Source organism: Corynebacterium sp. zg-331, assembly GCF_014267345.1.
In the GTDB taxonomy this organism is placed as follows: domain Bacteria; phylum Actinomycetota; class Actinomycetes; order Mycobacteriales; family Mycobacteriaceae; genus Corynebacterium.
Window position 1 is genome coordinate 1 of record NZ_JACMYD010000007.1, and the last position, 56,650, is coordinate 56,650.

A 56,650-nucleotide genomic window follows, 5' to 3' on the forward strand; every position below is an offset into this window, starting at 1 on the left:
AGCAGAAGCCTTATACGCCTCCGCCTCAGTCTGAGAATCCTTCAACCCCTCAGCCGCCTCCACAGAAGCAACCTCAGACTTACCACCGATGTACTTCTTCAGCTGAATATCAGCCGACTGCGGCTCATCCTTCTCAGACTCCACCGTCTGAGCAGCATCATTGATGTCCTTGTGATCAGCAATCACATCACCAGAAGGCACAGAACCATCCGTCAACGACTCAGCACGACTCTCCTGCGCCTTAGCATCATCCGACTTCAACGTCTCAAACGCCACCGCAGCAGCCACCGGCTCGGTCACAGCATCGTTCACCTTAATCGGAACAACAACCTCACCATCAGCCTTCTCCGGCGTGAACTCCTTAAGACCAGAACCCAACACCTTAGACGCATCAGCCTTATCCACCAACTGCGCCTCAAGAGTGTAAACCTTACCCGGAACCAGGTTCTTATACGTCACCGTGTCATTCACCGTGGCGCCAGCCTTCACCCGATCAGCACCCTCAGCAAACGCAGCAGACGTACCAATCTCCGACTTCACCGGGGCAGGACGCTCCGAGGTGACAGGGGTAACCTCCTCAGGCGAGGGAACCTCGGAAGTCGGCCGAGCAGGGCTTTCCGGACTCAGGCCAGGCTGATCGATTGGTATAAATCTCTGTGGAGCGCCACCGAGTTCCTTGCCGGTCAGATTGACAAACTTATCAATGTCATATCCTTTAGGGACAATGACAGTGATATAATCGGATTTTTTAGCCTCAGGAATGATATCGCGGAAATTTTTAACAGGCCTAAGATATAGATGGGCAGGATTATCGCCAACGATTTCCATACCTGTTAATCTTGTAAATTCCTCAGGACTCATCCTAAGGTTCGGATCTCCATCACCAAGAAAAATATTCTGATACAGATTATTACGCGTGCGGGCGGAGGTTGAGCTAATGGCCCAAATGGCAAGATGCATTTTTGCAGCCTCTTGCCTATCAACCCCTTCACCACCATTTCTAGCCATATCAGTATATTGACGAACAAGATGAATTAGAGAATCTCGAAATTCGCCCTCGAGCGGAACAATGTTTGTTTTACCATCTCGACCCGGACCCTGACTACCAATATGGGTTAGTTTTTGATAGCCCGACTCCAAAAAATCAACATCGGTAACCTCACCAGCGGTACCGGCACTTAGAGCAGGATCCTTAGGAGCTTTAAAGCCCAAATCAATACAAAAACCAAAACCAATTTTTTGACTTCCAACCACGCCAAAATTATTGGAGATAAGCTTTTTGGCAAAATCAAGATCTTTTACCGCTCCCGGGAATTCATCTACCGGAGTCCCAGGAAAAGAATCAGTTCCATACTTATTATGCTCATCCGCATGCGCCATAGGCGCAGCATGCACAGAACCAAGCACCAGTGCCAGAACGGCGAGCAGGATGGTGATTACCCTCGCCGGGGAGCTAGCAATCGAACGCTTCATCACAGGAGACCACCCCCCCTCCAGGGAGAGGCCTTACCACTGCCAAGATTGATCATCTACTCACTCCAAACGCTCTAAGGGCATAGATAGAAAACAATACCCACTCTAGCAAGCTCCGGCCGCCGGAACAAGATTCGCGGAGCTTGGCTGCCCCATAGACTTTTGTACCCCAGGCCAAAAACCTTATAGCTATACCTTATGGCCGCTCGGGGAACAGCTTCGTATCGGAATGGAAGCGTAAGGGTACCCGCACGGAGGGCGAGCTACCAGCAAGGTGCCTACTTCACCTTGGCCCGTCGCTCCGAGAGAAGCTCGTTGGCGCGCTCGTCGGTCATCGCTTCCGGGGTATCACCTTTGCGCAGCGAAGCATTGGTTTGCCCGTCGGTGACGTATGGACCAAATCGGCCGTCCTTGACACTCATCGGACGTCCGGAGACGTCGTTATCGCCCAGCCGCTTCAGGGGCGGCTTGGCGGCGGCGCGACCGCGCCTCTTGGGCTCGGCGTAGATGCGCCGGGCCTCCTCCAGGGTCACGCTAAAGATCTGTTCCTCGCTGGCCAGGGAGCGGGAATCGGAGCCCTTCTTCAGGTACGGCCCGTAGCGGCCGTTCTGCGCGGTGATCACCTTGCCGTCGGCGGGATCCACCCCCACCTCGCGCGGCAGGGAGAGCAGTTGCAGGGCTTGCTCTAACGTCACTGTGCCGGTTTCCATGGAGTTAAACAGGGAGGCAGTGGCGGGCTTGAGGGTCTCCTCCACCAGCGCGGCGATGCGCTTTTCCTTCTGCTTGGCGGCGGTCTTGGTGCCCCAGTTCTTGGCCCGCTTGCCCTCGGCGGCGCGCCGCTTGTCCTCCTCGGCGCGCTCGGTGGCCACGACCTTCTCCGCCTCGGCCTCGGCGCGGCCCTGCTCGTCCTCCCCGAGCTGCTCGGTCACGTACGGCCCGTAGCGGCCCTCCTTGGCCACGATCACTCGCCCGTTGGCGGGGTTGATACCCAGCTCGCGGCCGCCCTGGGGGGTGGCAAAGAGCCTTTCTGCCGCCTCCAGGGTCAGCTCCTCCGGGGTGGTATCCACCGAGAGGTTCGCCCGCTGATACTCCGGCTCACCCTCGGCGGTGGTGCCCACCTGGCGCTCGATGTAGGGGCCGTAGCGGCCCACCCGCACGTTGATGGCGCGGCCCTCGGCGTCGTCGCACAGGTGCAGGGAATTGACCTGGCGGGCGTCGATGTGTTCCAGGTTGTCTCCCACCAGAGCCTTGAGCCCCCCGCGGCGGGCGATCGCGTCCGCCACGTCCTCCTTGGCCTCGCCGTTGCCAAAGTAGAAGCCGCCCAACCAGTCCGCGCCGTGGGCCAGGCCGGTGGCGATCTCATCGAGCTTGTCCTCCATCGAGGAGGTGAAGTCATAATCCACCAGCGCGGAGAAGTTGTTTTCCAGCAGGCCCACCACGGCAAAGGCCACCCAGTTGGGCACCAGGGCGTTGCCGCGCACCATCACGTAGCCGCGATCCTGGATGGTCTTAATGATGGAGGCATACGTGGAAGGCCGCCCAATACCCAGATCCTCCATCTTCTTGACCAGGCTGGCCTCCGTGTAGCGGGCGGGCGGGTTGGTGGCGTGCCCATCGGCGCTCAGGCGTGTGGCCGTCAGCGCATCGCCCTCGCGCAGGCGCGGCAGGTGCCGCTCGGCATTATCGGCCACGTCGCGGCCGTCGCTGAGCCTGCTCGTCTCCACGTAGGCCCGCAGGAAGCCGGGGAAGGTGATGGTGCGCCCGGTGGCGGCAAACTCCGCCTCCTCCCCCTCGGCCTGCGCGCTCAGCGTGACCTTGAGCGAGGTGCCCTTGGCATCCGCCATCTGCGAGGCCACGGTGCGCTGCCAGATCAGCTCGTAGAGCTTGTACTCCTCGGCATCCAGCCGGCCGTGCAGCTGGCCGGGGGTGGCAAAGCGCTCACCGGCGGGCCGAATGGCCTCGTGGGCCTCCTGGGAGTTTTTCACCTTGCGGTCGTAGCGCCGCGGCGCGGACGCCACGAAGGCCTCCCCGTACAGCTCGCGGGCCTGCTCCCGGGCGGCCTGCGTGCCCTGGGAGGACAGCGAGGTGGAATCGGTACGCATGTAAGTAATGAAGCCGTTTTCGTAGAGCCGCTGCGCGATGCGCATGGTGCGCTCCGAGGTGTAATGCAGCTTACGCCCGGCCTCCTGCTGCAACGTGGAGGTCATAAACGGCGCATAGGGGCGGCGGGTATAGGGCTTTTCCTCCACGTCCACCACCCGGGCGGACGCCCCCTCCAGCGCCTCGGCCAACGCCTCGGCGCGCTCCTTGTCCACCACCAGATCCGCCTTGGCCGCGCCCTTGAGTTGGCCGGCGTCGTTAAAGTCCCGCCCCTGGGCCACCTTCTTGCCGCCCAGGCGGGTCAACCGCGCCACGAACTCGCGCGGATTATCGGGATCGGACTGCGCGGCCCCCGTATCCATCGTGGCCGCCACGTCCCAATACTCCGCCGAGGTAAAGGCCATGCGCTCGCGCTCGCGCTCCACGATCACGCGGGTGGCCACGGACTGCACGCGGCCTGCGGACAACCGGGGCATGACCTTCTTCCACAACACCGGGGAGACCTCGTAACCGTAGAGGCGATCCAGGATGCGCCGCGTTTCCTGCGCGTCCACCAGATGATCGTCCAACTCGCGGGTATTCTCCGCCGCCACCAGGATCGCGGACTTGGTGATCTCATTGAACACCATGCGCCGCACCGGCACCTTGGGCTTGAGCACCTCCAGCAGGTGCCAGGCGATGGCCTCGCCCTCGCGGTCGGGGTCCGTGGCCAGCAGCAGCTCGTCCACCAGCTTGAGCTTGGCCTTGAGGTCCGCCACCTTCTTTTTCTTATCCGCGCTCACCACGTACAGCGGCTTGAAGCCGTGCTCGGTGTCCACGCCCAGGCGCGCCCACGGCTCCTTCTTATACTTGGCGGGAACGTCCGCTGCCGCGCGCGGCAGGTCACGGATGTGGCCCACCGACGCCTCGACGATGTAATCATCGCCAAGATAAGGCTGAATCTTCTTCGCCTTGGTTGCCGACTCCACAATCACCAAGCGCTTCACGCCCGGCGCCTTAGCATCTGCCACGGGAGTACATCCCTTCCCTCGCGCAACGAATAACTACTACACGTACACCGTACACAGCCACCGGGCACAGTATTTAATGGTGCGCTCACGCGCGGGGCGCACGGTGGTGCTTGAGGTGTTGGCGGCTGGCGGGGAGTTGCTGGGTGTGGGTTGCTGGGGCTGCGGAGCGCCGGCAGGTCGTCAAGCGGAACGCCGAAAGAACGTATGGGGTGATCCTCCGGCATGGAGTAGTACACAACCACCCCCGCCACCAGACACCTACTACAATGCACCCCTAATGGCGGGCCACTCCACAGCACCCAGCACCCCCCAGACACCGGCTCCCCACGGAGGTAAGGCATGACCCATCAGATCGAGGCATGGCTAGAACTCTTCATGTCCTCCGCATGGTTCTACCCCCTGACCGCCAGCATGGTCTTCCTCGACTGCCTCATCCCCTTCTTCCCCAGCGAATCCATCCTCACCATGGCCGGAGCCTGGTCCGGCAGCACCGGGCAACCCAACATCTGGGGCGTCATCGGGGTGGGCATCGTCTTTGCCATCCTCGGCGATAACGTGTGCTACCTGCTGGGCACTCGCTTCGTGCAATTCATCCGCTCCGCCCCGCCCAAGAGCAAACTCGCCGCCTCCCTGCGCTGGGTATCGGCCAACATGAACAAACGCGCCGGATTCACCATCATCATCGCCCGCTTCATCCCCTGGGGCCGCCTGGTGCTCACCCTCTCCCTGGGCTCCATGCGCTACCCGTGGCGCACATTCTTTTTCTTCGACACCCTCGGGGTGCTCATCTGGGCGCTCCAAGCGGGCTTCATCGGCTACCTCGGCGGCTACGTGGTGCAGGACTACCCCCTGGTGGGACTGGTTCTGGGCCTTGCCCTCGGCACGCTGGTGGGCATCAGCATCGACAAGATCCAGGCCCGCTTCACCGACTACTCCGAGGTGCGCTCGGGGGTATCGCGGGCGTAGGGCCCTTTGGGGGCTTGCGTCTGTGGGGTCTTGCGGAGGTTGGTGGATGGCGCGCCCGACCACAAGCTGTTTCCCGCTTCCCGAACAGGGGCTGTGCTGGCCCAACCCCGGCATATCTTCTTGAGGATGTGATCCATCTGGGTGAAACCCCGTGACAGGAGAAGAAGCCGATCCCGGAGAAAACTGGATTGACCTCCTCAATCATGCCAGGGATAACAGCGATGAGGTATTCCTCACTTTTGACTCCATCTATGTTTAGCCAGAGCCAGCTAAGCATCCCCGCGCCTTGTTGGTGAGCACACTGGATTCAAAAGCAGGCACAGCTACGACACCACCCTTGCCCACACACCCATGAGCAACCACAACACCACCGAACCCTCTCACCCCATAAGCCCCGCAGCCTCAATACACAAAAAGAACCACACACCGGGCACTAACCCGGCATGCGGCCCCTACGCAACGCGACCTAAAGAGCACGCACCTGCTGAGCCTGAGGCCCCTTAGCACCCTCACCGATCTCAAACTCCACACGCTGATTCTCCTCCAAGGTACGGAAACCATTACCCTGGATCTCGGAATAGTGAACAAAAACGTCAGCAGAGCCGTCCTCGGGGGCGATGAAGCCAAAGCCCTTTTCGGCATTGAACCACTTAACAGTTCCCTGTGCCATGCTTGTACAACCTTTTCTTCTGGTTCTGTGCCGACGCTCTGTCTGCGCCGACGGGAAACGGGTCTCATCAAACCACCCGGTACCGGCAGCGGCCCCGGGCGCCCGCATGTTCATCTCCTGCGAGCGCCTACACACTGCGCACAGAAACTGCGACCTCGCACCAGTGTGTCATGTTTTAGCCCCGCGCGATAGTATCGGAGGCCTATTTCGATAAAATCCCAGGCCACACGCAGTCCGATTAACCTCAAAAGGGGGTAACACACTCCGATGGCACCGCCTCCATCCCCGGGAGAAGAACTCCTCGCCGCGCTCCACGACCGCTTCCCGGGCTCGCGCTGCACGCACTCCTCCACCATCCCGGCGCGCCCAGCCCGCCACGCCGCGTGGCCGGAGTGGGTGCTGCCCGGCCTGCGCGCCTACCTGGCAGAACAGGGCGTCGGCCGCCTCTATGCCCACCAGGCGCAGGCCGCCGAGGCTGCCCGCGTAGGCCGGCACACCATCATCGCCACCGGCACCTCCTCGGGCAAGTCCCTGGGCTACCTGCTTCCGGTGCTCACCGAGCTTGCCGCCGACCCCACCGCCTGCGCGCTCTACCTCACCCCCACCAAGGCGCTGGGTTCCGATCAGCTGCGCCACCTGCGGCGACTCTGCCGGGCCGTGGACGACCTCGGCGGGGTCCACCCCGCGCCCTACGACGGCGATACCCCCGCCGAGGCGCGTGCGGGCATCCGCGAGCAGTCGCGCTTCCTGCTGAGCAACCCGGACATGCTGCACGCCTCGCTGCTAGCGCATCACCCGCGCTGGGCGCGCCTGTGGCGGCGGCTGCGCTACGTCATCATCGACGAATCCCACGTCTACCGGGGCATCTTCGGCGCGCACGTTTCCCTGGTGCTGCGCCGGCTGCGGCGCGTGGCCGCCCACTACGGGGCGCACCCCACCTTCCTTCTGGCCTCCGCCACCTCGGCCGACCCCGCCGATCACGCCGCGCGGCTCACCGGCCTGCACGTACATGCCATCACCGACGATACCTCCCCCTCCGGCGCGCGCACCGTGGTGCTGTGGGAGCCGGGCTTTCTGCCCGACCACGAGGGCGAGCAGGCCGCCCCGGTGCGTCGCTCCGCCGCCTCCGAGGCCGCCGGGCTCATGGCCGCGCTCGTCGCCCAGGGGGCGCGCACCCTGACCTTCGTGCGCTCGCGGCGTTCTGCCGAGGCCACCGCCCTGCTGGCCGCCGAGGAGCTGCGGGCGATGGGCAGGGATCAGGCCGCCGGGCGCGTGCGCTCCTACCGGGCCGGGTACCTGGCGGAGGATCGCCGCGCGGTGGAACGCCAGCTCGACTCCGGGGAGCTGCTGGGGGTGGCCACCACCAACGCCCTGGAGCTGGGCATCGACGTCGGCGGGCTCGACGCCGTGGTCACCGCCGGTTTCCCGGGCACGGTGGCCTCCCTGTGGCAGCAGGCCGGGCGCGCGGGGCGGCGCGGCCAGGAGGCGATCGCGGTGCTCGTGGCCCGCGACGATCCCCTGGATACCTACCTCGTCCACCACCCCGAGGCCCTGCTGCGCCGCCCCCTCGAGCGTGCCGTGTTCGACCCGCACAATCCCCACGTGCTGCGCGGCCACCTCCGCTGCGCGGCGGTGGAGCTTGCCTTGAGCGACCACGACATCGAGGACCTCGACGCCGCCGAAGTAGCCGCCGATCTTGCCGCCCAGGGGGTGCTGCGCCGCCGCCCGCGCGGCTGGTTCGCCGTGGACGATAGCGCCACCACCGCGCACGCCGCACTCAGGCTGCGCGGGGATACCAGCGGCGACGTGCCCATCGTCGATGCCAGCGACGGCCGCCTGCTGGGCACCATCGACGCCGCCCGCGCCCCCGCCCAGGTACACCCCGGCGCGATCTACCTCCACCAGGGCGAGACCTACGTGGTCGAGGAGCTCCACCTGGACGACGCCGTGGCGCTCGTGCGCCCCACCGACGCCGACTACACCACCTTTGCCCGCAGCACCACAAAGGTGCGGGTGCTCGCCGAAGCCCGCCCGGCGCGCGATCTTGCCCCCGGAGTGCGGCTGTGTTGCCTCGACGTGGAGGTATCCCGGCAGGTGGTCGGCTACGTGGTGCGCCGCCCCGACGGCACCCTCATGGACACCGTGGCGTTGGACATGCCCGTGCACACCCTGACCACCCGGGCCGTGGCCTACACCGTGGAGCCCTCCTTTCTCGACGAGATCGCCCTGGACGCCGCGGCGTGGCCGGGTGCCCTCCACGCCGCCGAGCACGCCGCCATCGGGATGCTGCCGCTGCTGGCTACCTGCGACCGCTGGGACATCGGCGGCCTGTCCACCGTCGCCCATCCCGACACCGGGCTGCCCACCGTGTTCGTCTACGACGGCCACCCCGGTGGGGCGGGCTTCGCCGACTGCGGCTTCGAGCGCTTTGCCGAGTGGATGCGCGCCACCGTCGAGACGGTGCGCTCATGTCCCTGCGAGGCGGGGTGCCCCTCCTGCGTGCAGTCGCCCAAGTGCGGCAACGGGAACCACCCGCTGAGCAAGCAGGGGGCACTCCGGCTGCTCGGGGCGCTCGCGGCGGTTTCCTTTAGGGCGCCTAGGGCGTGTTGAGCGCCGTCAATCCCCCAGGCGTGCTGCTCCCCGACCAGCGGATAAGGTAACGTATGAGCATGATTGAGAGTCTCGCCGAACCATACAGGTGGAGCAAGTCATCGATAAACAGGCTCGGCGAGGCCATGCGTGATGGCAAGCCCTTCGATAAGCAACAGTACGCGGACTGGTTTCTTTAGCATGCCCAGCCGATTGGGATAGCGACGAGCGCGATCGCCCCCATCCTGACGCAGACCAGGAACGACTACTGTCAACAAGCACAGTACTTCTACCAGTTCGAAGACGAGCACCATCTGACACTGAGTTCTCGCATCAAAACGGAGGACACCACGAGGCAGAAACTTCGCCGTCAGAAGGAGAGCGGGAACACCACACCGCTTGCTCGTATCCAGGACATTGCAGGTCTCCGGGTTGACGGAACATTTACGCTAGAAGGCCAGGACTTGGTGGTTGACCGGATTCGTTCGGCCCTCCTCGAAGTAGGAGCCACCGAGGTGAGAGTCAAGGACATTCGAGAGGCTCCTCACAGCGGTTACCGGGGTGTCCACTTGCATGTCATGTCTCCCTCGGCTCGACTCGAGGTGCAAGTGCGAACGAAGCTCCAATCGCACTGGGCGAACCTATATGAAGTTGTTTCTGACATGCTGGGAAGAGATATCCGGTACTCCGAGGATGCGGAAGGGAAGAAGGGGGCCATCCTTCGTGAGCTCTGGAAGCAGAGCGATGAGAGCTACGCGGTAGAGAAAGCATGGATGTCGATGATCTCTCTCGACGCGCAGTCGTCGGCACTGGAGACGGAGGATGCTCTCGATGCCACTGACCGTGACAAGATCAGCCGACTGCAGGCTTCCCTGACCGAACAGTTAACCATGCAATCCAAATATTTTATCGCTGCACGCGGTAGCATGGAGGAACTGCGAGATCACCACGCCACGCTAGGAGAACCATAGTTATGCCTGGTTTCGTCATCGAGTACCATCGATCCACTGGTGAAATGGACCTCACCGAGTACGCGTCCCTGCTGGAAGCAACGCAAGAGCGTCTGCATAGAGACATCGCTCGACGAGACAGCGACATCGAGATTGTTGCTGTGTCCGCTGCTGACCGAAGTGCGCTTGAGAGGTCGCACTCGAGGTACTTCAAGCGGATAGCCACCCCCGCATAGGGGCATTCTCTTTCACAAGCCCCCACCGTCACACCGACGGTGGGGGCTTTTCCTCGTGCGGGTCGGCTCCGGCCTGTATTGCTGCGGAGATGCTCGGCGACGCCGACGCTTCGCGTTGGCGGTGGCCAGCTGGACGTGGAACTAAACACGGGTATGCCCGGTGCACTCTGTCGGGGCTACGTCATTTACCCTGCAGGAGTTGCCGCATGACTACGCCAATGTACCGAGCCACCTAGGGCGTGTTGATCAAGTGGTTTCGCTGTCGGCTGGGTGAATCTTGGAGGACGGTACCTGGGAGAAGCTGCTGGCTGAGGTGCAGAAGCAGGCAGACGCGGCAGGGAAGATCGACTGGGTCGTCTCGATCGACTCGACCATCGCGCGTGTGCATCAGCACGGCGCGACCCTCCCGCGGAATGCAGGGGGCTCCACCGAATCACAAGAATCCGTGGTTCGAGCCGCCTGATCACGGGATCGGGCGCTTTCGCGGTGGACTGACGACCAAGCTGCGCCTGGCCGAGCGATCGACTTCGGCGACTAGCAGCAGGGACGCTACAAGGGCCGCAACGTCGTGGAGCGCTGCTTCACCAAGCTCAAGCAATGGCGCGGAATCGCGATGCGTTCTAACAAGCTCATCCGCAGCTACCGCGCGGTCGTCAGCCTCACCGCCACGCTCATATGGATTCAGAGCAGACTTAATCAACACGACTTAGCTCAATGGCGCCGCTCGGTAGCTCATCAACCACCCGCTTCGCCTCTTACAGCGGCCCCGCCTGTGAGGCGGCCTCCCGCCCCCGAACCCGTACCGCCACGGCGATGTCCATCCCCTCCTCCCTACACCACAGGGCCTCCGCCTCGTTCTCGCGCGCCACCTGCCCGGCCACCCGGCAGGAATCCCCACCGAACCACCGGGTATGCGCCCCGGCGATGGCGGCCATGTCTGCCGCCACCTGTGCGCGGTGCTGGGCGATCACCCCGCCGATGAGCGTCACCGCCAGCACCGTGCACCCGGCCAAGGCGGCGCACAGCACTACCCCCAGCACGGTGGCGTAGCCCGCCTCGCCGCGCCCACGCCTCACGGTCGCCCACCCCGCTGCCCCTCCCCAGGTCCCGCCTCCTCCGCCGCCTCGGCGGGAAAGACGGCTCGGGCGCGCATGGTGCCCAGGGGCGCGGGCACGCTGGCCACGGCGGTGATCCGTCCCGATTGCTCAGCGATGTCCACGCTGCCGCGTTCCGGGCTGAGGCGTTCCCCGGAGATGGCGTACTGCCGCGCGGCCGCGCCTGCGGTGTCGATGGCCGATACCTGCGCGGCCAGGGTAATCAACCCCGCCACCAGGGCGGCAAAGACCACGATCAGCGCGCCGATCGCCACGGCGGCCTCCACCGTCACCGAGCCCTGGGCCCCGCGCGGCAGCGCGCGGCGCGGGCTTTTAGCCCGGCGTGTTGCTGAGGGCATCGGTGATAATTCCCTGGATGGCGTCCGAGACCGCCGAGCTATTGACCACCGCGTACAGCACGGCCGCGAGCGCCGCGGCGGCGAGCGTGCCCATGGCGTACTCGATGGTGCTCAGGCCTTGATTGTCGCGGCCGAGGCGGAGCGTTTCGCTCGCGGCGCAGCGCGCCGCCCCTCGTATCCCCGCCAGCACAAGTTCGATGTGATGATGCATGATAGGTGTTTCCTTTCCTTACCCAAAGGTGTGCGATGAGATGATGGTCTGCGCCACGCCGACGAGCACCGGAGCCAACCCCAGCAGGAAAAACGCCGGGAGGAAGCACAGGGTCAGCGGCATGGCGATGAGCACTCCGGCGCGCTCCGCCGTGGCGGTGGCGCGATCTGCCGTGGCGTGGCGGATGGCCTCGGCCACCTGCGCGGCGGCCTCTGCGAAGCCCGCCCCGCTGTGGTGAGAACCACAGGCCAGCCGCGCCACGTCCCGCAGTCCGGGCAGGTCCCGGGCATCGGCCCAGGCCCGCTCGGGGGATACCCCGATGGCCAGCAGGGAGGCGATCGTGCGCCAGGTCTCGCGGGCCGGGGAGGTGCTGCACCCGCCGACGATCCCCGCCGAGACCGCGGGGCTCAGCCCCGAGGCCAGGCACGCGGCGTAGAGGTCAATGTCCGCCGCCACCGCCGGCACGGCGTGCAGCTCGCCCCCGTTCACGCGCGCGGTGAGCCGCGCGGCGAGGCCCCGGAGGCCCCCGGCCCTCGGGCCGTCCCGGGGGCGAGTGGCGCTTCGCTGCTGAATCAGGCGGCGGCCGCGCGTCTCCAGGGGTCCCACCAGCAGCGCGAGGGCCACCAACACGAGGGGCATCATCGCTGGCCTCCCGCCCGCTGGATCAACGCCTGCGACCACAGTGCCCCGGCGCACACCAGCGTGGTCCCCGCCATCAACATCATCCCGCCCACTCCGCCGCCGAGGAGCAGACCCAGGGGGTTAGCCCCCATCATCGTGCCCATGCCCACCCCCGCGAGGGGCAGCAGCGTGAGCACCACAGCGGTCGATTGCGGACCCATCAGGCGGGCGCGGGTGGCCGAGGCGTGGCGCAGATCCTTATCCAACGCCGCGTGGACCCTCCCGAGCAGCGGCGCGCAGGCCACCCCGTGCCGGTGCACCGCCTCCCACACCCGCGCCACCGTGCGCAGCTCCGGGATTTCTTCCGCCCCCGAGGGATCCTCCCCCACCCCGGAGACCATCAGAAGCAGCCGCTGGCGCACCCGCGCATCCAGCCGCTCATGTTCGGCCACCGCGCGGCGCATCGCGGCGGCGGGGTCGGCCCCGCTGCGCACCTGCTGGCACACGCCGCCGAGCACGGCAGCGAGCTGCTGGCGCTGCCGCTCCCGGCGCGCGCGCCGCAGCCGCGAGCGCACCATGATCCCTCCCGTGGTCGCCGCGATGCCCCCGGAGGCCACCACGCTCCACGGCACGGCCCCGGCGACCACGGCCCCCACGAGGCACACCGCGGCCCACCACCAACCCCGCACCCGACGGGGTCTGCTCAGCCGCAGCAAGGGCCCCAACCGTACCCCCGGCCGGGCGGGCACCAAGGCCGCCGCCCCCGCGCAGCATCCCATCAGGCTCACCATGACAGGGCCTGCCTCAGCTCATCAAGGCAGGCCCCTCGCTCGCCGGCCCGCCACACCTCGCGCACCTCGGCGCCGCCCGCCGGGCCGCGCTCTACCACCCCGATCTGCGCCAACGCGCGTTGCCCATCGGCTCCCCGGCGCATCACCAACACCATCCTGACCGCCGCGATCCACTGGCTGTGCGCCGCCCGGCGATCCAGCCCGCCCAGGGCGGCCAGGGCCTCGATCCGGGCGGCTACCTCCGCGAGGGAATTGGCGTGCAGCGTGCCCGCCCCGCCCTCGTGGCCCGTGTTCAGCGCGGAGAACAGATCCACGATCTCCGCGCCGCGAATCTCGCCCACCACGATGCGATCCGGGCGCATGCGCAGCCCCTGGCGCAGCAGCGCGCCGAGCGTGATCTCGCCGCGCCCCTCGACGTTGGCGCCCCGGGCCACGAGGCTGACCACGTGCGGGTGGGCGGGGGCCAACTCCGCCGTATCCTCGATGCACAGCAGGCGCTGATCGCCCGGCACCTCGGCCAGCAGCGCCGAAAGCAGCGTGGTCTTCCCCGTCCCCGTGCCGCCCACCACCAGGTAGGACCGCCCCGCGCGCACCGCCGCGCACAGGCAGGAGGCCACTGGCTCCGGCAGGGTACCGGCGCACACCAGCTGCCCCATGCTCATCGCTGCCTGGCGCAGCACCCGCAGGCTCAGGCACGTGCCCGACTCCGAGGGCGGGCTTAAGACCGCGTGAAAGCGAATGCTCGTGCCGTCCTCCCGGCGCAGGCGACCGTCGGCAAAGGGCTGGGCGTCGTCGAGGCGCACGCCCACGGACGCCGCCAACCGTGCGGCCAAGCGGCGCACGGCGGCGTCATCGGCAAAACACACCTCGGAGCGCTCCAACCCACGGCCGCGATCGAACCACACCCCACCGGGCCCATTGACCACCACGTCCGTCACCCCCGGCAGCGCCACGACCGGCTCCAGGGCTCCCACCCCCACGGAGTCGTCGCGCAGGCGGCGCAGGATGGCCAGCACATCGACGTCGCTGATGGCCCCCGCCTCGGCGCGAACGGCCGCGGCGATGTCCGCCGCGCCAGCCCCACCGCCCTGGGTGATCAGGCGACGCTGCACCCTCTCGATGATCTCCTCACGCACGACGCTCACCGCCACACCGCCTTGGCCGCGGCACGCAGGGCGCGTGGTGCCCGCGCGGGCACCCCACCGAGTTCCGTGGCCTTCGCCAGGCCCCCGATCGTGGGCACCTGCGCCACCACGGTGGCCTGGCTCAAATGCTGCATATCCGCGGCCTCCAGGCCGGACCATCCCCGGTGCCGCGCCACCACGCTCACCGCCACGCCGCATGCCCGCAGGTGAGCGGCCAGGCCCGCCAGCCGCGCCCCGGCGCGCACCTCCGCCGGACACACCAGCACCACCTCGTCGCAGGCCTGCGCTCCCGCCAGGCTCAGCTCACCCACGCCGGGCAGATCCACCACCACCGGCACCTCCCCGCGCCGCAGGGTATCCACGGCGCCGCGCAATTCCCCCTCGCTGAGCCGGTACCCATCGTCCACGGTGGAACGCGAGGCGGACAGAACCGCCAGGGATTCCCGCACGGGCAGGGCCGCCACGAGTTCTTCGGCCGCAAGGCGGCCCTCCGCCACGTGCAGATCCGGCCACCGCGCGCCGGGGGTCTCCTCGCAGCCCACGAGCAGATCGAGGCCGCCGGAGCGATCCACCGCGTCGATGAGCACGGCCTGCCCGCCGCGCGCGGCGCACCGGGCCACCACCACGGCCAGGGTGGAAGCGCCCGCTCCGCCGAGCACCCCAAGGACACCCAGCACTCGGCCTCGGTGCGGTGCGGGTGACGCGCTCTCGCGCGCGCTGCGCCCCAGGGCCTGTAGAAGATCGGTGGCCTGGGCGGGGATCACAAAGCCGCGATCGGCGCGGCAGGACACCACCGTGGGGTGCGGGATCGGACCCGGATCCGGCACCAGGAGGTAGACCGCCGGGACGCCGCGCGGCGGCGGGGGCGGGAGGAGGTGGCGCGCCTCGGCGTCGATGAGCACGGCGCTGGCGCGCGGATAGTGGCGGGTGATCTCCGCCGCCTCGGTGGTCTCGATGACCTTCATGCCGCTGGCCGCAGCGATCTGAAGGGCCTCGGAGCGAAGCGCCGGGTGCATCACGATGAGGATGACGAGGAATGCGGAGAGATTCATGCTCCTTAGCGTGCGCCGTCGAGCCGCCCGCGACCAGGGGCTCCCGCGAGCCTGTGGATAACCACCCCTTTTTATTGACGTGCCACCAAAATCTGTGGATAACCGCACCGGCCCTTAGCGCACGTGGGGTATAGCGGCGCGCCTCGGGGGGTAAGCATAAGGGACGGCCCGCGCCTCGGGGGGTGTGCGCGGGCCGTCAAGTAACCCGGTCTCGGGGGGCGGACCGGGGCAGGCCACACAGTATATCGGGGCCTTGCACGAACTACTATGCCACAACCCCCGCCTCAACGCAAATCGCGCCGCACCTCACAGCAGCGCCGCGATGGACTCCGCCTCCCGCGCGCCGTCGATCCACGCCCGCAACAGCAGCTCAAGCAGGGCCGATACCCCCTCTTCCGAGGCCACATACCCCGCCAACGCCCGGCGATACTCGCGGCGATGCCGATACAGATACGGCTCCGGCACCGCCAGGCCGCGCGGGTCCAACCCCCCGGCCACCGCCGCCACCCGCGCCGCCACCCGCGCCACCTGTCCGCTGCGCGCCCCGAACATTCCCCGCGCCGCGATCTCCGCGTGCACCACCTGCGACACCAGGGCATCATCGCCCCCGGCCACCACCAGCGCCCCGACCCCGCGCAGGCGATCCGCCACCCCCGCGCTCGGCACCCCAGTTCCCCCGCACAGCACGTCGAGCCGGGCGATCACCTGCAGCGGGGCGCGCGTCCAGGTGCGCGCCGTGGCCTCCACCTGCCCCGGCGCGAGCAGGCCGTAGCCGCCCATCCGGTCGAACTCGCGCGCGGCGGCGGAATCGGGGGCGTCGATCAGCGCGCTGCTGCGCGCACCCCGCACCACCGACTCGGCGGAGGTCACCTGGTAGCGGCGGAGATTCACCGGGCGGCGATGCACCGCCGCGATATCCCGGGCGGCCTGTCGGGCCAGCGCATCAACGGAGCCGAGGCGGCGAAGCGCATCAAACATACTGCCCACCCTATCGAGCACGGTAGGGTGGGCGTGAGCACTACCGTCTACACTATGTAGAAGCGAAAAACGACACGACCCTGCTCCCGGGAGGAATAACACAGTGAGCAACAAGGACGGCTTTTTTACCGACGGCCCGAGCGATTTCGCCCCGCGCGTGCAATCCATCCCGCTAAGCGACGTCGATGCCTCCACCGGGCAGGAATCCATCGGCACCCTGGTCAGCAACGCCACCTCGCAGATGTCCAGCCTCTTTCGCGCCGAGCTGGAACTAGCCAAGACCGAGCTGACCACCGAGGTGAAAAAGGGCGCCGTGGGCGGCGGCCTCTTCGGCGCGGCCGGCACCATCGCGCTCTACAGCACGTTCTTTTTCTTCATGTTCGTCGCCGCCCTTCTCAGCCTCTGGCTGCCCGCCTGGGCCTCCCTCCTCATCGTCTTCCTGCTCATGCTCCTCACCGCCGGCGTGCTCGCCCTCATCGGCGTGAAGAAGGTCAAGAGCCTCGGCGCCCCGCAAAAAACCATCGACTCCGTCACCGAGCTGAAAAACCTCGTCCCCGGCTCCGCCCAGAAAAAGCTGGAGGACAAAAACCGCGGACTCTACAGCTAGGCCCGCCTCGCTCCGCCTCCCTGCCTCCCGCCGCGCCACCGAGCGCGCCGGGAGGTTTCCCGCGCCCGCCGTAGCCCAACCCAAGGAGTGATCATGGCCGCAGAGCCGCCGCTTTCCCCCAGCGTCGTGCACCTCGACGGCCCCTTCCGCCACGACCTCCTCTACACCCGCGGGGTACGCTTGCACGTCGCGCAGGCCGGGGACGCCGCCGACCCCCTCATCCTCCTGCTGCACGGCAGCTTCGGCGGCTGGTTCGACTACAAGGACGTCCTCGCGCTCCTCGCCGACCGTGGCTTCCACGTGGTGGCCGCGGACATGCGAGGCTACGGCATGTCCGATAAACCACCCACCGGCTTCGGTTACGACATCCGCTCCGCCGTGGGCGACGTCACCGGCCTGATCCGCGCCCTCGGCCATACCTCGGCCACCCTCGTGGGCACCGACACCGGCGGCGCCGTCGCCTGGTGCGCCGCCGCGGCCGCACCCCGCCACGTGGACGCCCTCGTCTGTGTATCCGCCGCGCACCCGGTGGACACGCGCCGCGCCACCGCCAGCCGCCCCTGGCTCCACGCCACCGCCCTCCTGCGCCGGGCGCTCGGGCGATTCCCGCTGCGCCGACTCCTCCACCGCGACGCCCTCTTCCGCTGGCAGCTCCGGCGCAGCACCGACGCCTCCTTCCACCACAGCGCACGCTACGAAGAAGCCCTGCGGCTGCGGCTGACCGCGCGCCGCATCGGCTCCACCCATGCCGCGCGGCGACGCAACAATCGCCTGCTCAGTACCCCCGTGCCCGCCAAGTGGCTCGGCCTCAAGGTCGCCGCCCCCACGCTCATGCTCGCCCCGGCGCGCTCGGCCTGGCTCGACCTGATCCGCCGGTCTACCGCGCGGCTCACCCCCCGGGCCGCCGCGCGCAGCCGCAGCAGCCACATCCCCGGCACCAAGAACCTGCCCAGCGTCGAGAACCCCGAGGCCTTTACCGCCGCCCTCGCGGACTTTCTCGGCGAGGTGCGAGAAGGTGCCGACTAGCGGGCACTCACCGCGCCACGCACCCACCCGTGTCCACCGGCTGACGCAGCGCCGTCACGTTACCCACCCGATCGCGCACCTCCGCCCCGGTGAGCGCGTAACCCGTGTCCGTCTGATCCACCGAGGCCCCAAAGATCACGCCGAGCACCCGCCCCGCGTCGTCGAAAAGCGGGCCGCCGGAATTACCCTCGCGCACGGAGCCGCGCAGGGTATAGGCTTCGCGCTCAACGCGTCCGGAGGCATAAATATCCGGCCCGGCGATGGTCAGTGCCTCGCGCACCCGGGCCGGGGCCGCCTCGAAGGGCCCGGACTCCGGGAAACCCATCACGATGGCGTCCTGCCCCGTCTGGGCCGTGTAATCCGCCCAGGCCAGCGGCGCGATGCCCAGGCCGGGGCTGTAGAGCACCGCGATGTCCACCTCCGGGTCGTAAAACACCACGTCGGCGTCGCGCACTCCCAGCGCGGTATCCAGGCGCACCCGCTGGGTCCCCGCCACCACGTGGGCGTTGGTGATCACGTAGTCCTCGGCGGCCACGAAGCCCGAGCCCATGAGCCGTCGGCGGCACTCGGGGGCCTCGCCCATCACGTGAATCACGCTGGGCCGAAGCCGCTCCACCAGGGCCGCGTCCTCCACCTCGATCCTCGGGGCGGCCACCTCCGGGGCGGGGCCCTGGCCGAAGGGGGAAATCAACGGCGGCATCCCGGTATCGGAAAGCAGGGCGGAGATCTTGGCCGGCCACTGCGCCGCGGAATCCGGCATCGCGCGATCCACCGCACCCAGGATCCGCGAGTTCCGAATCCCCGCGGCCAGCTGCCCACCCACGCTCGTGGCCGCGGGAATAGACACCAGCCACACCACTACCAGCGTTACCGCCACCTGAAAGAGCGCCCCCAGCGCGGAATCCGCCCGCACCGAGGAACGCGCCCGCAGCGCCCGGCGCACCGAGGCCCCCAGCAGTCCGCCCACCAGGTTGCCCACCGCCACCAGCAGCAACAACACGCCCACCGCCACCAGGAAGCGCAGGCCCGCCGCATCCACCCTGGACATCGCTAGGGGCATGATTCCGGCGCCCACCACCAGGCCCGCGATCACCCCCACCGCGGAGAGAAAAGAGGCCACCCCGCCCAGGCGCCACCCGCCCACCAGGGCCAGCAGGCAGGCAAAGGCCACGAGCGCATCGACCATCACACCGGGATTCACTTGCAGGATTCCGCCCTTTCACATCTCATTATTCCGCGAGGAGGCCAGCGCCTCGCCCAGCTCCACCACGCGGTCGCGCTCCCACGGGACGGCCCACCCGGCGGCGTCGATCAGCCCCGACAGCAGCGCGGCGGTAAAACCCCACACCACATAGCCATTGCTGCGAAAGGCCGGGCCCCTCCACCCCCGCCACCCCACGGTCAGGCGATGGGCGGGGTCGATCAGTTCGGCAAGCGATGCTTCGAACACATCGTCCGTCTCCTCCGGGCTGGCCGGATACGTCCGACCAGGATCATGCCGATAGGCCAGGACCGGGTAGACCGCCGAGCCGCTCGCCCGCACGCTGGTGGGCGGCAGCGTGACCAGGGACGTGACCTCCGCGCTGCGCAAACCCGTCTCCTCCCAGGCCTCCCGCAACGCCGCAGCCACCGGATCGGCATCCCCCGGATCGATCCGCCCGCCCGGAAAGGCCACCTGACCGGCGTGCGAACGCATCGTCGGGGCCCGGTGGGTGAGCAGCACCGACGCATCCCCCGGCCGGGTCAGCGCGCGGGCGTCGCCGGACAAGGCCATCAACACGGCCGCCTGCCCACCCCCGTTACGCACCGCGCGCCCCGGGGTAGATACCCGCCCCTCGCGGGCCGCCCGCACCAGCGGCCGCAGCCACGCCGGCGTCACGCCAACACCCCGCGCACGTCACGCTCCAGCTCCGCCAGGTCCGAGTACGCCTTGGGCAACACGCCCGCGACCTCCCCGGAACGCACCACCACCGTGATCGGCACCACCGAGGGCAGCCGCAGCGCACCGGCAAAGGAATTATCCGCATCCTGGAAACTCGGCAACCCCACCCCCAGCTCCTCCAGCAGCGCCGCGCCGGCGGCCGCCTGCACGTCCGCGTGCACGCCCACCACCCGGTACTCGGGATGTTCCTGGGCAAAGCGCGCCATCAGCGGCAGCTCCTCCCGGCACGGCCCGCACCACCAGGCCCACACGTTCACCACCGCCACCGCGGCCTCGCTCAACTCCGCGTCCCCCGAGGCCTCGGCCCCCAGGCACGGCAAACTCACCCCGGCCACGCCGCGGGCCCCACACCCCGGGCGCGCGGCCACCTCCTGGTCCTGCCCGGCGGCCTGCGGATCGACGGCACCCCCCTGCTCCTGTGGGCCCCGCAGCATCCCCGGCACCGCGCACGCGAGCAGCGCCGCGACCACCACGATCGCCACCACGTATCCCACCACGTGCCTTCTCATCCGCCGCTACCCCTCCACCCCGCGCGCAGGGCAGTCCGAGGCCACCGGGCACCGACCGCACAGCGGCCGACGCGCCTGGCACACCCGACGCCCGTGAAAAATCAGCCGATGCGACAGCATCGTCCACTCCGCACGCTCGATCAACTCCATGAGGTCGCGCTCCACCTTGAGCGGACTGCTCTGCGCGCTCAGCCCCAGGCGACGCGCCACCCGGCCCACGTGCGTATCCACCGCGATGCCCGGCTTGCCAAAGGCATTCCCCCGCACCACCAGCGCCGTCTTGCGACCCACCCCCGGCAGGCTCATGAGATCCTCCATGCCCTCCGGCACCTCGCCGCCGAAGCGCGCCACCAGCGCCTGGCCCATCCCCACCAGGTGCCGCGCCTTCGAGCGATACAGCCCCGTGCTGCGTATATACTCCGCGACCTCGGCCTCGTCCGCCCGCGCGTAATCATCCGCGCTGCGCCACCGCCGAAACAACGCCGGCGTGACCTTATTGACCCGCTCGTCCGTGCACTGCGCGGACAGCACCGTGGCCACCGTCAGCTCCAGGGGATTGGAGTACACCAACTCGCAGCGGGCGTCGGGATAGACCCGCGCCAGCTCCCGGTTGATGCGCCGCGCACGGCGCACAAGAGCAAGATCGGCCATGCCTTCTAGTGTGCCATTGTCGCCGCCCCCACGACATTCCCGCCCCGGCACCGGCCCTGCCCAGCCCGTTCGCGATCCCCCGCCCATCTTAGTTATAGACCAATATGGAACTCCGATACACTCCAACTAGCGGACCTCGCCCCGGAAACCACCGGGAGCTCCGCCGAGCCACCCGCATACCATGCGAGGAAGCCTACTTCCTTGTACAGTAGGCGAAGGTTCACAATTTCACGCCAAATACGCAGACTCGATCCGGGATAGACACGAGCATAACGCGAGCACACCAGGTGGTCGTGCTCCCCCTGCCGCCCTGGGGCGCGCGGGGACAAGGTCCGGAGTTCTGCGTCCGTACCTTGAATGGAGAAACTGTGGAAGTTGTACACGACATCCTCTCCCGCGCCGGGATCTTCCAGGGCGTAGACCCCACGGCGGTGAACAACCTGATCCGTGAGATGGAGACGGCCCGGTTCACCCGCGGTTCCACCATCTTCAACGAGGGCGAACCCGGAGATCGCCTCTACATCATCACCGCCGGCAAGGTGAAGCTCTCCCGCCACTCCCCCGACGGCCGCGAAAACCTCCTGACCATCATGGGCCCCTCCGACATGTTCGGGGAGCTCTCCATCTTCGACCCCGGCCCCCGCACCTCCTCCGCTGTGTGCGTCACCGAGGTGCACACCGCCACAATGGACGCCGCCATGCTGCGTCAGTGGGTAGACGAGCACCCCGAGATCGCCCAGCAGCTGCTGCGCGTGCTCGCCCGACGCCTCCGCCGCACCAACGCCTCCCTGGCCGACCTCATCTTCACGGACGTGCCCGGCCGCGTGGCCAAGACCCTCCTCCAGCTCGCCAACCGCTTTGGCACCCAGGAGGGCGGCGCGCTGCGCGTCAACCACGACCTCACCCAGGAGGAGATTGCCCAACTCGTGGGCGCCTCCCGAGAGACCGTGAACAAAGCCCTGGCCACCTTCGCGCACCGCGGCTGGATCCGCCTCGAGGGCAAGTCCGTGCTCATCGTGGACACCGAGCACCTGGCGCGCCGCGCCCGCTAGCCGCTTTTCTCATCTCCGACTCGTGATCGGAGGCGGGGGCCGGGTCGATCCCTTCAAAGGATCGACCCGGTTCTTTTTCGCCCGCGGAAAGTGGGGCGGGACGCTGGTACGACACTACGGGGTGCCACCTCGGGGTATCGGCGGCCCGGCCGGTGGGAAGCGGCACCCCTTCGCGCATGATTGCTCCGGGCAATCGGGGCGGGGCACGATCTTCTTTCGCGAGCCCCGACCTCGATGCGACCGTAGGGTACCACCGGGCGACCGTCGAGGGGTCGCAACAACAGGAGGCGGCACCGCATAGGATCATTCCCCTCGCCCACCGACGCTAGGGGTGCCGTTAGCCGGCTCATGCCCCACCCTTCCCCCGAGGTGGCACCCTTTCGCGCGCCGCGGGGAAGGCGGAGCGACACCACCAAGGGGTGCCGCCTCGCCCCGCGCGACGGCGCCCCTCCGCTACTGGCACCCCAGCGCGGTGCGGCACCCCGGCAGGAGAAAACCGGGGGCCGGGCACAAAAAGAGGCCCCGGTCGGGGGCCTCGATTGCGCGTCCACGGGCGCCTGCCGCCTAAGCTTCTTCCTCCAGGTACCGCAGCGCCACGCGGGTGGATTGCTCGGCGGCGCCGCGCAGAACGGGATCTACGTCGTCGTACATCACGTCGATGAGGGCGCGCAGCTCGATGTCCCTGCCGTGTTCCGCCCACGCCGCGCGGATCTGGTCCAGGCGGTACTGGCGGCGGTCGATATATTTGCGGGCAAAGGCGGAGGTGTCCTCGCCGTCGGGGCCGTGCCCGGGCAGCAGCGGGATGTTCTTCCCCCGGCGCTCCAGAAGTTCCAGGGAGGCGAGGTAATCGCGGAGGTCGCCGTCCGTCTCGGAGATCATGGTGGTGTAGCGGCCCGCGATGGTATCGCCGGTGATGATCCCCTCCAGCGTAGACTCGCCGGGGGTTCCGGACCACACGAAGAAGGAGGCGGAGTCCCCGGTGTGGCCGGGGGTATGCACCACCTCGACGTGGGGGGTGACCCCCTCGATGGTGATGTCCTCGCCGTCGGCCAGGGCCGCCGCCCCGTGGCAATGCGCCGGATCCATGGCGCGGATGGGGGCTCCGGTGAGCTGGCGGAAGCGCTGGGCGCCGTCGGCGTGATCGTGATGGCGGTGGGTGAGCAGGATCAGGCCCACCTCACCGGCCTTGGAGTGCACCACGTTGAGGTGGCCCTCATCCTCGGGGCCGGGATCCACGACGATGGAGCGCTCGTCCTCGGGGCCCTGAACGATCCACGTGTTAGTGCCCTCCAGCGCGGCGTAACTGGGATTAGGACACAGAACAACAGAGGCCGATGCGGTGACCGGCCGAAGCTCGCTGTAAGCAGGATGCTGCATACCTTTCAGCTTAGCGCTCCCTGCTAGTTCTGCCCATACCTCAGGAACGGATTTCCGCGATCACTTCCACTTCCACTGGGGAATCCAGGGGCAGCTCGGCCACCCCCACCGCGGAGCGGGCGTGGATGCCCGCGTCGCCAAAGATTTCCCCGATGACCTCCGAGGCACCGTTGATCACCTGGGGCTGCCCGTGGAAGTCCGGGGCGGAGGAGACGAAGCCCACCACCTTGACCACGCGCAGGACGTTGTCGATGCCCACGAGGGCGTCGATGGCCGCCAGGGCGTTGAGCGCCGAGGTACGGGCGTAGGAGGCCGCGTCGGCGGCGGAGACCTCGGCACCGACCTGCCCGGTGGCGGGAAGCTCACCCCGCACGAAGGGCAGCTGACCGGAGGTCCACACCTGGTTGCCCACCCGGACGGCGGGGGCGTAGGCCGCCACGGGGGCGGCGACCTCCGGCAGGGTGATGCCAAGTTCTGCGAGACGCTCGGTGACGGTCATCTACTGCACCTCGCGCTTCATGTAGGCCACCACGTTCTCCGGGTTGGGGCCGGGCACCACGGAGACGAGTTCCCAGCCGTCCTCGCCCCAGGTGTCCAGGATCTGCTTGGTGGCGTGAGTCAGCAGCGGCACGGTGGCGTATTCCCAAGTTGTCATGCCCCACACTGTAGCCGGGGTCTCAGAGTTCTTGCAGGCTCCCGCCCGCGGCGAAGTAGTCGGCCCAGCTGGTGATCTCCGGGTTCCGGCGCAGCAGGGCGCGGCGCTGGCGCTCGGTCAGCCCACCCCACACGCCGAACTCCACCTTATTATCCAGGGCGTCGGCGCGGCAGATGCTCATCACCGGGCAGCCGAGGCAGATCCGCACGGCCTTGCGCTGCTCGGCGCCCCGCACGAAGAGGGCGTCGGGGTCCACGTCGCGGCATTGCGCACGCACGACCCAGCACTCGCGGTCGCGCACAATGTCGGTGGGGCGCTTTTCCTCCCCGTAATCGAGGAAAGCATTGTCGCATGGGGGCATGAGGGCGGCCGTCACCGTATCACTCCTTTGGTACACCTACACTTCCTGTAGGGTAATTGTATTCACAAGATATCTAAGAAACATAGTCAATCACATCACGGGAGCGGCGGGGGTTCCCGTTTGCGGGCAAAATGCGTAGGGTTGAGCGCGTGTCTATCGCTAAATCGCTGACGACGATCCTCGGCGCCACCGCCAGCATCGGGATCGTCTCCGCCATCGCCCTCTCCCCGGCCGCCGGCATCACGGGCGTGGCGGTGCAGCGCACCAGCACGACGATGGAATCCAACCTCGCCGACCTCACCGACGGCCACGCCCCCGGCGTCACCACCATCACCGACGTCACCGGCACGCCGATGGCCTGGATCTACGATCAGCGCCGCTACGAGGTACCCTCGGAGGCCATCGCCCAGCCCATGAAAGACGCCATCGTGGCGATCGAGGATCGCCGCTTCTACGAGCACGAGGGCGTGGACATCCAGGGCACCGCGCGCGCCCTGGTCACCAACCTCACCTCCGGGGGCGTCGCACAAGGCGCCTCCACCCTCAATCAGCAGTACGTGAAGAACTACCTGCTCTTCGTCGCCGCGAACGACGACGCCGCGCGCAGCGCCGCCGTCGAGACCTCCGTGCCGCGCAAGCTGCGCGAGATGCGGATGGCCTCCGACCTCGACAAGCTCCTCAGCAAGGACGAGGTGCTCACTCGCTACCTCAACCTGGTGCCCTTTGGCAACAACAGCTTCGGGGTGGAGGCCGCGGCCCGCACGTACTTTGGCATCCCGGCCGCCAAGCTCTCCGTGCCCCAGGCGGCCATGCTCGCCGGGATCGTGCAATCCTCCTCCGTGCTGAACCCCTACACCAACCCCCAGGGCGTGACCGAACGCCGCAACACCGTGCTCGACGCCATGGTGTCCTACGGCGTCCTCGAATCCTTCCAGGCCGAACAGTATAAGCTCCAGCCCCTCGGCGTGCAGGACAACCCGGAATCGCTGCCTAACGGCTGCATCAGCGCCGGCGATCGGGGCTTCATGTGCGACTACGCCCTGAACTACCTGGAAACCAAGGGCCTGCCCAAGGAGGTGCTGACCAAGGGCAGCTACACCATCCGCACCACCCTCGACCCCGCCGTGCACGACGCCGCCCGCAACGCCGTAGCCGCCAACGTCAACCCCGGCACCCCGGGGGTCACCGAGGTGCTCAACGTGGTGCGCCCCGGCGAGAACTCCCGCGACATCCTCGCCATGGCCTCCTCCCGAAACTACGGCCTCAATCAGGACAACGGCGAGACTCTCATGCCCCAGGCCGCCTCGATGGTGGGCAACGGGGCGGGCTCCGTGTTCAAGATCTTCACCGCCGCCGCCGCGCTCAACAACGGCATGGGGCTCGAAACCATGCTGAACGTGCCCGAGCGCTTCGAGGCCATCGGCATGGGCGAGGGCGGCGCCGAGGGCTGCCCGCCCTCCACCTACTGCGTGGAAAACGCCGGCAGCTACGCCCCCCAGATGAGCCTCAAGGACGCCCTGGCGCAGTCCCCCAACACCGCCTTCGTGCAGCTCATCCAGCAGGTGGGCGTGGCCCCCGTGGTGGACCTCGCCGTGGGGTTGGGTCTGCGCTCCTACGCCGAGCCCGGGAGCTTCGACGGGGAGGCCTCCGTGGCGGACTACATGAAGGATCACAATCTCGGCTCCTTCACCCTCGGACCCACCGCCGTCAACGCCCTGGAGCTCTCCAACGTGGGCGCGAGCATCGCCTCGGGCGGGCGCTGGTGCGAACCCAACCCCATCGCCTCCCTCACCGATCGCGACGGCAACGAGGTCCCCATCGCACGGCCCGACTGCGAGGACGTGCTCAACCCCCAAACCGCGGGGGCGCTGATGCAGGGCCTCTCCGAGGACGCCATCTCCGGCACCGCCGCCCGCGCCGCCGAGGCCGCGGGCTGGGGCGCCCCCGTGGCCGCCAAGACCGGCACCACGGAATCCCATCTTTCCTCCGCGTTCCTCGGTTTCAACTCCCATCTCTCCGCCGCCCCCTACATCTACAACGACGGCACCCAGAACCTCCCCCTGTGCAGCGGGCCCGTCCACCAGTGCGGCACCGGCAACCTCTTCGGCGGCAACGAACCCGCCGACACCTGGTTCCAGTGGGCCAACGCCGTCCCCCAGGCCCACGATGGCACCCTCCCCGCCTACAACCGCGACCTCGACCGGGGCCGCCTGCAAACCGCCTTCGACCAGGCCAAGGACAAAAGGGAGGACGAGGCCCGCCGCCTCCTCGAGGAGGCCGGGCTGATGGTCAACACCCAGGAGGTGCCCGGCAACGGCACCCCTCGCGGCATCGTCATGGCCGCCCGCAGCGATAACCCCGAGGGGCTGCGCCCCGGCGGGCTGGTCACCCTAGAGGTCTCCGACGGCACCCGCCCCGCCCCTCCGAAGACCTCCCGACCCCCCGAGCCGGCCCCCCGCTCCGAGTTCCCCACCATCGACGCCTCGGAGCTGGAGGAACTCACCAACCGCCTGCGCGAACGCCTAGGCGCCTAGGGCGGACTTCACCGCCGCAGAGAGGCGCTTGCCCTCGGCCCGACCGGCCGCCTTGGCGGTGGCCTGCTTCATCACCTGGCCCATCTGCTTCATGGTCGGGGCCGGGTCCATCTGGCCGATCACCTCCGCGACCAGAGACGCCAGGGCGGCGTCGTCGAGTTGCTCGGGCTGGTAGCCCCGCAGCACCTCCACCTCGGCCAGCTCGGCGTCGGCCAACTCCTGGCGGCCGTTGGCAGCGTAAACCTCCGCGGACTCGCGGCGCTTCTTGATCTCCCGGGCCACCACCTTAAGCACCTCCGCGTCGCCCAGGTCGTGCTTGGCCCCCTTGGTCTCCTCCTCCTGGATCGCGGCCAGCAGCATGCGGATGGTGCCGGTGCGCGTCTTGTCCTTCGCCTTCATGGCCTCTTTTAAATCACCGCGCAGGGTGGTCTTCATATCGCTCATGCCTTCCGAACCTACCCGCGCGGGTAGGCTGAGGCGGGTGCACACGATGAGAAAACTCGCAGCGATCCTCGGCGGCGCCGGACTGGTCACCGCCACCTGGGGTTTTACCGAACTCACCCGATTCCGGCTCCACCGATACACCCTGCCCCTGCTGCCGCCCGGCACCCTGCGCGGGGGCACCGAGTTCCGGCTGCTGCACCTCTCCGACCTCCACATGATCCCCGGCCACAGCGCCAAGATCGCCTGGGTCAGCGCCCTCGATGCCCTGGAGCCCGACCTCGTCATCAACACCGGCGACAACCTCTCCGACCACCACGGCGTGCCCTCCGTGCTCGCCGCCCTCGGACCGCTGCTGCGGCGCCCCGGGCTCTTCGTGTTCGGCACCAACGACTACTGGGCCCCCCGCCCCGTCAACCCCCTGCGCTACCTCCTCGGCGGCAAGCGCACCCCCTCCTACGTCGACCTGCCCTGGCAGGGCATGCGCGCCGCCTTCCTCGAACACGGGTGGCACGACGCCAACCAGACCCGACACGAGTTCCAGGTGGGGCGCGTGCGCATCGCCGCCGCCGGCGTGGACGACCCCCACCACGACCTTGACGATTACGACGAGATCGCCGGCACCCCCAACCCCGAGGCCGACCTCACCCTGGCGCTTAGCCACTCCCCCGAGCCGCGCGTGCTGCACCGCTTCGCCCGCGACGGCTACCAGCTTGCCCTCTGCGGGCACACCCACGGCGGACAGATCTGCCTACCCGGCGGCCGGGCGCTGATCACCAACTGCGGGATCGACGCCACACGAGCCTCCGGCCTCCACGACTTCGAGGGCATGGCCCTCCATGTGTCCAACGGGCTGGGCACCTCCAAATACGCCCCGGTGCGGCTCTTCTGCCGCCCCTCGGCCACGCTGCTGACCATCACCGAGCGGGAGGCGTAGCAACACCACCGCACTGACCAGGCGTTTTGTCGTACCCTCCGCCGCTGCACTAGAATATTGCGAGCACCACGGGATATGGCGCAGCTTGGTAGCGCGCCTCGTTCGGGACGAGGAGGTCGCAGGTTCAAATCCTGTTATCCCGACCATCTTCCACCGGCCGCTCAGATGACTGGGCGGCCGGTTTTGTGCGCGGGCACACCAGCACCAAGGGGTGGGATCGGGTTCGGCCACTCGACATCGACGAGCCCATGCCGACGACCACGCGCCCCGCACCAAGGGGTGCCGTTGAGGCCAAAAACAGCGCAGACACCCGGCAGACGGCACCCCTTGGTGCTATGGGGCCGGGGATGGGAGGATCACCGGGGCGTCGGGAAGCAGCTCAGCACCGCCACCGCGCCGAGCACCGCCAGGGCCGTCCACACGAGGGTCGCGCTGCCGCCGTTGCCCAGGGCGCTCAGCGCGCCCGTGGCGTAATGCACCGGGGTCAGGCCCGCGGCGGCCGTCCATGCGGGGGAGAGATCGCTGGCCGTGGCGCTGGTCCAGGCCCATCCCGCCACGCCCACCTGGACGAGGAGAAAAAGCACTCCGGCGATCACCGCCGCGCGGGTCCCCGCCGCCCGCCGCGCCGCGGCGCTCAGCCCGGCCGCGGCCGCCACCGTGAGGCCCACGATGCCCGCCCCGGCGGCCAGCGTCGCCCCCGGTAAGGCCGCGCCCAGCAACCACAGCAGGCCGCCGGCGGCCGCCGTCGCGCCTAATCCCGCCAGCACCCGGTCGAGGGCGCGACCCAGCAACCCGGCCACCGCGCCGCCCCACGCGGCAAAGAGGGCGATCAGCAGGGCGTAGGTGGGTTGCAGCTCGGATTCGGCGCCGAGGTCTCCCGAGGCCGAGGCCTGGGCCACCGGCAGGGCACGCTGAATCCCCTGCACGCGGGTGCGGTTCTCCTGCGCCATGTCGTTGAGCTGGCGCGCTCCGGCGTCGAGCTGTCCCATGCCGTCGAGGGCCCCGCTCACGCCCCCCTGCATCTCCTCCATGCTCGCGGCCAGGCGCTTCGCGCCGTCGGTGGCGCTGTAGACGCCGTCGTGGAAGCCGTAGCCGGGCACGGCGAGCTGGTTGGCCAGGTCGCGGGAGCCGTCGCGCAGTCGGGTGAGTTGGCCCGTGATCTCCTCGCTCAGGCCCGCGTTGCCCAGCTGGGCGCGGAAGTCCGCGAGCTGCCCGCGCAGGTCGCCGGCGCGCGGGTCGGTGGACTTCTCCAATTCCTTATCGAGGGTCGCGGCGGCCTCACCCAGCTGCCCTTGGATCGCGCCCAGGGTCAGTACTTTGTCGATGGCGCCGCCCACGCCGTCGGCCAGCTCGGTGGCCCCCTGCCCGAGCTGGCCGGTGGCGGCCTGGAGCTGGATCATGCCATCGCGCAGCTGGGCGGCGCCGTCGCGCAGGCGCTGCACATCCCCGCCGACGTCCTCGGCTTGGAACTTCGATACCCCGTCGAGGAGCTGGGCCGTACCGTTGGCCAGGAAACCGGCGTTGGTGCCCGCGTCGATCGCGGCGCGGCGCGCCTCCCTCAGTTGGGCGCTGGCGGCCACCGGGGCGGCGTGGGGTTGCTCGCCCGTGGCCCATGACTCTTCCGGCCCCTGGTCGGTCAGGGCGAGGTAAGCGGAGCCCGCCAGCAGGGGCACCAGTGCGAGGGAGACAAGGAGGGTGGAACGCACGACACTCATACCCCGCCAATCTATCCTGCCTGCGGGCCGATCCCGCACAGGCGCACCGCGTCACACCCGGCTGGTAACCTTAGTTCGGACTGACGAGCTACGAAAGAGTGTGCGCACGTGACGTTAGCTATTGTTATTGCCTTAGCGGTGGGGGCCGTTCTTCTTTCCCCCCCGCTGGTTCGCGTAAGCGACCGGCGGGCGGGCTGGCCACTGGCCGCGCTCTTCCTGGGGGCCGCGCTCGCCCTAGGCCGCCACCTGCCGGAGATCCTCGACGGGCGGCCGCTGACCTGGCAGGTCACCTGGGTGCGTGGCCTCCTGGCCCCCGGCGTGGACGTCACGCTCTCCCTGCGGGTCGACGCCCTCGGTGCCTTCTTCGCGCTGCTCGCGCTGTGCATCGGCTCAGTCGTGTTCGTCTATTCCGCGGCCTATCTGCCCAGGCGGCAGGGCAACACGAGTTTTTATACGATCATGACGGCCTTTACCCTCGCCGTCCTGCTCCTGGTGCTGGCCGACGACGTCGTGGTGCTCTTCCTCGGTTGGGAGCTCGTCTCCATCGCCTCCTTCCTGCTCATCGCCCGCTCCGGGTCCAGCGGGGAGGCCGGGGCCCAGCGCACGCTGCTGCTGACCTTCCTCGGCGGCCTGACCCTGTTGGTGGCCATCGCGGTGGCCGCCGTGCGCACCGGAACTACCAGCCTGCAGGGCATCCTGGGCTCCCCCGAGTGGGCGCATAACCCCGGCTTGACCGCCACGGTGGCCGTCCTGGTGGCGGTGTCCGCCTTCACCAAGGCCGCGCAGCTGCCCTTCCACTTCTGGCTGCCGGAGGCCATGGCCGCCGCCACCCCCGTCTCCGCCTTCCTGCACGCGGCGGCCGTGGTCAAGGCCGGCGTGTACCTCCTGATGCGCTTTTCCGGGATCTTCCACGAGGTGGCGGTGTGGAACTGGCTGCTCATCGGCACCGGACTGACCACCGCCGTGGTCTCCGCCGCCTTTGCCGTGCAAAAAACGGACCTCAAAAAGCTCACCGCCTATTCCACCGTGAGTCACCTGGGGTGGATCGTGGCCACCATCGGGGTGGGCACCCCTCTGGCGATGTCCGCGGCCCTGGTGCACACCCTGGCGCACGCCCTGTTTAAGTCCTCGATCTTCATGCTCATCGGCGTGGTGGATCACGAGGCCGGCACCCGCGATACCCGCCGCCTGGGTGTGCTGTGGCGCGCCATGCCCCTGACCTTCACCGGCATGGTCATCGGCGCGCTTTCCATGGCCGCCGTCCCGCCGACCTTTGGTTTCCTCTCCAAGGAGGGCATGCTCGACGCGCTGGCCTCCGTGGACGGGGCCGGGCCCGCACTGCTGGCGATCGCCGGGATCGGTGCCCTGCTCACGTTCACCTACTCCGCGAAGTTGATCTTCGGCGCGTTTATCGACCCCGCCACCGACCACCCCACCCGCCGCATGGAGGGCGTACACGAGGCCCCGGCGGCCCTGTGGCTTCCCGCCGCGCTGCCGGGTGCGCTCTCCCTGCCGCTGGGCCTGGCCCCGATGTTCCTGAATAAGCCCATGGACGCCATCGCGGCCGCCACCGGAGTGGGCTCCGATGCCGGGGCGCCCCAGCACGCCACCCACCTGGCGCTCTGGCACGGTCTCACCGCCCCCTTGGTGGTATCCGTGCTGGTGATCGCGCTGGGTGCGGCGGGCGTCGCGCTGCGCCACCGGATCTGGCCGGCCCTGGAATCCCGCTTCCTGCTGCCCTTTACCGGCAACGGCCTGCTGGCCGCTGTCACCCGGGCGGCCGCCGGGCTGGGCCGCGTCCTGGCATCGATGGCCGATTCGCTCAGCCCCTCCCGCCACCTGGTGTGGCCGGTGTGCGCCGTGATCGCGCTGATGTTCGCCACGCTGCTCAGCGGCCCCGGGATCGACGGCGTGCCCCTGGCCCCTCGCGCCGAGGGGCTCGACGCCTGGCTCGACCTCGGTCCCCTGCTCATCGTGGCCCTCTCCGTGCTCGGCCTCATGCGCACCACCCACCGCCTCACCAGCGCCGTGTTGATGGGCACGGTGGGCGTGGGCATCACCTTCCAGATGCTGATCCTTGGGGCGCCCGACGTCGCCCTCACGCAGTTCCTGGTGGAGGCCCTGGTGGTGGTCATCATCATGATGGTGGTGCGCTACCAGCCCGCCCGCTTTCCCTCGGCCAGCCGCGCGCACCGGGCGCGCTCCCTGGCGATCGCGCTGCTGGCGGGCCTGGCCGCCTTCCTCGGCGTGTTCACCCTGATGGGCCGCGGCGGGCGCTCCGACCTGGCCCAGTGGTACATCGACAACGCCCCGGAGATCACCGGCGGTCAGAACATCGTGGCCACCATCATCGTGGAATTCCGCGCCCTGGATACCCTGGGGGAGCTCTCCGTGCTCGGCATGGCGGCCATCGTGATCGGCTCGGTCGTGGCCTCCTTCCCCCGCCTGCCCTTCGCCGCGGGCACCCGCCCGCGCCCCTTCGGGCAATCGCAACTCAATTCCCTGCCGCTGCGGATGGCGCTGCGGCTGGTCGCCCCGCTGCTGGCCCTCCTCTCGGTGCTGGTCTTCCTGCGCGGCCACATGGACCCCGGCGGGGGCTTCGTGGCGGCACTGATCGCGGGCACCGGGATCATGCTCTTCTACCTCTCCCGGGGGCGCGACACCATCGTGGCCCGGCCCACCACGCCGTCCTGGCTCACCGGCATCGGCATCGTCACCGCGCTGGCCGCCGGCTTCGTGGGATTCCTGGAGGGTTCCTTCCTGGCGCCCCTGCACGGGGAGATCCTGGGGGAGCACGTGACCACCTCCCTGATCTTCGACGGCGGCATCTACCTGGCCGTACTGGGCATGCTCATGGCGGCGGTCAACGCCCTGGGCGGCTACGACAAGCCCGGCACGGCCACCACCCGCGAGCTGCCCTTCGCCCGCGGCGAATCCGGCCCCCTGGGCGCCACCCCCGAGGTCACCGACCACCCGGCCCCGTCCCCCCATTCCACCGCAGCACAGGAGCAACAGCGATGATCATGGCCCTGACAATCGCCGTGTTAGTCACCGGCGGCGTCTATCTGGTGCAACAGCGCGGCATGGTGCGCATCGTCCTTGGGATGCAGCTCATCGGCCACGCCGCCAACCTCATGCTGTTGGCCAGCGGGGTGGGGGCGTGGCGCGGGGAGGTCTTTCACGATCGGGTGGCCGCCGCGGACATGGCCGACCCTCTGCCGCAGGCCTTCGTGCTCACCGCCATCGTGATCTCAATGGCCACCGCCGCCATCCTGCTCACCCTGGCCGCCCTGGGCCGCTCGGACGATACCGCCAGTGTGGACCCGGTGAGCTCCGGCCAGGAACCGCACCCCTCCCCGGTGTCCACCCTGGGCCGTGCCACCCAGAGCAACGAGGACGTCCGCTCCGGGGCGCGCGCGCGTCGGCACGCCCGCGCGAGCCTGATGGCGGGGAAGGAACCCACCGTGGGTGGGCTCTACACGACCACCGACCGCGACGCCCCCGCGTCGTCCACCGAGGCCTAAGGAGGATCAGCGCTCATGGATATGGTGCTTCCGCTCTTCGTCGTGCTCCCCCTGCTGGCCTCCGCGCTGGCCGTCATGGCCCCGTGGAAGCGGGCGCGCGACCTGCTCCACCTGCTTCTTCCCGCCCTCAGCCTCGCCGGCGGCGGCTGGCTGTTCTGGTACACCTCCGGCGGCAACCCCCTGGGCCATAACGTCGGGCTTTTCCCCGGCGGGGTGGCCATCCCCTTCGTGGCCGATGCCTTCTGCGCCGTCATGATCGTCACCACCTCCCTGGTGAACCTGTGCGCCAACTGGTTCGCCACGGTGTCCGGGGAGACGCGGGCGCGCTACTACCCCGCCCTGACCCTGGTGCTGCTCACCGGCGTCAATGGCGCACTGCTGACGGCGGATCTGTTTAACTTCTTCGTCTTCATCGAGGTCATGCTCCTGCCCTCCTACGGGCTGATCGCCATGACCGGCACCTGGTCGCGGCTGGCGGCGGGGCGCACCTTCGTGCTGGTCAACCTCACGGCCTCCACGCTGCTGGTGGTGGGCGTGGGCTTCGTCTACGCCACCACGGGCACGGTGAACATGGCCGCCCTACGCGGCGCCGCCGAGGGCAACGGGCCCGCGGTGGTGGCCATGGGTCTGGTACTCATCGCCGTCTCCGCCAAGGCGGGCATCGTGCCGCTGCACACCTGGCTGCCGCGCACCTATCCCGGCACCTCGGCGGCCGTGATGGGATTGTTCTCCGGGCTGCATACCAAGGTCGCGGTGTACATGCTTTACCGCATCTACGTCATCGTCTTCGACCTGACGGACCGCTGGAACGGCCTCATCGTGGCGCTCATGGTGGTCTCCATACTCGTGGGCGGCTTCTCCGGCCTCGCGGAAAACTCCATCCGCCGCGTGCTGGCCTATCAGATGGTCAACGGGATGCCGTTTATCCTGGTGATGCTCGCGTTTAGCACCGGCGATGCCCAGCGCGCCCTGGCCGCCGGCCTGCTCTACGCCCTGCACCACATGGTCACCGTGGGTTCCCTGGTGCTGACCTCCGGCGCGATCGAGGAGACCTACGGTACGGCCCTGCTGTCCAAGCTCTCCGGCCTGGCGCGCCGCGATCCCTGGGTGGCGGCGGTGTTCGCCGCGGGCGCGTTCTCCGTGGTGGGCTTCCCGCCGTTTTCCGGCCTGTGGGGCAAGGTGGCCGTGGTCATCAGCGTGGCTCGCGGCGGCGGCTGGCCCTCCTGGCTGGTCATCGGGGCCATCGTCGTGGCGAGCTTCGCCGCGCTGCTGTCCATGTTCCGCGTGTGGCGCTCGGTGTTCTGGGGTCACCCCATGCAGCAGGTGCCCAAGGATCTGCGGGTTCGCGGCCGCCTCCTGGCACCCGCCGCTACCCTGCTGGCGGCCTCCGTGCTGATGTTCTTCGCCGCCGGCCCGCTTATCGACGCCCTCCACACCGCCACCGGCGCGCTCCTGGACGTGGACAGCTACCAGGAAGCCGTGCTCGGCGCCACCGCGATAGGAGTCCTCCGATGAATGCCCTAACCTACATCCCCTGGCTCATCAAGGAGATCGTTGTCAGTGCCGTGAGCCTGGCGTTATCCGCCCTGCGACCGCGCACCGGCTTCGATCCCGTGGTGGTGGCCTACCCGCTGCGGGTGCACGGCGCGTGGGATATCTTCTGGTTCTCCACCTCCATCACCGTCACCCCCGGGACGCTCTCACTGGGGCTGCGCGCCCCGGAGGACCCCGACGACCCGACGATTCTGCTGGTGCAGGCGGTGCACGGCTCCGACCCGCACGAAGTGGTGCTGGGACTAGCGGACATGGAGGCCCGCCTCGCCCCCGCCGTGCGAGGCGAGGAGCTGCGCCTGGCCGAGGACTACTACCGGAAGGTGAGCTAAATGTTCCAGATCATCCTGTGGGTTTGCGGGGCCGTGATCCTCGCCTGCCTCCTGGCGGGGCTGACGCTGATCCTGCGCAGCGGGGACGCCCTGACCCAGGTGGTGCTGTCCGACCTCGCCTTTTATTCGATGATCGCGCTGTATCTGGTGTGGTCGCTGGATCACCAGACGTCCATCGCCTACGAGATCGCGCTGCTCGCAGCCCTGGTGGGCGGGGTGCTGCCCACGCTGTCGATGTCCCGCATGGTATCCCGAGGCCGGAGGTAACGATGTCCCTTGCCGAATACGCCATAGCCGCGCTGGTGCTCTGCGCCACGCTCCTCATCGTGGCCACCACCGTGGCCCTGTGGCGCGCCCCCGGCGCGCTGACCAGGGTCAATCTACTGGGCCCCACGGTGTGCCTGGCCATTCCCCTGCTCATCGCGGCCAATCTGCTGCGGGACTGGAGCACCGTGGGCTTCGACTCCCACGACGCCGTGCGCGGCCTCCTCGCCGTCGCCGGGGTCTGGGTGATCGGCTCGGTGGGTAGTTTCTTTCTGGGCCGGGCCGTCCACGAGGTCACCGTGGAGCGGGAGGTCGCCCCGCGCGACGGGGTGACCTGGGACGCCTAGCCCAGCACGGCCTCGGCATCGAACTGGCCCGCCAGCGCCTTGGAGAAGGGGCAGAACTGGTGGGCCTTGTCCACCAGCTCCTGGGCACCCTCCAGGGAGTCCTGGTCCTTAAATCGGGCGGTGATGCGACCGGAGAGGCGGAAGCCGCCGTCGGAGGGGTCGCGGTTGAGGGAGATCTCGGCGTCCACCTCGGGGGCGTGCGCGGCGGTATCCACGCCGGCTTCGCCCATCATCTTCTGCAGGGCCCCGTTGAAGCAGACCGACCAGGCGGCGGCCAGGAGGGATTCCGGGTTCACCCCCGCGGAGATCCCGTTGAGCTTGGGGGGACGCACGTCGAAGTCGATGCCGCCGTCGCCCTGCACGCGGCCGTCGCGGCCCGCCCCGGTGGCGGTGACCTTCTGGGTGTAAATGGTCTCGGACATAGCTGGTCTCTTCCTCCTGAAAAGTCGGTATTAATTCCTCTCCCACGGTAGCGATGTTTAAGGCGCGGGGCAGAAAAAGGCTCCCGAGCTGCGCATTGCCTGCGCATTGCCGCTCGGGAGCCGGGGAGTTCTCCAAGGAACTCGATCGGTGGGAAACCGGGGTGTTAGGCGTTCTTCTTCTGGGTGAACAGCTCCTTGACCCGGGCGCCCAGGTTCTCGTCCACGCTGGACCAGTACCAGTAGCAGCGCTCCTCGGTCTCGGGGGACACACCCATCATCGCATCGGTGATGTTCTGCGCCAGGCGCTCCTTCTCCTCGTCGTTGTACACGTCGCGGTAGAGGGTGCCGGCCTGACCGAAATCATCGTCCTCGGGGTGCTTCACGTAGGCAGAACGGGTGAGATCCGTGCCGTGCGGGTCCGGGTTGACGTAGATATCGTCGGCCTGCCCGTAGGAGGTGAAGTTGGAGGAGGAGGTCTCGCCGTCGTCCAGGTAACCGGCCTTGAAGTCGGTCTTGTTGGGCGAGTACACCGGGTGCGAGGCCTCGTTGAAGAGGTAGGCCATCGGCCCCTCGTGCTGGTAGGTGTGGCGCGGCGCCAGGGGCTGGTTCACCGGCAGGTGGCGGTAGTTCGGCCCGATGCGGTAGCGGTGGGCGTCCGCGTAGGCGAACACGCGGCCCATGAGCATCCGGTCCGGGGAGAGGCCCACGCCGGGGACGAGGTTGGAGGGATCCAGCGCCATCTGCTCGATCTGCGCGAAGAAGTTCTCCGGGTTGCGGTTGAGCACGAAGTAGCCGACGTCGATGCGCGGGTAGTCCTTCTTCGACCAGGTCTTGGTGAGGTCGAAGGGGTTGAAGCGGTAGTTCTCCGCCTCGGCGAAGGGCATGATCTGCACCTTGACGTCCCAGATCGGGTAGTCGCCGCGCTCGATGGCGTTGTACAGATCCTCGCGCAGGTAGTCCGCGTTCTTACCGGCCATCTCCTCCGCCTCGGCGGCGGTGAAGTTGTGCACGCCCTGGCGGGAGATGAAGTGGTACTTGACCCAGAAGGCCTCGCCCTCCTCGTTCACCCACTGGAAGGTGTGGGAGCCGTAGCCGTTCATCTCGCGCTCGGAGCGCGGGGTGCCGCGGTCGCCCATGAGGTAGGTGACCTGGTGGGCGGACTCGGGCGTGCGAGTCCAGAAGTCCCACTGCATGTCCGCGTTGCGCAGCCCGGAGCCGCCCAGGCGCTTCTGGGAGTGGATGAAGTCCGGGAACTTCATCGCATCGCGCAGGAAGAAGGTGGGCGTGTTGTTGCCCACGATGTCGTAGTTGCCCTCGGAGGTGTAGAAACGCAGGGCGAAGCCGTGCACGTCGCGCCAGGTGTCCGGGGAGCCCTGCTCGCCGGCCACGGTGGAAAAACGCACGGCCATGGGGGTCACGGTGCCCTTCTGGAACAGCGCGGCCTTGGTGTACTGGGAAACGTCCTCGGTGATGTGCAGCTCGCCGAAGGCGCCGTTGCCCTTGGCGTGCGGGTTGCGCTCCGGGACGCGCTCGCGGTTGAAGTGCGAGAGCTTCTCGATCAGGTGGATGTCATTGAGCACGGTGGGACCCTGGGGCCCCGCGGTGACCGAGATGTTCTCGCTGGGCACCGGCGCGCCGTTTTCCCGGCGCGTGTATCCGTCGTGGTTGGGCACGCGGCCCTTCGCCAGAACTTCGTCGGCCGCCGACTTCTCGATAGCCATAGTGATAACCTCCATGAAATAGTGGCTATACAATTAATAGCCTTACATGATGCAGCTTAACGCCGCCGCGAGAGGCTCGGCAACCAACAGGGGGTAAAATCAATCTTTTGTATCACTCGCCGAAAATTCGCCCCTGAGCAGGGATAATCATTCCGGCTGGTAACGTAGCGGGCGTGAAATATCACTCCGACAGCGACGACACCCGCGTCACCGACCTCGCCCTGCGCGCCGGTCGCGGCGACCGCGGCGCGCTGACGGAATTCATCCGCGCCACCCAGACCGACGTGTGGCGCCTCCTGGCCCACCTCGGGGGCAGGGATGTCGCCGACGACCTCACCCAGGAGACCTACCTCCGGGTCATGCGCGCCCTGCCCCGATTTGCCGCCGCCGCCCCGGCGCGCACCTGGCTGCTCGCCATCGCGCGGCGCGTGTGGGTGGACAGCGTGCGCCACGACATGGCCCGGCCCCGCTCGTGCGCCGCCGAATACGAGGACCTCGGCGCCACCCAGGAGCCCGCCGAGGCCGCCTGGTCCGAATGGATCGATACCCGCGCGCTCATCGACGCCCTGCCCGCCGAGCGCCGCGAGGCCCTCATCCTCACCCAGGTGCTCGGCTATACCTACGAGGAGGCCGCCAAGATCGCCGGGGTGCGCGTGGGCACCATCCGCTCCCGGGTAGCTCGCGCCCGGCGAGAGCTGATCGCGGCCACGGATCACACCGCCTAGATCACAGTATGGTCACAAGTTGGCCACAATCTCCGCGGCCGCTTCCTGGGACTATAACGATGAGCGGGGTGCGGGGGGCTAAAAAATCGGCCGCGCGCAGCGCGATTCCCAGATTTCTTGTGTTCAATAGTTACTGCACCGAGTTCAGAGGAGATCTTTATCGTGTTCAAAAGAGCCATCGGAATCGCTCTTGCCCTCACCGGATTGATCGTGGGAGCCGGCTTCGCCTCCGGCCAGGAAATGCTGCAATACTTCGTGGCCTTCGGCACCAACGGGCTGTGGGGCGTGGCCCTAGCTGCCGTCATCATGATGATCGGCTCCATCGCCATGCTGCAGCTGAGCAGCCACCTCCAGGCCCGCGAGCACACCATGGTGTTCGATCGCGTGACCCACCCCCTCGTCGCCCGCTTCCTGGACGTCGCCACGCTGGTCACGCTCTTTGGCATCGGCTTCGTCATGTTCGCCGGCGGCGGCGCCAACCTCAACCAGCAATTCGGCTGGGCAACCTGGGTGGGGACCACCATCATGATGCTGCTCGTCCTGGCCGTCGGCATGCTGGACGTGGACAAGGTGTCCACCGTGATCGGGGCGATCACCCCCTTCATCATCCTCATCATCGTGGGCACCGCGATATACACGGTCGCCACCGCGGACGTCGACATCGCCGAACTCAACCGCATCGCCCTCACCGAGGCCCCCAGCAGCCTGCCCAATTGGTGGCTCTCCGCCATCAATCACGTGGGACTCTCCCTCATCGTGGCCGTCTCCATGGCCATGGTCATCGGCGGCAACAACCTCGATAGCCGGGCCGCAGGCATCGGCGGCCTCCTAGGCGGCCTGTGCTTCGCACTACTGCTCACCGCCGCCACCCTCACCCTGTTCCTCAACGTGGACAAGGTCGCCCACGACGACATGCCCATGCTCAGCGTGGTGACCAACATCCACCCGGCGTTCGGCATGATCATGAGCTTCACGATCTTTGCCATGATCTTCAACACCGCGCTCGGCCTCTTCTACGCCCTGGCCAAGCGCCTGACCAGGAGCAACCCGCAGCGCTTCCGCGTGGTCTACATCGTGGGCGTGCTCGCCGGCTTCGTGCTCGGCTTCCTGCCCTTCCGGGAACTGGTGTCCTACGTCTTCCCGGCCCTCGGGTACGCGGGCATCGTCCTGGCCATCACGCTCTCCATCGCCTGGCTGCGCGGGCGCTCCACCATCCGCAAGGAGTACCGGCGTCGCTCCCGCATCCGCGAGCTGCTCACCCGCAAGCTCGACCCCGCCCAGCGCTTCAGCCGCAAGGACGCCGCCGCACTCTCCAAGGCCACCGCGGCCTCCAACATCCCGGACGAACAACTCACCGAGGCCATGGTCCAGGAGGTCACCGAGGAGCTCAGCGACGACGCGGAGACCAACCCCTCCGGCGACCCCACCGCGCAGCCACACCCCTAAAGGGTGCCCCTGGGTGTCGAATCGGACGCTCCGCAATGCCGGTGGCACCCCTTAGGGTGTCGGGAGGCATCCGGGGACTCGTAGCATCGCCCCAAGGAGTGCCATTGGCGCAGGGTTCGGCCCCGACGAGGCCCCGCTGGCACCCCTTGGGGTGTTGCGGATGCGACGCCCCGGAGCGCCCATCCCCAAGGGGTGCCACCGCACCGCGAAAAACTAGCCGAACCCCTGAAGCGGCACCCCTTGCGGCGGGGCGCGGGGCGCGAAAAGCGCCGAGCCACCCCGGCCCGGCGCTTTTCGCTGTACTCGGTTAGACGAGCAGCTCCGCGATCTGGATGGTGTTGAGCGCTGCCCCCTTACGCAGGTTATCTCCGGAGACCACGAGCACCAGGCCGCGTCGATCGGCCACGGACTGATCCTGGCGGATGCGACCCACCAGGGAATCGTCGATGCCGGCGGCCGCCAGGGGGGTGGGAACCTCGACCACGGTCACGCCGGGGGCCGCCGCCAGCAGCTCGCGGGCGCGCTCAGGGGTGAGGGATCGGGCGAACTCGGCGTGGATCACCATCGTGTGCCCGGTGAACACCGGCACGCGTACGCAGGTTCCGGCCACCCGCAGATCCGGGATGCCCAGGATCTTGCGGGACTCGTTGCGCAGCTTCTGCTCCTCGTCGGTTTCCCCAGAGCCGTCGTCCACCAGGCTGCCCGCCAGGGGCAGGGCGTTATACGCGATGGGGGCCACGTAGGGACCCAGGCTCTCCGGCTCCAGCACGGAGCCGTCATGCACCAGCTCCACGTTGCGGTCCCCGATCTCGGCCACCTGCTTGGCCAGGGCCTCCACCCCGGCCAGGCCGGAACCGGATACCGCCTGGTAGGAGGCCACATGCAGGCGCTCCAGACCGGCCTCGTCGTGGAGGGCCTTGAGCACCGGCATGGCGGCCATGGTGGTGCAGTTGGGGTTGGCGATGATGCCCTTGGGCACCTCGCGGGCGGCCTCGGGATTGACCTCGGAGACGATCAGGGGCACGTCCTCGTCGCGCCGCCAGGCCGAGGAGTTATCCACGACGATGGCACCGGCGGCCGCGAATACCGGGGCCCACCGCGTGGAGGTGGCCCCGCCTGCGGAAAACAGCGCCACGTCCACGTCCGCCACGGATTCCTCGGTGACCTGGGTGAGGTCCTCGACCTCGATGTCCTGTCCCCGGAAGGTGAGGGTGGTGCCCGCGGAGCGGGGGGAGGCAAAGAAGCGCACGGTCTCCGCGGGGAAGGCGCGCTCCTCCAGGATCGTGCGCATCACGCGGCCCACCTGACCGGTGGCACCTACCACGGCAAGCGTCGTCATATCTGTCCTTTCAGGTATTCATTAGCGGCCGGTTCCGGCGTACACCACGGCCTCGGTGTCGCCGCCGAGCTGGAAGCGATCGTGCAGGGCGCGGGCGGCCTTGTCCAGGTCGCCCTCCCGGATGAGCACGGAGATGCGGATCTCGGAGGTGGAGATGAGCTCGACGTTGATGTCGTCGTCGCGCAGGGCCTCCATGAAGTCTGCGGTCACTCCGGGGTGGGACTTCATGCCCGCGCCCACCAGGGAGACCTTGCCCACCTGGTCGTCGTAGAGCACGTTGGCCCAGTTGCCCTCCGCCTGAAGCTTCTTCATCATCTCGGTGGCGCGGGGGGCGTCGGCGCGCGGGCAGGTGAAGGTGATGTCCGTGGTGTTGTCCTCCAGGGAGGAGACGTTTTGCAGCACCATGTCGATGTTGATCTCGGCATCGGCCAGGGTGCGGAACACCTTGGCGGCCTCTCCCGGCTTATCGGGGATCCCCAAGACGGTGATCTTGGCCTCGGACTTATCGGTTGCCACCCCGGTGAGCACTGCTTCTTCCACAGGAATATCCTCCATCGAACCGGCCACGAGCGTGCCGACATCATTGCTATACGACGAGCGTACCCGCAGCGGCACGCCAAAAGCGCGCGCGTACTCCACGCTGCGCAGAACCAGAATCTTGGAACCCACCGCCGCCAGCTCCAGCATCTCCTCGAAGGAAATCTCGTCGAGCTTCTGGGCGTTAGGCACGATGCGGGGATCGGCGGTGTACACGCCGTCCACGTCGGAGTAAATCTCGCAGACGTCCGCGTTGAGGGCCGCCGCGAGCGCCACGGCGGTGGTATCGGAGCCGCCGCGGCCCAGGGTGGTCACGTCGCGCGTTTCCTTATTGACCCCCTGGAAGCCCGCCACGATGCAGATCTTGCCCTCGTCGAGGGCCTCACGCACCCGACCCGGCGTGACGTCCACGATCCGGGCGTTGCCGTGGCGCTCCGTGGTGAGCACGCCGGCCTGCGATCCGGTGAAAGATTGTGCCTTGGCCCCCAGGGAGTCGATCGCCATGGCCACCAGGGCGTTGGAGATGCGCTCGCCGGCGGTCAGCAGCATGTCCATCTCGCGAGCCGGGGGCACCGGGGAGACCTCGGCCGCCAGTTCCAGGAGCTCGTCGGTGGTATCGCCCATCGCGGAGCAGACCACCACCACGTCGTTGCCCTGCTTCTTGGTGGCCACGATCCGCTCGGCCACGTGCCGGATGCGCTCGGCACTCTCCAGCGAGGAACCACCGTACTTCTGAACGATTAACGCCACCGGGATCGTCCACCTTTCGCTTCTTGGGCCGCGCCCTGTCGTGCTCTCGCTGTTCCACAGTACCTGTCGGCGGGCACGCCGAGAAAGGATTGTATTCAGCGCGACATCCGCACCCCAGTACAATGCCACCACGTGCATAGCAACCTCCTGGCCATCCTCTTCGCGCTCGCCTCGGCCCTCACCATCGCGTGGGGCACCGTGGTGCGCCACCGGATCGCGGAGGAAGCACCCGCCGACGGCTCGCTCAAGGGCTCCCCCTTCTGGAACGCCATCTCCCGGCCCCTGTGGTGGGCGGGCACCGGCACCGCGCTGCTCGGCTACGGGCTCCAGGTAGTGGCCCTGGGCTTTGGCACCCTACTGGTGGTTCAGCCCATCCTCGTGCTCTCCCTGATGTTCACCCTGCCGCTGGCCGCGCGGTACGACGGCCGCCGCATCTCCACCGCGGAGATGGGCTGGGCCGGCCTGCTCACCGCCGCCGTGGCCGTCCTGGTGATCCTGGGCAGGCCCCTGGCCGGCAACCCCCACCCGCCGCTGGATCGCTGGGTTCCCGCCCTGCTCGTGGGCGCGGCGGCGCTGACCCTCCTCGAACGCATCGCCCAGCGCCAGATCCGCCGCCACAAGGCCCTGCTGCTCGGGGTGGTCACCGGCGCGCTCTTCGGCTACGTGGCCGTTCTTTCCAAGGCCGTGGTGGACGTGTTCCTCCAGGGTTCGGTCGTGGGGCTGCTGAGCAGCTGGGAGACCTACGGCCTCATCCTCGGCGCCACCCTGGGCACCATCGTCCAGCAGTACTCCTTCCACGCGGCGGCGCTGAAGAACTCCCTGCCCGCCATGACCATCACGGAACCCATCGTGGCCTTTAGCCTGGGCTACGCGGTGCTCGGCGAGCGCTTTCAGGTGACCACCGCGGTGGGCTGGGCCCTCATGGCGCTGGCGCTGCTGGCCATGATCGCCTCCACCGTAGCGCTCTCCCGGCGCGGGGTGGGCGGCTAAAGCCTAGATCGCCCACGGAAACACCGCGAGCATGTACCCGGAGAACCACGCCCCCACCAGCACCCAGGCCGCGATGCCCAGCGCGTAGGCCCGGGCACCGACCCGCCGCTGACACCCCAGCACCAGGGGCACGAGAACGATCGCCGCGGGCAGCAGCAGGCGGGGTCGAGAGTGCATGATGCCGTCGGAGAGCAGAATGTTCGCGCTGATCGCCGCGGAAAAGAGCCACACCGGCAGTGGGGTTCGCCCCCAGGCGAGCCCAAGGGCGAGCACGGCGGCGATCATCACGGCCGCGCTGAGAAAATAGCCCAGCTCCTGGCTGGTCATCAGCGTGTTCCAGACAAACTTGACGGAGGCCACGCCGAAGTCCAGGCCCGTGTGCCAGCCCTCCTTTTGCAGCCCGAAGTAGCCGCCCACCTCGCGGGCGTGGGCGGAGGCCCACCACACGTAGCCCAGGGCGGGCACCGGGCTGAGCGCCAGGGCCACCCAGGCCCGCCACTGGGTGCGACCATAGAGCACCACCACCACGGCGAACACGGCCACCAGATCCACCGCGGTGAGCCGGACGAATCCGCTGACAAAGATCAGCGCCCCCGCCAGCCACCAGCGGCGATCCAGCATCGCCGCCAGCGCCCAGAAGGCCAGGGCGCCAAAGAGGGCCTCCGTGTACGGCATCGAGAAGGTCACCGCCATCGGGGCAGAGGTGACCACGAGGGCAGCCGCCCACATGCCCCGCGCGTCCGCACCCATGCGGGCGGCGATCGCCGCCACCCCGGCGGCCATCGCCACGCCGAAGAGGACGTTGAGCACCCCTGCCGCGGCGGCATAATCCAGGCCGGTCAGCGCGTGCCCGGCGCGCATGAGGGCGGGGATCGCCGGGAAGAAGGCCAGCAGGCGCTGCTCGGGGGGCACGCCGTCGATCGGCCCGCCCGCGAAGTAGCCCTGCCGCGCGATGCGCTCGTAGTGGTGGGTGTCCCACTGGCCGAGCAGCCCGCCGAGGTCGTCCTCGTTGGCGCGGGCAAAGAGGGCGAGCACCGCCAGACGCACCAGCGCCCCGAGGAGGAAGGCCGCCGCGCCGCCGCGCCAGGCGAGGCCCGCCGGGGCGGGGCGGGGATGGGCACGCAAGGAAGTCACGCGCCACATGCTAAACCCACCGTGGCCCGCGCGCACCCCGCCTGGTGCGATCATAATGTGATGGGCTACACTCGTGGGCATGTTCACGCGAGCGAATCTCCTCCTTATTCGCCGCGGCGGGAATCAGACCTGGCCCTCGCGCCCCTAAAGCACGGCCGGCAGCCCGTCGCGGAGTGTTCTCACGCCGGCCCTGCGCCTTCACCCGCACTCGACCAAAGGATGTCCCCCGTGAATACTCAGCAGCCCTCCTCCATGCCCGCGCACCGCTACCTGCCCTACGCCCAGGAGGTGGAGGATTTCCGCCTGCCGGATCGCACCTGGCCGGATAAGAAGATCACCGTCGCGCCGCAGTGGTGCGCCGTGGATCTGCGCGACGGCAACCAGGCCCTGATCAACCCCATGAGCCCGGAGCGCAAGCGGCGCATGTTCGAGCTGCTGGTGCGCATGGGCTACAAGGAGATCGAGGTGGGCTTCCCCTCCGCCTCGCAGACGGACTTCACCTTCGTGCGCGAGATCATCGAGCAGGACATGATCCCGGACGACGTGACCATTCAGGTGCTGGTGCAGGCGCGCGAGCACCTGATCCGCCGCACCTTCGAGGCCTGCGAGGGCGCCAAGAACGTCATCGTGCACTTCTACAACTCGACGTCGATCCTGCAGCGGCGCGTGGTGTTCCGCAAGGACAAGGAGGCCATCAAGAAGCTGGCCACCGACGCCGCCCGGCTGATCAAGACCATCGCCGCCGACTACCCCGAGACGAACTGGCGCTGGGAGTACTCCCCGGAGTCCTTCACCGGCACCGAGGTGGACTACGCCCGCGAGGTCTGCGACGCGGTCACGGAGATCATGGAGCCCAGCCCGGAGAACCCCATGATCATCAACCTGCCCTCCACCGTGGAGATGATCACCCCCAACGTGTACGCGGATTCCATCGAGTGGATGTCGCGCAACCTGACCCGCCGCGAGGCCATCGTGCTCTCCCTGCACCCGCATAACGACCGCGGCACCGGCATCGCCGCCGCGGAGCTGGGCTACCTGGCCGGGGCGGATCGCATCGAGGGCTGCCTGTTCGGCAACGGCGAGCGCACCGGCAATGTGGACCTGGTCACCCTGGGGCTCAACATGCTCTCCCAGGGCGTCGATCCGCAGATCGACTTCTCTGACCTGCCCAGCATCCGCGCCACCGTAGAGTACTGCAACGAGCTGCGCGTGCCGGAGCGCCACCCCTACGGCGGCGACCTGGTGTTCACGGCGTTCTCCGGCTCCCACCAGGACGCCATCAACAAGGGCCTCGACGCCCTGGCCGCCAGCGTGCGCCCCGGCGCGCGCAACACCGAGGTGGCCTGGGAGGAGCTGCGAGACACCGTGTGGGAGGTGCCCTACCTGCCCATCGATCCGAAGGACCTGGGCCGCGACTACGAGGCCGTGATCCGCGTGAATTCCCAGTCCGGCAAGGGCGGGGTGGCCTACATCATGAAGACGGATCACGGCCTGCACCTGCCGCGCGCCCTGCAGGTGGAGTTCTCCCAGGTGGTTCAGGCCGTGACCGACACCGAGGGCGGCGAGGTGAACTCCAAGAACATGTGGGACATCTTCGCCACGGAGTACCTCGACCGCGACACCCCGCTGGCCGTGGAGTCCCTCCGCATCGACGGCGAAGAGGAGGTGTGCGCCACCGCCCGGATACGCTACCAGGGCCGCGAGCGGGAGATCGACGGCCGGGGCAACGGCCCCGTGGCGGCCTTCGCCGCCGCCCTGGAGCGGGCCGGCATCGAGGTGGAGGTGGAGGATTACTCCCAGCAGTCCCGCTCCGCCGGTGACGACGCCGAGGCCGCCTGCTACGTTCTGGCGCAAGTTAACGGCGCACGTTCCTGGGGCGTGGGCGTGGCCGGCTCCACCACCGCCGCCTCCGTGCGGGCGATCGTCTCGGCGGTGAATCGGGCCCACAGGGCTTAAGGCCACGGGAGGCCCCCGGGGTTCTTGCCGTACCCTCATGAGTGCATAAGATGGTAAGGACCCTGACGCACGCGAGGAGAATCGTCGATGAGCCAAACCCCTTATCTCCTGCCATTCTTTTCCGATGGCGGTGGTGCCACCGTGCCGGTGGAAGGGAGCAGCCAGGCGATTCTTTTCTCCCTCCTTGGGGCCCAGGTGGCCCAGGACGGTTTCACCCGGACGGCGTTTACGCTCCTGCCGGATCGCGCCTCCGGGGGGTTCCTGGTCAGCCACGACAAGACGATCCTCGGGAGGCTGCCGCGCAACCTGCGCGATACCTACCCCCAGCTCGATCACATCATCACCCGGGGCGGCATACCCCAGGTGCACGCCACCCTCTCCCTGGAGCAGGGCTCCGGGCGGATCAGCGGCAATCTGTACTTTCCCGCGCCCGTGTTCGTCATGCCCACCAACTTCCCGCCCAAGGAGGAGTGGGCGATGATCCCGGAGGGCACACCACGCCCGGTGGACATCTCTCGGGGCGACGCGCAGCGGCTGGTGGACCTCAATATTCCCTCCCATTGGCTAGCCACCCTGGGGATCGTGGACGACGTCGTGGTGGCAATCATCGATAACCGCGTGCTGGGCGTGCTCAGCCCCGAGGACTCCGCGGACATCCGCGAGGTGGTGGAGCACTACGAGATGCTGGGGCTGGTTCCCGTGGCCCGCGTGTTCTGCTACGACCAGGACGGGCAGCGCCACGTGGTGCTCAACGCCCTGAGCACCCGGGAGATGAGCGACGCGGACCTGGAACCCACGGTCTCGCCCCTGGCCCCCATCGACCCCTACCAGCCCGCCACCGGCGAGTTCCCCATCATCAGCGGCACCCCCATGCAGCACGCCTGGGCGGTGACCATCTCCGGGGACCAGGTAGCGGAATCCATCGCGCCCCGGCCGGACAGGGAGCTGCGTCCCATCACCTCTCCGGCGATGTTCGCCCTCAACCCGGACGGCACCAAGGTGCTCGACGTGGGCCACAAGCCCCAGACGGCACCCCCCGCCGAGGAACCCGTGCCCCCCGAGAAGCCCGACGATCCGCCCGAGGCCCCCGCCGCACCCGCCACCGCGCTGGCCGACCTGGTCTCCGTTCCCGCCAGACCGCCGCAGGAACCGACCAGGCCCACCCGACGAGTGGCCTCGATAGCCGACGTGGTGGTGCCCGCGCAACAGGCGATGGAGGAGATCGAGGTGGCGGCGCCCACGGCCCCGCCGGAGGAACCGATCGCGGACTTCGCCCCCGAGGAGCCGGAACCCGCCGGGGACTATCCCCCCCTGCCCTACCCCCACGCCCGCCTGGGCGAGCAATTCCAGGAAGAGGAGGAAGAGGACTACCTCGACCCGCCCCTGCCCCAGGACTACGCGCTGGATAACGCATGGGCGGGCTACCTCACCCCGGCCCAGGAACCCAACGAACCGCTGCCCGAGGTGCACAAGGTGCCGGTGGCCACCGGCGTGGCCGCCACGCCCGAGAGCACCGGGGCGCTGCCCACGGTGCCGAACCCGGTGGACCCCGAGGAGGAGTACGAGGACGACGACTACGAGGACTACCTCGACGACGAGCCGAGCATCCAGTGGCTGCCCGCCTTCGGCGTGATCCTGGGCGCGCTGTCCATCACGGTGGCGGCCCTGGGATACTTCAAGGTCACCCCGGATCTCTCACTGGACACCGCCCCGGCGTTCATCCTCCTCGGCGGCGGCATGCTCGTCGTCCTGGGCAGCCTGTGGTTCATGTTCCGCCCCCAGGATTAGCGCCATGACCAACGCCCAGGAACCACCCCACGCCGCCCCCTACGTGGCGCTCACCCTCCAAACCACCGGCATCCACCCCTCCACAGGTCGGGTGGTGGCGGTCGACGCCGTGGTCTTTGACGCCTCCGGCGCCACCGTAGAGGACTTTCACGCCGTGCTCAACCCCGGCCCCCACACCAACCTCGGGCCGAGGCATTACCACGGTCTCACCCCCGAGGAGATCGGGCAGGGGCGGCGCTTTGGCGGCCTGCTCAAAAAGCTCGATAAGCTCCTGGACGGCCGCACCCTCCTCGTCCACGACGCCCCCATGACCTGGGGATTCCTCGTGTCCGAGGCGCGCCGCGCCATGACCGCGGCGGCCCGTGCCAACCGTGCCCGGGGACGGGGCCGCAGCCAGGGAGGACGGCGACGCCAGCGCGTGGGCCACGTTCCTCGGCCGGAACTCATCGTGGACACCCTGGCCACCGCGTACCGGGCCGGTACCGAGGTCCGCGACGCCCGCCTGGAGGCCGTCGCCGCGGCGATGGGGGTGGCGGCGGAATCGCCGGTGGCGTCGGTCAGCAGGGCGCGGCGCCCCGAGGCCGAGGTGACGCGGGAGCAGACCCTGCTGCTCGCGCGGCTCTTCCGGCACCTGCGCGACGCGGGCACCCCGCTCGTCGGGCGGGCCCCGGCGGATCTCAAGGCGGACGCCTTTGGCCTGCAGCGATCCACCCTGCGGGTGGAGGCCGCGCAAGCACCCCGCGTGCACCAGAACCCGGGGCCGTACTCCCCCGGTGCGGCGCTGGCCCCCGGCATGGAGGTGGTGATCTCGCCCGAGATCGCCATGGACCCCAACGAGGTCATCGCCGCGCTGACCCGCGCGGGCCTGAACTACTCGGAGAAGCTCACCCGAACCACCTCCGTGGTGGTGTGCAATCGCACCCACCACCTGCGCGGGAAGGCCATGCACGCGCGGCGCAAAGATATTCCCCTGCTCAGCGACGCCGCCTTCATGGAGGAAGTCGTGCGCCTGTGCGACCCCGCCTGATGCTGCGGCGCACCGCCGGGGCCTATTAAGGTAAACAGCCATGAGCCCCGACCTGACCTCGGCCCTGCGCACCCTGCGTTCCACCGCCGCCACCACCGCCGCCCGGCTGGCCACCACGGCCTCCCGCGTCACCGGGCGCGGCGCCGGCGGCATGATCGGCGGTCTGGTGGCCCAGGCCATCGACCCCAACGTCATGCGCACCCTCGGCGGCGGCCGACCCACCGCGCTCGTGACCGGCACCAACGGCAAGTCCACCACCACGCGCATGCTCGCGGCCGCCCTGCGCACCCGCTCCACCGTGGCCACCAACTCCGGCGGGGACAACATGGACGCCGGCATCATCTCCGCGCTGCTCGCGGGCAAGGACGCCGCCACGGCGGTGCTGGAGGTCGACGAGCTCCACGTGCCCTCCGTGGCCGAGCGCCTCCGCCCGCGGGCGCTCGTGCTGCTCAACCTCACCCGCGATCAGCTCGACCGCGTGGGGGAGATCAACAAGATCGAGCGCACCCTGCGCTCCTGCCTGGCCGCCCACCCGGACATGCTCGTGGTAGCCAACTGCGACGACGTCCTCATCACCTCCGTGGCCTACGATCACCCCCGCGTGGTCTGGGTCTCCGCCGGGGCCGGGTGGGTGGGCGACGCCGTCTCCTGCCCGCGCACCGGGGGCCACATCGTCCACGACGGCACCGACTGGTACGCCGTCAAGCCGCTCGCCGACGGCCGCTCCTTCCGCCGCCCCGAACCCACCTGGGCCGTCACCGAGGAGGGCCTCGACACCCCCGCGGGCCTCCGCGACCTCTCCCTCACCCTGCCCGGTCGCGCCAACCGTGGCAACGCCGCCCAGGCGATCGCCGCCGCCACGACCGGCTTCGACGTCCCCCTCGACGAGGCCATCGCCGCCGCGGAATCCGTGGACAACGTGGCCGGGCGCTACTCCACCGTGCCGTTCGAGGGCCGCGACGTACACCTGCTGCTGGCCAAAAACCCCGCCGGGTGGCAGGAGGCGCTCTCGATGGTGAACCGCGGCGCCGACGGGCTGGTGATCGCCGTCAATGGGCAGGTGGCCGACGGGGAGGATCTCTCCTGGCTCTGGGACGTGCGCTTCGAGGACTTCGGCTCCCTCTCCGTTAAGGCCTCAGGGGAACGCGGCACCGACCTCGCCGTGCGGCTCCTCTACGCCGGGATTCACCACGATCACGCCCCCGACCCCCTCGATGCCATCCGGGCCTGCCCGCCCGGGCGCGTCGAGGTGCTGGCCAATTACACCGCCTTCCGCGACCTCAACAAGGCCCTGCGGGCCACCGCTACGAAAGGAGACAAGTAAATGACCGCACTGCGCATCGGCCTCATCCTCCCCGACGTGCTGGGCACCTACGGCGACGACGGCAACGCCCTGGTTCTGCGCCAGCGCGCCCGCATGCGCGGACTCACCGCGGACATTCACACCGTGCGCCTGGGCGAGGCCATCCCCGCCGACCTCGACGTCTACACCCTCGGCGGCGGGGAGGACACCGCCCAGATCCTCGCCGCCGAGCACCTCCTGGCCGACGGCGGCCTCAGCCGCGCCGCCGAGGCCGGCCGCCCCATCCTGGCGATCTGCGCCGGGCTTCAGGTGCTCGGGGAATCCTTCCGTGCCGGCGACCGCATCGTCGATGGCCTGGGACTCATCGACGCCACCACCACCTCCCTGGGCAAACGAGCCATCGGGGAGGTTGCCTCCACCGCCACCGGGGCCGGATTCACCGCGGCGCTCACCGAACCGCTGACCGGCTTTGAAAACCACATGGGGGCCACGATCCTCGGCCCCCAGGCCACCCCGCTCGGCACGGTGACCCGCGGCGTGGGCAACTGCGACCGACACGGGGCCGAGGGGCTTACCGATGCCTCCGCCCAGATCACCGCCGAGGGCGCAGTCCAAGGCTCCGTGGTGGCCACCTACATGCACGGGCCGGTTCTGGCCCGCAACCCCCAGCTGGCCGACCTCCTCCTGGCCCAGGCCATGGGTATCACCCTCGCAGATTTGGAACCTCTGGACATTCCCGTGGTGGACCAGCTCCGAGCCGAGCGCCTGGGGTAGGCGGCCTCTGCAGCACCAAGGGGTGCCACTAAAAACGTGAACGGCTCGCGGACGCGGCTAGCGGCACCCCCTCGGTAACGCCGCTCGTTTCCCGGCACCAAGGGGTGCCGCTGTACCCGGTTCTTCCCCGGCCCGCCCCGAGGCGGCACCCCTTCGAGTGGGCGTCGGGGCACTCCCGAGGGCGCGGGTGCCGCATCGGCTCGCCCGCAGCCCGAAGGGGTGCCACCAACCCGGTACCGAGCCCGCCACCCGGGCCTACTGGCACTCCTTGGGGTGGGCTGGGAGATCGCGAGCGACCAAGCGACCACCGCTGCGTCTCACCACCATCAAGGGGTGCCAGTACCCGGGGACCTGGCCGACGAGTCGGGCAGGTGGCACCCTTTCGGGTATCGCGCAGGCCTACTGGGCGACGGCGCGGCGTCGCAAGGCAAAGGCGGCGTACCACAGGCCCACGGCCAGCAGGGCCAGCCCGGCACCGGCGAGCGCCGGGGCCGAATAACTGTATCCGGCGGCGATCACGGCCCCGCCCATCGAGGCCCCGGCGGCGTTGGCGATGTTGAGGGCGGAATGGTTGAGGGCCGCGGCGAGGGTCTGGGCCTCGCCCGCGACCTCCATGAGGCGGATCTGGAGGGAGGGGATCAGCGTGGAACCGGCCATACCAATGAGTCCGAAGCAGAGCGTCGCAGCCACCGCGGAGGTAGAGGCGGCGTAGAACGCCAGCAGCGAGGCGCAGATCGCGGCAAGGGCGACCAGGATGCCGTATTCGAGGTTCCAGTCGGATAGGCGGCCGCCCACCCAGGTGCCGGCGACCATACCCAGCCCGTAGATCATCAGCACAAACCACATGTGGCGGGGATCGAGCCCGGCACGCTGGGTCATGGTCCAGGAGATGTAGGTGTACACCGCAAACATGCCGCCAAAGCCCACCGATCCGATGGCCAGGGAGAGCCACACCTGGCCGCGACGCAGCGCGCCGAGTTCCGTGAGCGGGCTGGTGGGGGCCATTCGGGACATGTGCGGCATGAGGAACCACAGGGCCACCAGGGTGGCCAGGCCGATGGCCGCAACCAGCACGTAGGCGCTCTGCCACCCCACGGCATGCCCCAGGGCCTGGGCCACCGGCACGCCCAGCACCGTGGCGAAGGGCAGGCCGAGGCCGACGAAGGCCAGGGCGCGGCCACGTTGTCCCCGGGGCGCCATGGAGGCGGCGGCGAGGCCGGAGACGGAGAAGAAAGCGCCGTGCGGCAGCGCCGCGAGGAAGCGGGAGGCCACGAGCACCGCGTAGGAATTGGCGTAGACCCCCGCGAAGACGGTGAGCGCATTGCCCACCGTGAACGCGGCCATGAGCAGCAGCAGGAGGCGTCGGCGCGGCACCGATCCCGTGAGCGCCGCGATCAGCGGGGCGCCGATGACCACCCCGAGGGCGTAGGCCGTGATGATCCGCCCGGCGGAGTCCTCGGAGATGCGGAAATCCGCGGCGATGTCGCTGAGCAACCCCATCGAGACGAACTCCGTGACGCCGATGCCGAAGCCGCCCAGGGCCATGGCGATCATGACGATGGAGCGGCGGGCATCCGTGATGTCCGTCTGGCGGGGCAGGGGGCGTCGCCGCGCGGCGACGGTACTGCTCTGGGGGCTATCCGGGGTAAGAGACACGGCGTGGAACCTTACCCGTTTGGGGCCGGGAGCGCACAGCGTAGTGTGCGACCACGGACGCAAGCGCCTATACAGGGTAGGCTCCCCTTAGGAAATAAACAGAAAGGAACCCATGCCGATCCCCTCGATCGCTCCCTACACCATCCCCGCCCCACCCACCGCGCACGCCGTGACGTGGACCCCGCGCCCGCGCGCCTCGGCGCTGCTCGTCCACGACATGCAGCGCTATTTCCTCGACGCCTACCCCGCCGAGGAGTCCCCCGCCAGCACCGTGATCCCCCGCATCCGCGCACTGATCGACGCCGCCGACGCCGCCGGTATCCCCGTGTTCTACTCCGTGCAGCCGCCCTGCCAGCAGGAGTATCGCCGCGGGCTGCTGCGGGAGTTCTGGGGCGAGGGCATGCAGACCGCGCGGGAGGCCGAGGTGATTGCCGCCCTGACTCCCCGCGAGCACCACCACGTGCTGACCAAGTGGCGGTATTCCGCCCTGCAGCGCACCGACCTGCGCCAGGCCCTGGCCTACGCGGGGCGCGACGAGCTCATCATCACCGGGGTGTACGGGCACATGGGGTGCATGATGACGGCCGCCGAGGCCTTCATGAACGACGTCCGCGCCTTCGTGCTGCGCGACGCCATCGCGGACTTCACCGCCGAGGATCACCAGCGCACCCTCGACTGGGTGGCGCGACGCTGCGGGCGGGTGCTCGATACCGACGACGTCCTGCGCGCCTGGACGGCCACCCCGTGAGCACGCCGGATTATTCCTTCCTCCTGACCGGGCCGGAGGGCACCCTCCACGGGGCGGGACACCGCACGACCTGGCACAGCGTGGATCAGGCCCTAGCCGGGCTCGCCGGCGGCAGCCCCCTGGCAGTGGGGGCCTTGCCTTTCCACGCCGCCGAGCCGCCGGCGCTGTGGTGCCCCCGGCGGTTCTGGTTTGCCCACGGCGCACCCGCGCTGCCGCACGACGCGATCCCGGGGGTGGTGGAGACCGCCGAGTCACCCGAGGCCGAGCAGCACGCGCAGCGCGTACGTCGGGCACGCGAGCGGATCCGCGACGGCGAGTATCAAAAGATCGTACTGGCGCGCGGAGTGCGCTACCGGCTGGCCGGGCGAGCCGACCCGCGGGTATTGCTCGCCCGGTTCCTCGCCGGTTCCGGCACCGGGCACGGCCACCTGGTCGATCTCGGCAGCGCCGGGCCCGCCCACGCGGGGGCGTGGCTGGTGGGATCGAGCCCGGAGCTGCTCCTGCTCAAGCGGGGAAGGTACATCGAGTCCCACCCGTTGGCCGGAACCGTGGCCCGCTCCGCCGATCCCGTCCAGGACGAGGCCCTGGCCACCGAGCTGCTGCTGTCCGCCAAGAACATCGAGGAGCACTCCTACGTCACCCGGGAGATTCGCCGCATCCTGGAACCCTGGTGTGCACAACTAGAGGTGCCCGAGCGCCCCTCGCTGACCGCCACCTCCCATACCTGGCACCTGGGTACCCGCATTCGCGGCATGGTCCGCAACGAGTCGGTTTCCGCCCTGGAGCTCGCCGCCGCCCTCCACCCCACCCCGGCCGTATGCGGTTACCCCACCGCCGCCACCCAGACGGCGCTGCGGGAGACCGAGCCAGCGCGCGGCTTCTACGCGGGGGCCGTGGGCTGGGCCGACGATCGCGGCAACGGCGAGTGGCGCGTGTCCATTCGCGGGGCCATCGCCCAGGGGACCACGGTGGTGGCCCACGCGGGCGGCGGGATCGTGGCCGATTCCGACCCCCGGGCCGAGGTGCGGGAAACCGAGGTTAAACTCGGGCCGGTGCGCGCGGCCCTGGGCATCGCCGAATAAGGCAGAAAGGATTAAAGACATGGCAACAACAGACGAGATCCTCCGCGAGATCACCGCCAAGGTCGCGGACATGCTCGACCTCGCCCCCGAGCAGATCGACGCCGAAGAAGAGCTCTTCGACCAGGGGCTGGACTCCGTGCGGCTCATGGATCTGGTGACCGAGATCCGCCGCCGGGGATTCGACGTGGACTTTGCCGACCTCGCCGAAGACACCCGCTTAAGCTCCTGGCGCGCGGTGCTTAACGAGCTAGCCAACTAGCCCCACCGCATCAGGGCACGGATCAGCGGGCCCACCCAGCCAGCCATCTCGTGGGCGTGATGACCCACCTCCACGGTGGTGCGCACCCCCGCCGCGCGCAGGCGCGCCGCCCCCGCCCGGGAACCAGAAAGAACCCGAGTTACTGACCGCGCGGCCTACCACTCGCGGATGGCGCACCACCAGATCCACGGCGGCCAAGCCACCGAAGCTCTGCTCGGACACAATCACCCGGTGCGCCGACGGCTCTTCACCACCAAAAAATCGCCGCCACGCCCACGGCACGATGGTGCGCGCCACGGATCTGCCAGTAGGCTTCCACGACGTCGCCAAGCACCACGCCCTGATCTATGTTCTCCCCTTCAAGCCATGCTCGGCATGATGTTTGCTGCTCCACAGCGTGCTTCGTCGCCTCAGAAAACACCCGTGCATGCTCAACAACCTGCTCTATCGCACCAGAAACCTCACCAGGAATCCTTGCCAGTGTTCCCATCGCCTCAGTGGCAACCTCCTGCTGCACCCCTTGATCATCTACAGCATCCCAGCGCGGATCATCCAACCACACCACGGATCTCCTCTGTACGGCTCACCCCCGCTAGCGCGGGGAATACTTGCTGACCAGCAGCGATACGAGCCTTCCGCCCATTTTAGCTACAACTTCCCCACGATCCAGACGCTAACCCCACCTCCTTCACCTCCGAGCCCTCCTCATATTCCGTGCCTTGCTCCACCCGGTCCTTCGTCTGTTCTCCAGTGGCCGAGAATGAGGCCTCATCATCAGAGTCAGCCCCTCATAGTCCGTGGGCTGCCAGTCGTGGCGGTGGGTTCGACATTCCATTCCTTGTTCGTTGTTAGTTTGGTATACCAGCAGGGCACGGCCGTCTTTTACCAGCGCTACGGTGTGGTCCCAGAGTTGGTCGCGCATC

53 protein-coding genes, 1 tRNA gene and 1 pseudogene (1 of these 55 cut by a window edge) are annotated in these 56,650 nt (G+C 68.5%); 26 read left to right on the forward strand and 29 right to left on the reverse strand.

From position 1 onward, the window contains the following. On the reverse strand, positions 1 to 1,473 hold a 1,473-nt coding region (locus tag H7347_RS08205; RefSeq protein WP_227659095.1), incomplete at its 3' end, for a VaFE repeat-containing surface-anchored protein. Positions 1,474 to 1,760: 287 nt separating this feature from the next. Continuing rightward, a pseudogene (topA, locus tag H7347_RS08210) lies at positions 1,761 to 4,583 on the reverse strand (type I DNA topoisomerase); the annotation flags it as partial. A 339-nt stretch (positions 4,584 to 4,922) separates the two neighbouring features. Here topA and H7347_RS08215 point away from each other — a divergent pair. Further along, the gene (locus H7347_RS08215) at positions 4,923 to 5,549 is read left to right on the forward strand and encodes a DedA family protein (RefSeq protein ID WP_152823045.1); all 627 of its coding nucleotides are present in this window, start codon (positions 4,923 to 4,925) and stop codon (positions 5,547 to 5,549) included. A gap of 466 nt (positions 5,550 to 6,015) precedes the next feature. Here H7347_RS08215 and H7347_RS08220 read toward each other — a convergent pair whose 3' ends face one another. Next, positions 6,016 to 6,219 (reverse strand): cold-shock protein, encoded by a 204-nt coding sequence (locus H7347_RS08220; RefSeq protein ID WP_055122404.1) that lies wholly within the window; start codon positions 6,217 to 6,219, stop codon positions 6,016 to 6,018. Positions 6,220 to 6,486: 267 nt separating this feature from the next. Here H7347_RS08220 and H7347_RS08225 point away from each other — a divergent pair, with 267 nt between their 5' ends. Beyond that, positions 6,487 to 8,829 (forward strand): DEAD/DEAH box helicase, encoded by a 2,343-nt coding sequence (locus H7347_RS08225; RefSeq protein ID WP_152823046.1) that lies wholly within the window; start codon positions 6,487 to 6,489, stop codon positions 8,827 to 8,829. A gap of 311 nt (positions 8,830 to 9,140) precedes the next feature. Further along, a complete protein-coding gene (locus H7347_RS08230; RefSeq protein ID WP_370513949.1) occupies positions 9,141 to 9,779 on the forward strand; it encodes a RelA/SpoT domain-containing protein in 639 nt (212 codons plus the stop codon). Positions 9,780 to 10,749: 970 nt separating this feature from the next. Here H7347_RS08230 and H7347_RS08240 read toward each other — a convergent pair. The 8 genes from H7347_RS08240 to H7347_RS08275 all read right to left on the reverse strand — a co-directional run bounded on the left by H7347_RS08240 (position 10,750) and on the right by H7347_RS08275 (position 16,245). Further along, positions 10,750 to 11,070: an Rv3654c family TadE-like protein gene (locus H7347_RS08240; RefSeq protein WP_152823048.1), complete on the reverse strand. Its 321-nt coding sequence runs from the start codon at positions 11,068 to 11,070 to the stop codon at positions 10,750 to 10,752. Next, positions 11,067 to 11,447, reverse strand: a complete 381-nt coding sequence (locus H7347_RS08245; protein WP_152823049.1) for a hypothetical protein — start codon at positions 11,445 to 11,447, stop codon at positions 11,067 to 11,069. The genes H7347_RS08240 and H7347_RS08245 overlap by 4 nt, the downstream gene beginning before the upstream one ends. Next, positions 11,422 to 11,658: a DUF4244 domain-containing protein gene (locus H7347_RS08250; RefSeq protein ID WP_152823050.1), complete on the reverse strand. Its 237-nt coding sequence runs from the start codon at positions 11,656 to 11,658 to the stop codon at positions 11,422 to 11,424. The genes H7347_RS08245 and H7347_RS08250 overlap by 26 nt, the downstream gene beginning before the upstream one ends. 18 nt (positions 11,659 to 11,676) lie before the next feature. Then, positions 11,677 to 12,300, reverse strand: a complete 624-nt coding sequence (locus H7347_RS08255; protein ID WP_152823051.1) for a type II secretion system F family protein — start codon at positions 12,298 to 12,300, stop codon at positions 11,677 to 11,679. Then, complete coding sequence (locus H7347_RS08260) at positions 12,297 to 13,070, reverse strand: type II secretion protein F (protein WP_152823052.1); 774 nt, start codon at positions 13,068 to 13,070, stop codon at positions 12,297 to 12,299. The genes H7347_RS08255 and H7347_RS08260 overlap by 4 nt, the downstream gene beginning before the upstream one ends. Further along, complete coding sequence (locus tag H7347_RS08265; RefSeq protein WP_186337423.1) at positions 13,064 to 14,206, reverse strand: TadA family conjugal transfer-associated ATPase; 1,143 nt, start codon at positions 14,204 to 14,206, stop codon at positions 13,064 to 13,066. The genes H7347_RS08260 and H7347_RS08265 overlap by 7 nt, the downstream gene beginning before the upstream one ends. A gap of 5 nt (positions 14,207 to 14,211) precedes the next feature. Continuing rightward, on the reverse strand, positions 14,212 to 15,267 hold the full coding sequence (ssd, locus tag H7347_RS08270) for a septum site-determining protein Ssd (protein WP_152823053.1): 1,056 nt from the start codon (positions 15,265 to 15,267) through the stop codon (positions 14,212 to 14,214). 306 nt (positions 15,268 to 15,573) lie between these two features. Beyond that, a complete protein-coding gene (locus H7347_RS08275) occupies positions 15,574 to 16,245 on the reverse strand; it encodes a hypothetical protein (protein WP_227659094.1) in 672 nt (223 codons plus the stop codon). Positions 16,246 to 16,348: 103 nt separating this feature from the next. Here H7347_RS08275 and H7347_RS08280 point away from each other — a divergent pair, with 103 nt between their 5' ends. Next, positions 16,349 to 16,852: a phage holin family protein gene (locus H7347_RS08280; protein ID WP_186337402.1), complete on the forward strand. Its 504-nt coding sequence runs from the start codon at positions 16,349 to 16,351 to the stop codon at positions 16,850 to 16,852. A gap of 93 nt (positions 16,853 to 16,945) precedes the next feature. Beyond that, positions 16,946 to 17,878 (forward strand): alpha/beta fold hydrolase, encoded by a 933-nt coding sequence (locus H7347_RS08285; RefSeq protein ID WP_152823054.1) that lies wholly within the window; start codon positions 16,946 to 16,948, stop codon positions 17,876 to 17,878. Positions 17,879 to 17,885: 7 nt separating this feature from the next. Here H7347_RS08285 and H7347_RS08290 read toward each other — a convergent pair whose 3' ends face one another. Genes H7347_RS08290 through nth form a run of 4 tightly spaced genes read right to left on the reverse strand, consistent with a single transcriptional unit; the run spans position 17,886 to position 20,980 of the window. Beyond that, positions 17,886 to 19,064 (reverse strand): MarP family serine protease, encoded by a 1,179-nt coding sequence (locus H7347_RS08290; protein WP_152823055.1) that lies wholly within the window; start codon positions 19,062 to 19,064, stop codon positions 17,886 to 17,888. A gap of 33 nt (positions 19,065 to 19,097) precedes the next feature. Next, the gene (locus H7347_RS08295; RefSeq protein ID WP_186337403.1) at positions 19,098 to 19,757 is read right to left on the reverse strand and encodes a CoA pyrophosphatase; all 660 of its coding nucleotides are present in this window, start codon (positions 19,755 to 19,757) and stop codon (positions 19,098 to 19,100) included. Beyond that, positions 19,754 to 20,329, reverse strand: coding sequence for a redoxin domain-containing protein (locus tag H7347_RS08300; protein ID WP_152823056.1), 576 nt, complete (start codon positions 20,327 to 20,329; stop codon positions 19,754 to 19,756). Before H7347_RS08300 ends, H7347_RS08295 begins: the two co-directional genes overlap by 4 nt. A 6-nt stretch (positions 20,330 to 20,335) precedes the next feature. Next, a complete protein-coding gene (gene nth, locus H7347_RS08305; protein WP_152823057.1) occupies positions 20,336 to 20,980 on the reverse strand; it encodes an endonuclease III in 645 nt (214 codons plus the stop codon). A 368-nt stretch (positions 20,981 to 21,348) separates the two neighbouring features. Here nth and glxR point away from each other — a divergent pair, with 368 nt between their 5' ends. Further along, positions 21,349 to 22,032 (forward strand): CRP-like cAMP-activated global transcriptional regulator GlxR, encoded by a 684-nt coding sequence (gene glxR / locus H7347_RS08310; RefSeq protein ID WP_186337404.1) that lies wholly within the window; start codon positions 21,349 to 21,351, stop codon positions 22,030 to 22,032. A gap of 564 nt (positions 22,033 to 22,596) precedes the next feature. Here glxR and H7347_RS08315 read toward each other — a convergent pair. Genes H7347_RS08315 through H7347_RS08330 form a run of 4 tightly spaced genes read right to left on the reverse strand, consistent with a single transcriptional unit; the run spans position 22,597 to position 24,440 of the window. Then, a complete protein-coding gene (locus H7347_RS08315; protein WP_152823059.1) occupies positions 22,597 to 23,409 on the reverse strand; it encodes an MBL fold metallo-hydrolase in 813 nt (270 codons plus the stop codon). 40 nt (positions 23,410 to 23,449) lie between these two features. Next, positions 23,450 to 23,908: a RidA family protein gene (locus H7347_RS08320; protein ID WP_152823060.1), complete on the reverse strand. Its 459-nt coding sequence runs from the start codon at positions 23,906 to 23,908 to the stop codon at positions 23,450 to 23,452. After that, positions 23,909 to 24,064, reverse strand: a complete 156-nt coding sequence (locus H7347_RS08325) for a DUF4177 domain-containing protein (RefSeq protein ID WP_152823061.1) — start codon at positions 24,062 to 24,064, stop codon at positions 23,909 to 23,911. It abuts the gene before it with no gap. 22 nt (positions 24,065 to 24,086) lie between these two features. After that, on the reverse strand, positions 24,087 to 24,440 hold the full coding sequence (locus H7347_RS08330; RefSeq protein ID WP_370513945.1) for a WhiB family transcriptional regulator: 354 nt from the start codon (positions 24,438 to 24,440) through the stop codon (positions 24,087 to 24,089). Between the two features lie 134 nt (positions 24,441 to 24,574). Between H7347_RS08330 and H7347_RS08335 the strand changes: the two genes are divergently transcribed. Further along, positions 24,575 to 26,959 (forward strand): transglycosylase domain-containing protein, encoded by a 2,385-nt coding sequence (locus H7347_RS08335; protein ID WP_186337405.1) that lies wholly within the window; start codon positions 24,575 to 24,577, stop codon positions 26,957 to 26,959. On the opposite strand, the gene H7347_RS08340 is transcribed toward H7347_RS08335, so the two are convergent. Further along, entirely contained in the window at positions 26,948 to 27,403 is a 456-nt protein-coding gene (locus tag H7347_RS08340; protein ID WP_152823063.1) for a GatB/YqeY domain-containing protein, read from the reverse strand. The two genes, H7347_RS08335 and H7347_RS08340, sit on opposite strands and share 12 nt — an antisense overlap. Before the next feature lie 46 nt (positions 27,404 to 27,449). Between H7347_RS08340 and H7347_RS08345 the strand changes: the two genes are divergently transcribed. Further along, a complete protein-coding gene (locus tag H7347_RS08345) occupies positions 27,450 to 28,337 on the forward strand; it encodes a metallophosphoesterase (RefSeq protein ID WP_186337406.1) in 888 nt (295 codons plus the stop codon). 69 nt (positions 28,338 to 28,406) lie between these two features. Further along, a tRNA-Pro gene (locus H7347_RS08350) sits at positions 28,407 to 28,483 on the forward strand. A 210-nt stretch (positions 28,484 to 28,693) separates the two neighbouring features. On the opposite strand, the gene H7347_RS08355 is transcribed toward H7347_RS08350, so the two are convergent. Beyond that, complete coding sequence (locus tag H7347_RS08355; protein WP_152823065.1) at positions 28,694 to 30,052, reverse strand: hypothetical protein; 1,359 nt, start codon at positions 30,050 to 30,052, stop codon at positions 28,694 to 28,696. A gap of 108 nt (positions 30,053 to 30,160) precedes the next feature. On the opposite strand from H7347_RS08355, the gene H7347_RS08360 reads away from it, so the two are divergent. Genes H7347_RS08360 through H7347_RS08385 form a run of 6 tightly spaced genes read left to right on the forward strand, consistent with a single transcriptional unit; the run spans position 30,161 to position 36,070 of the window. Continuing rightward, the gene (locus tag H7347_RS08360; RefSeq protein ID WP_186337407.1) at positions 30,161 to 33,073 is read left to right on the forward strand and encodes a DUF4040 family protein; all 2,913 of its coding nucleotides are present in this window, start codon (positions 30,161 to 30,163) and stop codon (positions 33,071 to 33,073) included. Continuing rightward, the gene (locus H7347_RS08365; RefSeq protein ID WP_152823066.1) at positions 33,070 to 33,576 is read left to right on the forward strand and encodes a sodium:proton antiporter; all 507 of its coding nucleotides are present in this window, start codon (positions 33,070 to 33,072) and stop codon (positions 33,574 to 33,576) included. The genes H7347_RS08360 and H7347_RS08365 overlap by 4 nt, the downstream gene beginning before the upstream one ends. Positions 33,577 to 33,591: 15 nt before the next feature. Further along, a complete protein-coding gene (locus H7347_RS08370; RefSeq protein ID WP_152823067.1) occupies positions 33,592 to 35,091 on the forward strand; it encodes a monovalent cation/H+ antiporter subunit D family protein in 1,500 nt (499 codons plus the stop codon). Beyond that, on the forward strand, positions 35,088 to 35,459 hold the full coding sequence (locus H7347_RS08375) for a monovalent cation/H+ antiporter subunit E (protein WP_152823068.1): 372 nt from the start codon (positions 35,088 to 35,090) through the stop codon (positions 35,457 to 35,459). The genes H7347_RS08370 and H7347_RS08375 overlap by 4 nt, the downstream gene beginning before the upstream one ends. Continuing rightward, positions 35,460 to 35,726 carry a cation:proton antiporter gene (locus tag H7347_RS08380; RefSeq protein WP_152823069.1) on the forward strand — a complete coding sequence of 89 codons (267 nt, stop codon included), beginning with the start codon at positions 35,460 to 35,462 and terminating at the stop codon, positions 35,724 to 35,726. It abuts the gene before it with no gap. Positions 35,727 to 35,728: 2 nt separating this feature from the next. Continuing rightward, on the forward strand, positions 35,729 to 36,070 hold the full coding sequence (locus H7347_RS08385) for a Na+/H+ antiporter subunit G (protein ID WP_152823070.1): 342 nt from the start codon (positions 35,729 to 35,731) through the stop codon (positions 36,068 to 36,070). On the opposite strand, the gene H7347_RS08390 is transcribed toward H7347_RS08385, so the two are convergent. Both H7347_RS08390 and H7347_RS08395 read right to left on the reverse strand, forming a co-directional pair. After that, positions 36,067 to 36,492 (reverse strand): Ohr family peroxiredoxin, encoded by a 426-nt coding sequence (locus H7347_RS08390; RefSeq protein ID WP_152823071.1) that lies wholly within the window; start codon positions 36,490 to 36,492, stop codon positions 36,067 to 36,069. The genes H7347_RS08385 and H7347_RS08390 overlap by 4 nt on opposite strands. Before the next feature lie 164 nt (positions 36,493 to 36,656). Further along, complete coding sequence (locus H7347_RS08395) at positions 36,657 to 38,213, reverse strand: catalase (RefSeq protein WP_152823072.1); 1,557 nt, start codon at positions 38,211 to 38,213, stop codon at positions 36,657 to 36,659. A 173-nt stretch (positions 38,214 to 38,386) separates the two neighbouring features. On the opposite strand from H7347_RS08395, the gene H7347_RS08400 reads away from it, so the two are divergent. Next, positions 38,387 to 38,938: an RNA polymerase sigma factor gene (locus tag H7347_RS08400; protein ID WP_186337408.1), complete on the forward strand. Its 552-nt coding sequence runs from the start codon at positions 38,387 to 38,389 to the stop codon at positions 38,936 to 38,938. Positions 38,939 to 39,100: 162 nt separating this feature from the next. After that, entirely contained in the window at positions 39,101 to 40,384 is a 1,284-nt protein-coding gene (locus tag H7347_RS08405) for a hypothetical protein (RefSeq protein WP_186337409.1), read from the forward strand. A gap of 307 nt (positions 40,385 to 40,691) precedes the next feature. Here H7347_RS08405 and H7347_RS08410 read toward each other — a convergent pair whose 3' ends face one another. Both H7347_RS08410 and H7347_RS08415 read right to left on the reverse strand, forming a co-directional pair. Beyond that, a complete protein-coding gene (locus H7347_RS08410; protein ID WP_152823074.1) occupies positions 40,692 to 41,723 on the reverse strand; it encodes an aspartate-semialdehyde dehydrogenase in 1,032 nt (343 codons plus the stop codon). Between the two features lie 21 nt (positions 41,724 to 41,744). Then, positions 41,745 to 43,010, reverse strand: coding sequence for an aspartate kinase (locus tag H7347_RS08415; protein WP_186337410.1), 1,266 nt, complete (start codon positions 43,008 to 43,010; stop codon positions 41,745 to 41,747). A 132-nt stretch (positions 43,011 to 43,142) separates the two neighbouring features. Between H7347_RS08415 and H7347_RS08420 the strand changes: the two genes are divergently transcribed. After that, on the forward strand, positions 43,143 to 44,000 hold the full coding sequence (locus H7347_RS08420; RefSeq protein WP_186337411.1) for a DMT family transporter: 858 nt from the start codon (positions 43,143 to 43,145) through the stop codon (positions 43,998 to 44,000). A 3-nt stretch (positions 44,001 to 44,003) separates the two neighbouring features. On the opposite strand, the gene H7347_RS08425 is transcribed toward H7347_RS08420, so the two are convergent. Continuing rightward, positions 44,004 to 45,143: a hypothetical protein gene (locus H7347_RS08425; protein ID WP_152823138.1), complete on the reverse strand. Its 1,140-nt coding sequence runs from the start codon at positions 45,141 to 45,143 to the stop codon at positions 44,004 to 44,006. A gap of 210 nt (positions 45,144 to 45,353) precedes the next feature. Here H7347_RS08425 and leuA point away from each other — a divergent pair, with 210 nt between their 5' ends. The 5 genes from leuA (at position 45,354) to H7347_RS08450 (ending at position 51,982) form a co-directional block, all read left to right on the forward strand. After that, complete coding sequence (gene leuA, locus H7347_RS08430; protein ID WP_152823075.1) at positions 45,354 to 47,090, forward strand: 2-isopropylmalate synthase; 1,737 nt, start codon at positions 45,354 to 45,356, stop codon at positions 47,088 to 47,090. A gap of 87 nt (positions 47,091 to 47,177) precedes the next feature. After that, the gene (locus tag H7347_RS08435; RefSeq protein ID WP_152823076.1) at positions 47,178 to 48,878 is read left to right on the forward strand and encodes a hypothetical protein; all 1,701 of its coding nucleotides are present in this window, start codon (positions 47,178 to 47,180) and stop codon (positions 48,876 to 48,878) included. Positions 48,879 to 48,882: 4 nt separating this feature from the next. Further along, a complete protein-coding gene (locus H7347_RS08440) occupies positions 48,883 to 49,905 on the forward strand; it encodes a DNA polymerase III subunit epsilon (RefSeq protein ID WP_152823077.1) in 1,023 nt (340 codons plus the stop codon). 40 nt (positions 49,906 to 49,945) lie between these two features. Then, the gene (locus H7347_RS08445) at positions 49,946 to 51,229 is read left to right on the forward strand and encodes a MurT ligase domain-containing protein (RefSeq protein WP_152823078.1); all 1,284 of its coding nucleotides are present in this window, start codon (positions 49,946 to 49,948) and stop codon (positions 51,227 to 51,229) included. Further along, a complete protein-coding gene (locus H7347_RS08450) occupies positions 51,230 to 51,982 on the forward strand; it encodes a type 1 glutamine amidotransferase (protein ID WP_152823079.1) in 753 nt (250 codons plus the stop codon). It abuts the gene before it with no gap. Positions 51,983 to 52,381: 399 nt separating this feature from the next. On the opposite strand, the gene H7347_RS08455 is transcribed toward H7347_RS08450, so the two are convergent. Further along, positions 52,382 to 53,638 (reverse strand): MFS transporter, encoded by a 1,257-nt coding sequence (locus H7347_RS08455; RefSeq protein WP_370513946.1) that lies wholly within the window; start codon positions 53,636 to 53,638, stop codon positions 52,382 to 52,384. Positions 53,639 to 53,750: 112 nt separating this feature from the next. Between H7347_RS08455 and H7347_RS08460 the strand changes: the two genes are divergently transcribed. The 3 genes from H7347_RS08460 to H7347_RS08470 are packed head-to-tail and all read left to right on the forward strand — an operon-like array spanning position 53,751 to position 55,727. Further along, positions 53,751 to 54,386: an isochorismatase family protein gene (locus H7347_RS08460; protein ID WP_152823080.1), complete on the forward strand. Its 636-nt coding sequence runs from the start codon at positions 53,751 to 53,753 to the stop codon at positions 54,384 to 54,386. Beyond that, positions 54,383 to 55,468 carry an isochorismate synthase gene (locus tag H7347_RS08465; protein ID WP_186337412.1) on the forward strand — a complete coding sequence of 362 codons (1,086 nt, stop codon included), beginning with the start codon at positions 54,383 to 54,385 and terminating at the stop codon, positions 55,466 to 55,468. The genes H7347_RS08460 and H7347_RS08465 overlap by 4 nt, the downstream gene beginning before the upstream one ends. A 19-nt stretch (positions 55,469 to 55,487) precedes the next feature. Further along, positions 55,488 to 55,727 carry a phosphopantetheine-binding protein gene (locus H7347_RS08470; RefSeq protein WP_152823082.1) on the forward strand — a complete coding sequence of 80 codons (240 nt, stop codon included), beginning with the start codon at positions 55,488 to 55,490 and terminating at the stop codon, positions 55,725 to 55,727. Between the two features lie 247 nt (positions 55,728 to 55,974). Here the strand turns inward: H7347_RS08470 and H7347_RS08475 are convergent, their stop codons facing one another. Beyond that, on the reverse strand, positions 55,975 to 56,289 hold the full coding sequence (locus tag H7347_RS08475) for a hypothetical protein (protein ID WP_152823083.1): 315 nt from the start codon (positions 56,287 to 56,289) through the stop codon (positions 55,975 to 55,977). A 126-nt stretch (positions 56,290 to 56,415) separates the two neighbouring features. Continuing rightward, positions 56,416 to 56,650, reverse strand: the 3' portion of a protein-coding gene (gene cas2e, locus H7347_RS08480) for a type I-E CRISPR-associated endoribonuclease Cas2e (RefSeq protein WP_152823084.1). It continues 107 nt past the right edge of the window; the window shows 235 of its 342 coding nt (coding positions 108-342); its start codon lies off the right edge, out of view; it ends in the stop codon at positions 56,416 to 56,418.

Excerpts from the sequence above, each read along its gene's own strand:
- H7347_RS08215 (WP_152823045.1), top strand. The coding sequence starts at position 4,923 with ATGACCCATCAGATCGAGGCATGGCTAGAACTCTTCATGTCCTCCGCA.
- H7347_RS08220 (WP_055122404.1), bottom strand. The coding sequence starts at position 6,219 with ATGGCACAGGGAACTGTTAAGTGGTTCAATGCCGAAAAGGGCTTTGGC.
- H7347_RS08225 (WP_152823046.1), top strand. The coding sequence starts at position 6,487 with ATGGCACCGCCTCCATCCCCGGGAGAAGAACTCCTCGCCGCGCTCCAC.
- H7347_RS08245 (WP_152823049.1), bottom strand. The coding sequence starts at position 11,447 with ATGCCCTCAGCAACACGCCGGGCTAAAAGCCCGCGCCGCGCGCTGCCG.
- H7347_RS08250 (WP_152823050.1), bottom strand. The coding sequence starts at position 11,658 with ATGCATCATCACATCGAACTTGTGCTGGCGGGGATACGAGGGGCGGCG.
- H7347_RS08255 (WP_152823051.1), bottom strand. The coding sequence starts at position 12,300 with ATGATGCCCCTCGTGTTGGTGGCCCTCGCGCTGCTGGTGGGACCCCTG.
- H7347_RS08260 (WP_152823052.1), bottom strand. The coding sequence starts at position 13,070 with ATGGTGAGCCTGATGGGATGCTGCGCGGGGGCGGCGGCCTTGGTGCCC.
- ssd (WP_152823053.1), bottom strand. The coding sequence starts at position 15,267 with ATGAATCTCTCCGCATTCCTCGTCATCCTCATCGTGATGCACCCGGCG.
- H7347_RS08275 (WP_227659094.1), bottom strand. The coding sequence starts at position 16,245 with ATGTTTGATGCGCTTCGCCGCCTCGGCTCCGTTGATGCGCTGGCCCGA.
- H7347_RS08285 (WP_152823054.1), top strand. The coding sequence starts at position 16,946 with ATGGCCGCAGAGCCGCCGCTTTCCCCCAGCGTCGTGCACCTCGACGGC.
- H7347_RS08290 (WP_152823055.1), bottom strand. The coding sequence starts at position 19,064 with ATGGTCGATGCGCTCGTGGCCTTTGCCTGCCTGCTGGCCCTGGTGGGC.
- H7347_RS08300 (WP_152823056.1), bottom strand. The coding sequence starts at position 20,329 with ATGAGAAGGCACGTGGTGGGATACGTGGTGGCGATCGTGGTGGTCGCG.
- nth (WP_152823057.1), bottom strand. The coding sequence starts at position 20,980 with ATGGCCGATCTTGCTCTTGTGCGCCGTGCGCGGCGCATCAACCGGGAG.
- H7347_RS08315 (WP_152823059.1), bottom strand. The coding sequence starts at position 23,409 with ATGCAGCATCCTGCTTACAGCGAGCTTCGGCCGGTCACCGCATCGGCC.
- H7347_RS08320 (WP_152823060.1), bottom strand. The coding sequence starts at position 23,908 with ATGACCGTCACCGAGCGTCTCGCAGAACTTGGCATCACCCTGCCGGAG.
- H7347_RS08325 (WP_152823061.1), bottom strand. The coding sequence starts at position 24,064 with ATGACAACTTGGGAATACGCCACCGTGCCGCTGCTGACTCACGCCACC.
- H7347_RS08340 (WP_152823063.1), bottom strand. The coding sequence starts at position 27,403 with ATGAGCGATATGAAGACCACCCTGCGCGGTGATTTAAAAGAGGCCATG.
- H7347_RS08345 (WP_186337406.1), top strand. The coding sequence starts at position 27,450 with ATGAGAAAACTCGCAGCGATCCTCGGCGGCGCCGGACTGGTCACCGCC.
- H7347_RS08355 (WP_152823065.1), bottom strand. The coding sequence starts at position 30,052 with ATGAGTGTCGTGCGTTCCACCCTCCTTGTCTCCCTCGCACTGGTGCCC.
- H7347_RS08365 (WP_152823066.1), top strand. The coding sequence starts at position 33,070 with ATGATCATGGCCCTGACAATCGCCGTGTTAGTCACCGGCGGCGTCTAT.
- H7347_RS08370 (WP_152823067.1), top strand. The coding sequence starts at position 33,592 with ATGGATATGGTGCTTCCGCTCTTCGTCGTGCTCCCCCTGCTGGCCTCC.
- H7347_RS08375 (WP_152823068.1), top strand. The coding sequence starts at position 35,088 with ATGAATGCCCTAACCTACATCCCCTGGCTCATCAAGGAGATCGTTGTC.
- H7347_RS08380 (WP_152823069.1), top strand. The coding sequence starts at position 35,460 with ATGTTCCAGATCATCCTGTGGGTTTGCGGGGCCGTGATCCTCGCCTGC.
- H7347_RS08385 (WP_152823070.1), top strand. The coding sequence starts at position 35,729 with ATGTCCCTTGCCGAATACGCCATAGCCGCGCTGGTGCTCTGCGCCACG.
- H7347_RS08390 (WP_152823071.1), bottom strand. The coding sequence starts at position 36,492 with ATGTCCGAGACCATTTACACCCAGAAGGTCACCGCCACCGGGGCGGGC.
- H7347_RS08395 (WP_152823072.1), bottom strand. The coding sequence starts at position 38,213 with ATGGCTATCGAGAAGTCGGCGGCCGACGAAGTTCTGGCGAAGGGCCGC.
- H7347_RS08410 (WP_152823074.1), bottom strand. The coding sequence starts at position 41,723 with ATGACGACGCTTGCCGTGGTAGGTGCCACCGGTCAGGTGGGCCGCGTG.
- H7347_RS08425 (WP_152823138.1), bottom strand. The coding sequence starts at position 45,143 with ATGTGGCGCGTGACTTCCTTGCGTGCCCATCCCCGCCCCGCCCCGGCG.
- leuA (WP_152823075.1), top strand. The coding sequence starts at position 45,354 with ATGTCCCCCGTGAATACTCAGCAGCCCTCCTCCATGCCCGCGCACCGC.
- H7347_RS08435 (WP_152823076.1), top strand. The coding sequence starts at position 47,178 with ATGAGCCAAACCCCTTATCTCCTGCCATTCTTTTCCGATGGCGGTGGT.
- H7347_RS08440 (WP_152823077.1), top strand. The coding sequence starts at position 48,883 with ATGACCAACGCCCAGGAACCACCCCACGCCGCCCCCTACGTGGCGCTC.
- H7347_RS08445 (WP_152823078.1), top strand. The coding sequence starts at position 49,946 with ATGAGCCCCGACCTGACCTCGGCCCTGCGCACCCTGCGTTCCACCGCC.
- H7347_RS08450 (WP_152823079.1), top strand. The coding sequence starts at position 51,230 with ATGACCGCACTGCGCATCGGCCTCATCCTCCCCGACGTGCTGGGCACC.
- H7347_RS08460 (WP_152823080.1), top strand. The coding sequence starts at position 53,751 with ATGCCGATCCCCTCGATCGCTCCCTACACCATCCCCGCCCCACCCACC.
- H7347_RS08470 (WP_152823082.1), top strand. The coding sequence starts at position 55,488 with ATGGCAACAACAGACGAGATCCTCCGCGAGATCACCGCCAAGGTCGCG.